Origin of the sequence: Providencia sp. PROV122, assembly GCF_028482365.1 — a bacterium.
GTDB lineage: Bacteria > Pseudomonadota > Gammaproteobacteria > Enterobacterales > Enterobacteriaceae > Providencia > Providencia stuartii.
The window spans coordinates 1-57,671 of record NZ_JAMPQI010000006.1 but is presented as its reverse complement, the minus strand read 5'-3'; the positions used below and the strand labels follow the sequence as shown (position 1 = coordinate 57,671).

Here is a 57,671-nt window from a genome sequence, read left to right as displayed (position 1 = left end):
CTTCAGCAAAGCAATTTTCAACATATTGCTTATCTTGCTGTTTAATTTGGATAACGGCGCCCAACTCTTCATTAAACAGCGCGGCGAGAATATCTTCATCAAATTCGCTAATATCAACATTAATACCGCAATGGCCTGCAAATGCCATCTCAGCTAATGTCACGAACAGACCACCATCAGAGCGGTCATGGTATGCTAGCAGTTTTTGCTCTGACAATAAGCGTTGGATAGCGGCAAAGAAACCAGATAGTAATTTAGGGTCGCGCACATCCGGTGCTTTGTTACCTAACTGACGGTAAACTTGCGCAAGAGCCGAGCCGCCTAAAGCATTATGCCCTTGACCAAGATCGATTAACATTAAGGCAGAGTCAACGTCCGTTTTTAATTCAGGTGTCACCGTCAAACGCACATCTTCAACACGACCGAATGCGCTAATAATCAGTGATAGTGGTGATGTCATTTCACGCTCTTCACCATTATCTTGCCAACGTGTTTTCATTGACATCGAATCTTTACCAACAGGGATAGTCAACCCTAAAGCAGGACACAGTTCTTCGCCTACCGCTTTCACAGCTTCATACAGACCTGCATCTTCCCCGGGATGCCCCGCCGCCGCCATCCAGTTAGCTGAAAGTTTTACTCGTTTTAGATCTTGCACATATGCGCTAGCAATATTAGTTAATGCTTCCCCTACCGCCATACGGGCAGAAGCGGCGAAGTCTAACAATGCAACAGGGGTTCTTTCACCAATTGACATAGCCTCGCCATAGTAGCTATCAAGACTCGCTGTTGTGACCGCGCAGTCCGCGACAGGGATCTGCCAAGGCCCAACCATCTGATCACGCGCAACCATACCAGTCACTGTACGGTCACCAATAGTAATTAAAAATGTTTTTTCCGCGACGGCTGGAAGATGCAACACGCGTTTTACTGCTTCATTTAAATGGATAGACGTTCTATCTAACGCCCCTGGTTGTGCCTTTAATGTATTCACATCACGCAACATTTTAGGGGTTTTACCTAACAGCACATCAAGAGGCATATCAATAGGTTGATTATTAAAATGCGCATCTTTTAAAACTAATTCACGCTGTTCGGTTGCTTCACCAATTACTGCAAAAGGAGCACGCTCACGCTCACAAATTGCCGTAAATAGAGCCATTTGTTCTGGAGCAACGGCTAAGACGTAACGCTCTTGAGACTCATTACACCATACTTCTAATGGGCTCATTCCAGGCTCATCATTCAGAATTTTGCGCAGTTCAAAGCAACCACCACGGCCCCCATCACTCACTAATTCAGGCATGGCATTCGATAAGCCACCCGCTCCCACATCATGGATAAATAAAATGGGGTTGTTCTCACCCAACTGCCAACAATTATCAATAACCTCTTGGCAACGTCGCTCCATTTCTGGGTTATCACGCTGCACTGATGCAAAATCCAGATCAGCATCTGATTGACCAGAAGCCATAGAAGATGCGGCACCACCACCAAGACCGATATTCATTGATGGCCCACCAAGGACGATGAGTTTTGCTCCAACAGGGATCTCACCTTTTTGCACGTGATCCGCCCTGATATTGCCAATCCCTCCAGCTAACATAATAGGTTTATGATAGCCGCGTAGCTCTTCACCGTTATGACTGTTAACCTTTTCTTCATAGGTACGGAAGTAACCTAATAGTGCTGGGCGACCAAATTCGTTATTAAACGCCGCGCCACCTAATGGCCCTTCTAGCATAATATCGAGAGCGGTAACGATACGTTCCGGTTTGCCGAAATCTTCTTCCCATGGCTGCTCGAACCCAGGGATACGTAAATTCGATACTGAGAAACCAACTAAACCTGCTTTCGGTTTGGCACCGCGCCCTGTCGCCCCTTCATCACGAATTTCACCGCCCGAGCCCGTTGCTGCCCCCGGCCATGGAGAGATCGCTGTAGGGTGGTTATGTGTTTCGACTTTCATCAAAATATGAGCATCTTCTTGATGATAACGATAAGTACGGCTATCTGATTCTGGGAAGAAACGCCCCACGGAAGATCCTTCCATCACTGCCGCATTATCTTTATAAGCAGATAACACATAGTCTGGCGTCGTTTCAAAGGTGTTTTTAATCATTTTAAACAGCGATTTAGGCTGCTTTTCACCATCAATGATCCAATCTGCATTAAAAATTTTATGGCGGCAGTGTTCTGAGTTTGCCTGTGCAAACATATACAGTTCAACATCCGTTGGGTTGCGTTTTAACTCAGTGAATGCATTTAGAAGGTAATCAATTTCATCATCAGCAAGTGCTAACCCCATTTCTACGTTAGCTTTTTCGAGGGCAGTTCGGCCATGACGACTGATATCAATAACTTTCATTGGTGCGGGTTGATGATGAACAAACAGTGCCTCAGCTTGCTCAAAAGAGCCAAAAACACTCTCCATCATGCGGTCATGTAGTAGCGCTGCAACGTCTAGCCACTGTGCTTGTGATAATGAATCGGCTTGCACATAGTAAGCAATACCACGTTCAATTCTTTCGACCTGAGATAAACCACAATTGTGAGCAATATCTGTCGCTTTAGATGACCAAGGAGAAATTGTTCCTGGGCGTGGTGTCACTAATATGAGTTTACCAAAAGGCTCGTGCTCCGCGAGAGAAGGACCGTATTTCAGCAAACTACGCAGTTTGCCTTGCTCGCTTTCACTTAAAGGCGCTGATAGTTCAGCAAAGTGCATATATTCAGCATAAATATCCGTAACAGGAAGCTGTTTTTCAGCAAACAACGCCAACAGGCGAGCAATACGAAATGCTGATAGAGCAGGTGAACCACGCAAAATTTCCATAGTCTTAAATTCTCTCATTTAAACGCCAGCCCTGATCATAAAAGCAGGGGAACCGGAACACATTATAGAGCAATGCGAATCAATACGAAACCGTTTGCGTGACTAAAAATAAAGCAAACCGTTAAAAATTATTAGGAACGAAATAGCACAATATTGGTTGCACGGATCATAATTGTTGAGCAAAATGTCCAAACACTGGAAATATAACCATTACTTATAACAATTTTTATTACAACACCGGCATACAAACACCCACAATTTTCTGGGCGATTGAGAGATAGCAACATTCATCTATTGACTCGCTTGGATAGCAGCTTCGATTGCTAAACAGTGCAAAGCAATCTGGACTTGAAGTATAAAGGGTATACATACGAGATATTTTTTTTGAATAACATCAAGGTTAATTATTTCATTATTGGGATTATTGCGCTTGTTGCGGCCATGATTATCGGACTGAATCTCCGCTGGCCCAATACACAAAATAATCAACTCAATCAAATCCTCTCTCGAGGTGAATTGCGAGTCAGCGCGATTAGCTCCCCCCTGATTTATCTTGACGATGAAGCGAATCTGCATGGTTTTGATTATGAGCTTGTACAAAGCTTTGCCGATTACCTCGGCGTAAAACTAATCATCACCATGAGACCCACCGTCGAGCTTATTTTTGATGATATTGAAGAGGGGAATGCAGATATCGGGGTTGCTGGTCTGCTCTATAATAAAGATAGATTACAAAAAATGAAAACTGGGCCAAGCTACCTAAATGTGACACAGCAATTGGTCTACCGAAAAGGTTCTACTCGCCCTAAGAGCTTTAATGATATTAAAGGAAAATTGGTGGTTATGGCAGGCTCTGCACACGCTAGCACCCTCAAATCATTAGCCGGTAAATACCCAGAGCTGACTTGGCAAGAAACTACCGAATACACAACCAATCAATTGTTAGAAATGGTTGCCGAAGGGCTGATTGACTATACACTCGAAGATTCAATTTCCGTTGCCCTCCAACAACGCATTCATCCAGAAATTACTGTTGGATTCGATTTAGTCGATGATCACGCCATTACTTGGTATATGAAACGTCTTAATGACGATAGCCTAAACGCTGCCCTTCTCGACTTTTTCAATGTCAGTAATGAAATAGACTTACTCGCAAGACTTGATGAAAAATATTTCAGTCACGTTAGTTCATTCGATTATTTTGATACCATTTCATTTATTAACGCTATCAACAAAAAACTGCCCAATTATCAGCCACTATTTGAAAAATATGCCACGACCCTTGATTGGAAACTCTTAGCCGCTATTGCATGGCAAGAATCCCATTGGGATCCTTTGGCTACCTCACCAACAGGTGTACGTGGACTAATGATGCTTACAAAACCAACGGCGGAAACCATGGGTGTCGCTGATAGGTTAGACGCTGAGGAGAGTATTAAAGGAGGAGCTGCCTATCTCGAATATCTGATGCAGCGCCTGCCAGTATCCATTGCTGATGACGATAGAATTTGGTTTGCTTTAGCCGCCTATAATATGGGCTATGGCCACATGCAAGATGTTAGAAAGCTAACTGAAATGCAAGGAGGTGATCCTGACCGCTGGCTAGATGTGAAATCAAGGTTACCTCTTCTAACACAAAAAAAATATTATTCTCAACTTAACTATGGTTACGCACGGGGTCACGAAGCCTACCGCTATGTTGAAAATATTCGCCGCTACCATCAAAGTTTGGTTGGGTATTTACAAAACCAAGATAAAAAACAGCGTGCACTAGCGATTGCGGAAAAATCGCTCATTTTATTTCCGCCTCTTACAACGCCTAACGAGCAGAAGCAGGCTGTTGAAAATGCAGACACCGCAAAACAGGATGATGTGACCTCAAACGCACCACAAGCATCTTCAACACAAAATCCCCACCAAGAAAAGGTTAGCCTAAAACACGTTCAATCTGCTCCAGTACAGCAGAAGTTACCCGCTATTCCCCCGAAGGATACGCTCACTTTGGGGCAATATTTTCTTTCACCCCATACACAAGAAGGCTCCCATGCCAAGGAGCCTACAGAGCCAGTAACAACAAATAATTAGAAACTTAATCATAGCTAATCAGAATGAAAGAGGGATTAAGGTGATTTTTGCTGCTGACATCCTCCGCACTCACCTTCTGTTTGCGCCAACATCTGTTTCTGCGCTTTCTTTTGTGCTCTACGCATTTTAAAAAAATTACTTAACATCGCTGAGCAGGTTTCTTCTAAAACCCCGCCCTTTACATCCACATAATGATTTAATCCGGGGCGCTCTAAGATATTAATAAATGAACCGCAAGCACCGGTTTTAAAGTCTCTCGCCCCATAGACTAAACGCCCTATTCGACTATGTACTAATGCGCCAGCACACATAATGCACGGCTCCAACGTTACATAAAGTGTTGTGTCTAATAATCGGTAATTACTAAGCGCACGACCACCTTGCTGTAACACCATTATTTCTGCGTGAGCTGTAGGATCATGACTTTCGATTGAACGATTCCAACCCGATGCAATTAATTGATTATCTTTCACTAATAGAGCACCAACAGGTATTTCTCCTGCATCTTGAGCATTTTTCGCCAATTCTAAAGCGCGCTTCATCCAGAACTCATCAACTTCGGCTTGTGTCACAGCAACCTCTAATCTATCTATTTAAATAGATTATACCGTAAATTATTTGAGTTGCTGTAGGGCGGTAATGAGGAAATTTATCAATCACTGCATAGAGAGGAAGTTACCGTGGTTTTGATATGCCACGATAACTGATAAATAGACAACAGTGTGAACAAGGCAAAATCTCGCCTTAATTACTAAAAATCGCTAATTTTGCAGCAAACCCCATAAAAAAGCTTCCTACTGCACAGTTACCCAATTTAGCCAATATTTGTTTTTCACGTAAAAAACGCGCGATAAGATAACCACTAAAAATCAGCAGACTAAGATAAATAAAGCTGACAAGCTCCAAAATAGACGCGAGCACCAGATATGGAACCCAAGCGTGCGAGTAATTAAAGTCAATAAATTGAATAAAAAAGGAGATATAAAATAGAATCGCTTTTGGATTAGTTAAGCTTAGGATCAACGCACGCGTAAAAATTTTCTCTGATTTAACCACCATCGGCTCAGCATCTGAACTTGCTAATTTTTTTTGCTTAAAAGTCGCATAAAGAATTTTGCAACCTAAGTACAACAGGTACGCCGCGCCTAAATACCTTACGACCATAAAAAGTGTAGGTGACGCTTTTATCACTGACGCAACCCCAATAAATGAGAGAAAAATGAGTATTGCATCACCGGTAAATACGCCTAATGCTGCCCGATACCCTGCTTGAGTACCATGAGATGTACTTGATTTTAAAACATATAATGAATTTGGTCCCGGCACTATGATGATAAAAATCAACCCTGCCATATAAGTCCAGAAATTCAAAACACCAAAACTTTCAAACATAATGAAAACCTTAACCATTTTTTTCTTATTACTATCACAATCTTAACCAGTTGTGAATATTTATAAATTCAATTATTACCATAACATTTAAAAATATGAAATAAGCTAATAATAATGATTATTTTTAAATATGCCTTATTTTCATAATATCAAAGTGCTTATAAACAATTTAACTTACTAATAAATAAAGGAGCTGATATGTCTCTGATCCAATCAGGTATTCAAGCGGGTATATTTGAACAGTTTTACCCAACCACGCTTGTCTACACTGCTGCAAAAAAAATATTCTTCTTAGGCCATACTCCTCAAGATAAGGCCTACTTTATTTATAATGTTAGTGATAAAGGGATTATTGATACAAGTGCTCCTATCCATAAAGGGAAATTAAACAGCTACCTTAGCAATCTACAATATGTACAAGATTTAACGCTGAATAAACAGTATATTTATGGTTATAATTTAGAAGAAAAGACCATTCAATTCTTTGTTGTTTTAGATAATGGCAATCTTGAAAATGTTTACGACTTTACTTTTAACGCTAACGGCATGCAAATTAGAACAGCGTCGTTCTTCGTTATCAACGGCATTTTATACTATTACTACCAGTATGAAAAATCAAAAAATTGGGAATCATTCTCTGTCGTAATTGTAAAATAATAGTGTTTGATAGCTAAAGAGTTCCTTTTAAGGATTGGTAACCCCAATCCTTTATTTTAACAGTTATCTCTTATATAAGATTAAAGCAACCACACTAAATAAGATAATTTTAGATAAGCCTTACAGTCAGCGTTTTCAATATTAATTAACACGATAAATAACAAAACCCCACCGTCTAAAATTTATAGTCACTGTAATGCCAAACCTTTAATCCATAATAAACCAATGACACATAACAAAGAACACTAAATAATACAAAAAATTGTATATCTAAAAAACAGGCTAACTTAATACAATCGACTTCGATGTGTTTATTCTATTTTTCCCTATTAAATAGAGATAGCTCATACTCTCTAAGATAATATTACTAATACACATTCTATTTAGCACATAATAATAAATGTTATCATATTGAACAATGTTTATTATCTTTGCTATGGAAATTATAGCCACGCTTATCCCTTTTCCAGTTATGCATAATAAATAATACAATTTTTTAACATAAAAAGAAGATGTTAGGTGAAATTGATAGAATTAGTATTTAATTTCCCTATTTCCGTGTAGAATTAGTCACCTCATTAGAATTATTTATGGTAACAGATTTAACTGATTGAAATGGCACTATTAATTACTAAAAAATGTATCAATTGCGATATGTGCGAACCCGAATGCCCTAATAATGCTATCTATATGGGTGACGAAATTTATGAAATCGATGCAGACCTCTGCACTGAATGTGTCGGCCACTATGATAAACCGACCTGTCAATCGGTTTGCCCTATCAACAATACGATTATCACAGACCCACAACATATTGAAACACAAGAACAATTATGGGATAAGTTTGTCATGATCCATCATGCTGATAAAATTTAGCCTATTAGCACTTTCTACCTGTTCCCTGACACTTACTCACGACCCAGCGCTATCGCTGAGTGTTGATTCCCCCCGCCGCATAACGGCGAGGTATCATCCTCTTCTTATCAAATATGCCCTCTGGATAAGAAGAGTTATTGAGCCTATTGTGTGCCAATTACACACTTTCAATAATCACCGTTGCAGCGGCATAATGGCGCTCATCCGTAATAGATACGTGAATATGCGTTACGTTCATACGCTGCGCTAGTTTTTCAGCCTCCCCCACCAATGTTAGTAGCGGTTTCCCCAAAGAATCATTACTGACTTCAAATTGGTTAAAGGCCAATCCATTACGAATTCCGGTACCGAGCGCCTTAGCTGCCGCCTCTTTAACCGCAAAACGTTTTGCTAAGAAACGAGCTGGCTGAGCTTGTTGTTGAAACTGCGCAAATTCATTTTCAGTCAATATCCGTTTCGCTAAGCTGTCAGCTGAACGTTTAATCACCGCTTCTATTCGGGCTATTTCAACAATATCCGTACCAAGACCTACGATTGCCATTAGTAACGCGCTTCTCTGAGTAGTTTTTTCATATCTGCCACCGCATTCGCTAGGCCGCTAAATAACGCTCGCCCAATAATGGCATGCCCGATATTCAATTCATAAATTTCAGGTAATAGCGCGATCCGCTGAACATTATGATAAGTTAAACCATGGCCCGCATTCACTTTTAGGCCTTTCCCTGCCGCATAAGCTACGCCATCACGAATTCGACGATATTCGATTTCTTGTTCTTGCTCCGTTTTCGCATCTGCATATGCACCTGTATGTATCTCAATAAATGGTGCACCTGCCGCTTGCGCCGCATCAATTTGAGTGTGATCAGCATCAATAAACAGGGATACTTGAATACCGGCTTCAGTCAAGCGTTTAACAGCATCAGTAATTTTGGGTAATTGCCCCGCCACATCAAGCCCCCCTTCCGTCGTGACCTCTTCACGCTTTTCAGGTACTAGGCAGCAAAATGCTGGCTTCACTCGACATGCAATGTTAATCATTTCCTCTGTCACTGCCATTTCAAGGTTCATTCTGGTTTGAATAGTCTCTTTTAGCAGCTCAATATCCCTATCAGTAATATGGCGGCGATCTTCTCGCAAATGCACAGTAATACCATCAGCTCCTGCTTGTTCTGCAACAAATGCGGCTTGTACAGGGTCAGGATACTGTGTTCCCCGTGCATTTCTCACTGTTGCGATATGATCTATGTTTACACCTAACAAAAGCTCAGCCATTTTTCACTCCCTATCATAAATACAGTCAAGTACGCTCAATGCCCCTATCCTACTGCAATTTAATATTGAGTGGGAATAAATCTCTATCGCTTCGAGCGCCTTTCCATATTTTGACGACTTTTTCAGCAAACTTATTAGATTTTGGGAAGCGGCTCGTAAAATATCGGCGTGGTGCAGATTTTGATTTGGCATACTGACCATTGTCGGTCACACTTAGCTCATGATTTTGGTGTATTACCAACAGGGGGCTTAGTAAATTGTCGGAATAGTTCGCGGCTCTTTAGCGGTTTTCCACCTAAATAGGGTTTCAAGGCTATACGAGTAAAGCGTTTAGCCGCTCTCAGTGTGTCACTGTCGGGGAATTCGCGTGCTGCCAAGGCTTTAAGGTGTTTACCAGTAAAACTAAGTTGGTCGATGACTAAACTACCAATAAAACCTTTTTCTTCTCGATAACGGTAAGTCATTGTGTCTGAAACAGGCTCGCCACTACCTGCGCAATGAAGAAAATCAACACCGTAACCAAGGTAGGATAACAAGGCTAGCTCAAATTGGCGTAACGCAGCTTCAGGTGTGTGTTCACTAGCAGCAAGTAATTGTAAGCAAGAAAGGTAATCAAAGAATAATGCTGAATACGGAGTACCAAATTCAATGACTCTCGTCACTAATTCATTGAGATATAACCCACTATAAAGTACGGTTCCCGTTAGTGGTAATGAGAGTGAAATAGGGTCTGCATGGGTTAATGTTTTAATCTCACCTTTGCCACCCCAGCGGATTAACAAAGGTGTAAAGGGCTGCAAGCAGCCCCTAAAAGGTGAACGGTTTCGGCGAGCCCCTTTTGCTAATAAGCGGATTTTGCCTTCCCCTTCAGTGAAGAAATCGACTAATAAGCTCGTTTCACTAAAGGGTCTAGAATGGAGTACAAACGCACGTTGCCAGCCACTCACAATTTCACCAATAAATTTATTTTAGGTCATCAACATAGCCTAAGCTGCGTAATGCGCGTTCATCATCCGCCCAGCCAGCTTTCACTTTAACCCACAGTTCAAGGTGTACTTTGGTATCAAACAGCTTTTCCATATCGATGCGGGCTTCCGTACCGATTGTTTTAAGCTTACTACCTTTATTACCAATCACCATTTTCTTTTGGCCTTCACGTTCAACAAGGATCAAGCCATTGATATGGTATCCCCCCCTTTCCATCATTTTGAACTGCTCAATTTCAACAGTCACAGAATAAGGAAGTTCATCACCTAAGAAACGCATCAATTTTTCACGAATGATTTCTGATGCCATAAATCGCTGAGAGCGGTCGGTAATATAATCTTCAGGGAAATGATGCTCAGCTTCAGGAATGTGCTGCTTAACAATTTTTGCAATCGTATCAACGCCTTTACCTTTTTCAGCACTAATTGGCACAACGTCCAAAAAGTTCATTTTTTGGCTGACAAAGCCAATATGCGGTAACAGCACTGTTTTATCCGTGACATTATCAATTTTGTTAATTGCTAAAATCACAGGGCAGCGAAGACCTTTTAATTTGTTGAGTACCATTTCATCGTCGTCAGTCCAATTCGTGCCTTCTACGACAAAAATAACTAGCTCAACATCCCCTATTGAACTTGAAGCTGCACGGTTCATCAAACGATTGATTGCTCGTTTTTCTTCAATATGCAGGCCTGGCGTATCCACATAGATGATTTGATATTCATCTTCAGTATGGATCCCCATAATACGGTGGCGCGTCGTTTGAGGCTTTCTCGACGTAATTGAAACTTTTTGCCCCAATAGCTGGTTTAATAGCGTTGACTTACCGACATTTGGTCGCCCAACAATAGCTACAAAGCCACAGTGGGGTAATTTTTCACTCATTCAATCTCCAAAATTTTCAATGCTTGCTCCGCAGCGGCCTGCTCAGCTTTACGTCGACTTGAACCAACCCCGTTAATAGGTTGTTCAATACCACTGACTTGGCAGTGGATAGTAAATTCCTGATCATGAGCCTCACCTTTAACTTGGACAACGATATAGTTAGGCAAAGGCAAATGACGCCCCTGTAGATATTCTTGTAGTCTCGTTTTCGGGTCCTTTTGCTTGTCACCCGGGCTGATTTCATTCAACCTAGTTTGATACCAATCTAAAATAATTTTTTCTATTGTTTGGATATCACTATCGAGAAAGATCCCCCCGATCAATGCTTCCACTGTATCAGCGAGGATAGATTCACGGCGGAAACCGCCACTTTTTAGTTCGCCTGGCCCTAAACGTAAACACTCGCCAAGCTCAAATTCACGAGCAATTTCCGCCAGTGTATTTCCGCGCACTAGCGTTGCTCTCATGCGACTCATATCTCCTTCATCCACTTTCGGGAAGCGATGATATAAATCATTTGCGATCACAAAACTTAAAATAGAATCGCCAAGGAACTCTAGGCGCTCGTTATGCTTACTGTTTGCACTGCGATGCGTAAGCGCCTGAATTAAAAGATCGTGTTGATTAAACTTATAACCAAGTTTTCGTTGCAATTGCTCAAGTAAAGAGGGGTTCATGCGCGTTCAGCCATTTCTCTGATTGACAAAAAAGCACACGCAACAGACCTGTAAAAAACAAAACTGTTGCGTTTGCACTGACTCTTAACGCTTTTATCTTTCATTTATATAATAGAACTAAGCTTAAAATTCAGCATAACACTATTAATGAATAAAATGATAAGAGTTAATTAAGAAGCCAATAAATATTAATTTAAATTATATTGTACACTGAGATAAACAATAATGCTTCGGTTTATACGGGTTTTCACACGAAAACCCGTATAAATCTACCTTATGAACCTAGTGGCCCAATTCGGCTAAAGCGAATACCTGTCGGCCATTCACCTTCTTGTTTCTCAAGACTTAGCCAGATAAATACAGCGCGACCAACCAAATTTTGTTCCGGAACAAAGCCCCACATACGGCTGTCTGAGCTGTTATCTCGGTTATCCCCCATCATGAAGTAGTGTTTCTCAGGTACAATCCACTCATTTGGCGGCATATTAGGCTGTATGTAACGAGATTCCGTAATGGCCTGACGAATAATCAAAATCTGGTGCTCGACGGTATCGAGAGTTTCACTTCTTTGATATTGACGTAATGCATTTCTTGGCAATGGTTCGTCAAGAGGAATTTCATAGTTACCTTTTTGGCTATCGACCAAAGACTCCACATTGAAAAACATGGTCCACTCACTCGGCGCTAACGGACCATATTTTATTGGAAGTTGTTTCGTACAGTTATTATCTGCGCAATTCGGATAAATTGTCAGCTCTTTAGCGTTTGGATCATAAACAATTTTATCACCCGGTAAGCCAATAACCCGTTTTACATAGTCAATTGTTGGATTTTCTGGATATTTAAATACGGCAATATCACCACGCGCAGGTTTTCCCGTTTTAATTAACGTCGTTTGCGTAATGGGATCTTTTAGACCATAAGCAAACTTCTCAACCAGCATAAAATCCCCAACCAACAACGTTGGCATCATTGACCCAGATGGAATTTGAAAGGGTTCATAAATAAATGAACGAACCACCAATACAATCGCTAATACTGGGAAAATCGAGGAGCCTGTTTCAACCCACGATGGACGGCGTACAGCTTTATCCATCTCATCTTGAGTTAATGAGCCTTGACTCACTTCCTGTATATGTTTGAGCTTTTTCTTCCGCTCAGGCGAAAATTTAAAGCGATCTAAACACCAAATAATCCCCGTAATCACTGTCGCCAGTGTTAGGATCAAGGCAAAGGTGTTAGCCATTGAGACTCCTTGTAATTTTAGTTGTCTTTACCAACATGCAAAATAGCGAGGAAAGCTTCTTGAGGTAATTCAACATTACCCACTTGCTTCATGCGCTTCTTACCTTCCTTCTGCTTCTGCAACAGTTTCTTCTTACGGCTAACATCACCACCATAACATTTAGCCAGTACGTTTTTACGCAATTGTTTAACGGTAGAGCGAGCAATAATATGGTTACCAATTGCAGCTTGGATCGCGATATCAAACTGTTGACGAGGGATTAAATCCTTCATTTTTTCAACCAATTCACGACCACGATACTGTGAGTTAGCTCGGTGAGTGATCAATGCCAAGGCATCCACACGCTCGCCGTTGATCATAACATCAACACGAACCATGTCTGACGTTTGGAAACGCTTAAATGCATAATCCAAAGAAGCATAACCACGAGATGTTGATTTCAAGCGATCGAAGAAATCCAATACCACTTCTGACATTGGAATATCATACGTTAATGAAACTTGATTACCATGATAGACCATATTTGTCTGAACGCCGCGTTTTTCCACACAAAGTGTAATAACGTTGCCAAGATACTCTTTAGGCATCAGCATGTGACATTCAGCAATTGGCTCACGCAACTCTTCGATATTATTCAATGGTGGCAACTTAGCGGGGCTATCGACATAAACGATTTCACCGTTCGTTTGCACAACTTCATACACAACGGTCGGAGCCGTGGTGATCAGATCTAAATTGTATTCACGCTCTAAGCGCTCTTGAATGATCTCCATATGCAGCAGGCCAAGGAACCCGCAACGGAATCCGAAGCCAAGAGCACTAGAGGTTTCAGGCTCATAAAAGAGTGACGCATCATTCAAGCTCAACTTGCCTAGTGCATCACGGAATGCTTCATAATCGTCTGAACTGACTGGGAATAAACCTGCATAAACTTGAGGTTTAACTTTTTTAAACCCAGGTAATGCTTTATCAGCAGGATTACGAGCGCCCGTTAAAGTATCCCCGACAGGTGCCCCTGTGATATCTTTAATCGCACACACTAACCAACCAACTTCACCGCAACTGAGAGAGTCGCGATCAATTTGTTTTGGTGTGAAAATACCAAGACGATCCGCGTTGTACACTTGGCCCGTGCTCATCACCTTAATTTTATCGCCTTTGCGTAACGTACCGTTTTTAATACGGATAAGTGATACAACACCTAAATAATTATCAAACCATGAGTCGATAATAAGCGCCTGTAAAGGTGCCTCTGCGTCACCTTCTGGCGCAGGGATAGATTGCACTAAACGCTCAATAACATCTTGAACGCCAATCCCCGTTTTTGCCGAGCAACGTACCGCATCATGCGCATCAATGCCCACAATATCTTCAATTTCTTCTGCAACGCGTTCAGGATCAGCCGCTGGTAAGTCGATTTTGTTCAACACAGGAACAACTTCAAGATCCATTTCAATCGCTGTATAGCAGTTAGCCAGCGTTTGAGCTTCAACCCCTTGCCCCGCATCAACAACGAGCAGCGCACCTTCACAGGCAGCTAATGAGCGTGATACTTCATAAGAGAAGTCAACGTGGCCTGGGGTATCGATAAAGTTCAATTGATAGGTCTCACCATCGGAGGCCTTATAATCCAGCGTCACACTTTGCGCTTTGATTGTAATTCCGCGTTCACGTTCTAAATCCATAGAGTCTAGAACCTGAGCCGCCATTTCTCTGTCCGTTAAACCACCACAAATCTGAATAATACGGTCAGACAACGTGGATTTACCATGGTCGATGTGAGCAATGATAGAAAAGTTTCTTATGTTATTGATTTTCAAGGTAATATCTTCTTTTAAATTGCCTACAAAATCAGCTCTGCATAAATAGGTACCGCAGAACTAAAATGCTATGATTATCACAAGATTACTAATTAGCTGCATTTTACATAGAAGATCTCTGTAACACAAAGGTTCAATGTAAAACAACTGTAAACTATGCAGGTTTTTGCTAGATAGGAGCGCTGAACTCGCCAAACCGCCTATCAAGCAAGGCGGTTTCACTCAGCAATCAACTTGAACTGACAGTTCGTTGGGGGGTAAGCCTATTTGTAAGATAACTGGTTGAAATGCAGTCTCATCCCGCCAATAAGAGGCGATTTTACGCGCTAAAAAGAAGCCTAAAAAGCCACCAGCGACACCAGAAAGAGCAACCCAGACTTGTTCAAACCCCGCTAATTGTACTAACGCTGCAACCAGAAATAGGCCAATCAACGGGGTTAAATAAACGAGCATAGCAGAGCGCAGCAAACTCCCTTCAGGAATTCCAACCTCCACTTTTTGCCCAACAACTAAAGGTTGCTCAATGTCAACTTCGAGCTGATGTTCGGTATTTGGCCCTATTTTACTCAATGCGTATGAACCACATGCCGCGCGCGCGCTACAGCTACCACACCCAGAAGAAGCCCCATAACGCAATAACGCCCTTCCTTGGTGCCAACGAATAACTGTTGCCCACTCTTTTATCATCATCTACTCCTGAAAACGAATGCTTGCAGCGACTTGCTGTGCCGTTGATAACGGCAGTTCACCTATTATGGTAATCACATTTTGTTTCTGAGTCATTGTATAAATTGTGCGGCGGCCATTTTGGACTGGTTGTTCTAAAGGCAAGCCTTGCTCAGCTTTAGTGACATTAACCGAAAAAGTGAATAAGCCATCACTAAATAATGCGCTCTCTACCTCATCATTTTCGGCAAGTTTACGTTTTGAACGAGAGACTTCTTCAAACCCAGGAGGTAAAAGTCCAACACGCCATTTAAATGACGGACGATTATCCTGAGGGGAGACTAGCAGCGGTGGTAAATTAATCTTACTTAAATTCACCAGAGAGTCATTCACCGTTTTGCTGTCTAGCACCGTTGAAATGACGCGAAACTGTTCTAACGTTTGGTTATTGTTATCTAAGAGATCGACCCGTAATGGCAACTTATTTTCTTCATCAATCAGAAGAACATAATTAAAACGAGAGTTATCTTTAGAAATAATGCGAATAACGAGTGAAGGCTTATCACCGATATGGGTTCGCCCCGCATCGATAAAATTATAGTACGGTTTGATTTTGTCATAATCAGCAAATAATACCGAAGGCAAATTATCGACAATATGCTTCCCATTTAAGCTGAAGGCATCAAAACCGGGTTCAAAATAACTGATCCTTTCCCCTTTTTGCACTATTTCACGCCGCGTAGAATCCATTTGGATCATTTGAGAGACAGGAACATTATTAATGATCCCATGTCGATAACGGACAGGCACGATGCTTCTGGGACTAAAGGACATAAAAGACATTTCGTAGGAAAGATTTTGGGCAGCGCTCCCCATCTCTTTAAAGAGAGCTTCGGCATCTTGTTGAGATGCCGAAGCTTGATTAGATAAAATCAGGCTGCCCGCCAGGCAGATGACGGATAACCACTTATTCATTAGCGCGCTTTAGCTCCAGCGGGTGCTGTAGTAATATCATCATTATCATGATATTGCTGATTAAGCATTGAACGTCTTTCAATTTCATATTGCTGTAGCATTGCATTTACACGCTGATTTTGTTGCTCAACTTGTTGCATTTGTTGCTCGTTACCAAAAAGTTGACCATCAGAGAAATTTAAACTCACAGGTGCGCCTGCTCCAACGGGAACGGTGTTAAACACAGGTTCATCAATCACCGATTCCGTTGAATTACTTTGATTATACTGCTGCACCCCAACGATAACAGCAAGAGATACACATGCTGCAACACCAATTTGGGTGATTTGACTTGCCCATGGACGAATTTTTTGCCAGAACGGCATCGCGCCCCATGTTGCAGGTTCAGGCTGTGACTCAACAACTACCTGAGGATTAATACGCACAACTTCATTCTCTAATGCTGCGGCGACTTTACCCGCTATGTCAAAATTGATGACATCAGGTGTGTCATTACGCAGAGTATCACGAATAAGATGATAGCTCTCCCAACGTTTTTGTAACGTTGAATCACATGAAATGGCATTTAACAGTTCTACATCTAGAACTTCGCCATCCATCATTGCGGAAAGTTTCTCTCTTTGCATGCCCGAATACCTTCAGTTAATTGCATCACAATTACAGTTTAATGCCCTGATTTCGCTATTTTTTGCACGTTATCTTGTGTTCCAAAAAACAATTCAATAAACACAAACATATTAGTGCTGCTGGATCAGTGGCTGTACTTTATTATCAATAGCTTCTCTTGCTCTAAAGATACGCGAACGCACGGTGCCTACAGGACAATCCATGATCTCGGCGATCTCTTCATAGCTTAAACCATCAAGTTCTCTGAGTGTTATTGCCATTTTTAAATCTTCAGGTAACGACTCAATGGTTCGAAAAACTACTTTCTTCAATTCATCAGACAACATTAAGTTCTCTGGGTTCGATATTTCTTTCAAAGCGCTTGCAGTTTCGTAGTTTTCTGCATCGCTTGCTTCAAGATCTGACGCGGGTGGGCGCCTATCTTGAGCGACTAAATAATTTTTAGCCGTGTTTACCGCAATACGATATAGCCAAGTATAAAAAGCACTATCACCGCGAAACGACCCTATCGCACGATAAGCTTTGATAAAAGACTCCTGAGCAACGTCAGGTACATCCGCTTGTGGTACATAACGGGAAACCAAGCTTGCAACTTTGTGCTGGTATTTTACAACCAGTAAGTTGAACGCTTTTTGATCGCCCTTTTGGACTTTTTCGACCAACATCTGGTCCGTTAGTTGCTCGCTCATTACTGGGAAAATCTCCCGCGCTCAGGCTGTAAATTTGTTAACTTGATCATGTCTCCCTTCCTAAAGCAAGCGTTACTTTGAGTAGTAAAAACAAGTGAAGTTCAATTTAATACATAAAAATAGTAAAAAATTGACAAAAAACCGTGTGACTACCGATAGAGGATCTAAGTGATCCTAATTAATTTATCGCTAATTTATACATTATTCTACGTATCACACCGCTTTATTTACCCTAAGTACCAAACCTGACTCAACCCCCTAGTAGATATACAAGGCTGAACGCTATTTCACAAATAGCATTGCCAAGCCTGATAGGCTAACATGAAACTTCCAATAGATACTATACTGTGACTGCTCTCTGCCGTAAACGGCTAGGCCTGCCACTTCTTAGGGCGCAACCGTCTGTATAACGGGTTTTATGCTGCCCCTTATGGGTAGAAACGACGAGTATATACAACATGCAAACACTTATGAACGATCCCACACAGCATTACACTGATATTCTGATTATTGGCAGCGGTGTCGCTGGGCTTTCCGCCGCTTTACGACTTGCTCCTTTTCATAAAGTTACTCTCCTAAGTAAAAGCACACTTAATGAAGGGGCTTCTTATTACGCACAAGGTGGAATTGCAGCCGTTTTCGATAATACCGACAGCATTGAATCCCATGTAGAAGATACTTTAATTGCAGGCGCAGGTATTTGTGAAAGAGAGGCCGTCGAATTTATCGCCTCGAATGCCAAAGAGTGCGTTCAGTGGTTAATTGATCAAGGCGTACTATTTGACACGGAAGTGACTGAAACAGGTGAAACCCAATATCACCTCACTCGCGAAGGTGGACACAGCCATCGCAGGATCCTTCACCATGCAGATGCAACTGGCAAAGAGGTTGAAACGACTCTCGTCAACCTCGCTTTTGCGCATCCGAATATCCATGTTAAAGAGCGCTATAATGCGGTTGATCTCATTCGCTCCGATAAGATCGGATTAGCAGGCGAAAGCCGTATTGTCGGTGCCTATGTTTGGAATCGGCAAAAAGAGCACGTTGAAACGATCCGAGCAAAAATCGTTGTTTTGGCTACAGGCGGCGCCGCAAAAGTCTATCAATACACAACAAATCCCGACATCTCTTCTGGGGATGGCATTGCGATGGCATGGCGTATTGGATGTAGTGTCGCTAACTTAGAATTCAATCAATTTCATCCAACCTGCCTCTTTCATCCGCAAGCTCGCAATTTTCTATTAACGGAAGCGTTACGTGGTGAAGGAGCCTATTTGAAACGCCCTGATGGAAGCCGTTTCATGCCCGACTATGATCCACGCTGTGAATTAGCGCCGAGAGACATTGTTGCAAGAGCGATCGATCATGAAATGAAACGCTTAGGTGCTGATTGCATGTACCTTGATATTAGCCATAAACCCGCTGATTTTATTCAAAGCCACTTTCCTACCATCTATGAAAAACTGATAACACTTGGTTTGGATCTGACGAAAGAGCCGATCCCCATTGTACCCGCAGCCCATTACACATGTGGCGGTGTCAGCGTCGATCAAAACGGTATGACCGATATCCCCAACCTTTATGCCATTGGTGAAGTCAGTTATACAGGGTTACACGGAGCCAACCGCATGGCATCTAACTCGCTGTTAGAGTGCCTCGTTTACGGATGGTCCGCCTCACAGCATATTTGCCATGCGATCACGCAGATCGAGGATATTCCCGTTCTCCCTGAATGGGATGATAGTCGTGTACACAACTCAGATGAGCAAGTTGTGATTCAACATAACTGGCATGAGCTACGCCTATTTATGTGGGATTATATGGGGATCGTACGAACCACTAAGCGTTTAGAACGCGCCTTGCGACGCATCCATTTGTTACAGCAAGAAATTCACGACTATTATGCCAATTTCCGTATTTCTAATAACTTACTTGAACTGAGAAACCTCGTCCAAGTGGCTGAATTGATGGTTCGCTGCGCTTTAGAGCGTAAAGAGAGCCGCGGGCTACACTATACGTTAGACTACCCTGATCTACTGGAGCATTCAGGCCCCACCGTACTCAAACCGTAATCTCATACCTAGCCAACCCTCGGGTTGGCTATTAATATTTCAAATAAAAATCCCGAATAAGCCGCTGAAAGTCTTCAGTATAGATGTTATTGTCTGCTTCTTTTAACACTAACGTTGAAATTTCTGGCTCAACTAATTCCCGCTTTAATCCCAACAACATACGGTGAAATGGCGTCGTTGCTTTATCTCGAATATTAACGCGATAAGCAGTAAACCAGCCATTACGATGCGCCATAAGCTCGACTTTTTCACCGACATCATAGGGTAATACAAGGCAAAATAGGCCATCTGTGGTTAAACAATCCATCGCACTATCTAATAATGCCTGATGGGTTAACGTCGCGGTATAGCGAGCTTGCTCTCGTTGTTCACTACTGCATGATACTGATGGCTCAAAATAAGGTGGATTACTGACAATCAAATCATACGCTTTTTGCCTTGATACACTAAACTGCGTTATATCTTGCTCAAAAACCTGTAGCCTCTCTCCCCACTTTGACTCAGCGAAATTCTCCTGTGCCTGTTGAGCCGCTGCTTTATCTAGTTCAACAGCATCAACGGTCATTTGCTGATTGCGTTGTGCGAGCATTAGCGCAATGAGTCCACTGCCGCTCCCTATATCTAACGCCTTTTTAGCCTGCTGAACAGGTGCCCATGCGCCAAGTAATACTCCATCGGTTCCGACTTTCATAGCGCAACGGTCATGACCAACAAAAAACTGCTTAAAGGTAAAACCACCTTTGCGATAGCTTTTTTTCACGTTATTCAACCACTCTAAATCGTATATTAATCAATCAATCTTTCATTATGTGACAATTTAAGAATGCAAATTTTACACTTTTTCTACAAAATAATTCTCACATTATGAGAATATTATTTGAGCATCAAAATTTTTACTGCTAAGTTCGAAAAAAAGGGGATACCATGAACAGTATTAACAGGACATTGAATATTTTATCTTACATCACTGCAAGCGCGGCTCCGGTAACTCCGCAAGTGATTTCTAACGCATTAAATATTCCAGTTTCTACTGTTTATCGATTATTAGCCATTCTCATAAATTGGGAATTTGTGACCCATGCAAAACAATATGGCACTTACACTGTTGGTGCGCAGAGTATCAAAACTCAAGAAAAATACTATCACCACAGTTTACTCATGAATTCATCCCAACTAGAACTCCAAGCTCTGAGTAAAAAGACCCAAGAAACGGTCGCTATTATTACATCAAACCTATGTGAAACTATCTGTGTTGACATGATTGAGAGTTCACAAGCCTTACGCTGCTCTTTTGTCATTGGCCGTGGTAATACTCTAATTAAAGGCGCTAGCGCGAAAACCTTGCTCGCCTTTCGAGATGAAGACTACCAATCATTAGTATTTGAAACTCATAAAGAACAGTTACCCTCCCCTGAAAGTATAACGCAATTAAAAAATGCACTGATGCAAATCCGCCTGCAAGGATATGGCGTTTCATGCAGTGAAATAGATGAAGGAGTCTTAGGCGTTTCAGCCCCTATTTTTAAAGGAAACGATGTGATTGCCGTCGTCTCTGTGATGGCACCTGAATTTCGTTCAACCCATCGAGTTGACGAGTTTATCTCTGAGACCTGCAAAGCAGCTCATAACATGACTAAACTAATTAATATGGAGTAATTATGGCAGCACCTTTTATCTGGCAAGGCCGTACTGATGGTGATACTGAGGAGCACCTACGTATCCATCAAGTCATGAATAAAAATACCCCTGCACAGTTTGCTTTAATTGGTTTTGCATCTGACGAAGGCGTTAGGCGCAATAAAGGACGGCTCGGTGCCAAAGCAGGACCTGATGCAATCCGTCAGCAGTTAGCTGGCCTTCCGATACATCACCCCTTGTCCATCCGTGATGCCGGCACTGTTCGCTGTGACGATGGCGATTTAGAAGCAGCGCAACGTCGTCTTTCGGATGAACTTATCAATATTTTATCATCAAATCAGACCCCCATTGTTTTAGGTGGCGGTCATGAAGTGGCTTTTGCCAGCTTTCAAGGACTGTTTGACTTCATCGCTCAAACCCAGCCTACAAAAACAATAGGTATCATTAATTTTGATGCGCATTTTGATTTACGAACGGCACCTGAAGCCACTTCCGGCACACCTTTTTTACAATCGGCACACTTATGCCAGCAGCATCATCGCCCATTTAATTATCTCTGTTTAGGTATTGCTGATCATGGTAATACGAAAGTGTTATTTGATACGGCGGATAAATTAGGTTGCCAATATATTCGTGATAAAGAACTAAATCACAGTCAATTACCTAAGGCCATAGAGCGGCTTCAACAGTTTATTAATAACGTCGATTATTTATATGTAACCGTTGATCTGGATGTCTTTTCTGCCGCAATTGCGCCTGGAGTCAGCGCTCCCGCAGCGAAAGGGATCACTACTGAGATCTTTGATGAACTGTTTTCGATGATTAAAGCCAGCAACAAAATTGCACTCTTTGATATTGCAGAGTGCAACCCAGAATTCGATATCGATAATCATACTTCAAAATTAGCAGCTTATTTGATTTACCAATTTTTATTCTAATAAACACAATAACGCGACTGATAAATCGCCCGTCGACTCAATTTGTAGCGATATAACAATAACAGTATTTGAAAAAGTACTGACAAAAAATAAAGCGGCAATGATAGATCTCTAGCATGTTCTTCTTTAGTTAATCAGCTAAGTAGAAATAGGCTTTGGGATTTCAAAACTGTCGCTAGGCAGCGTACAAGCAACCTTTAAAGTATCAATAAGGGTGCGGTTAGCCGCTAAAGACGACAAATTGCGAAAGCGGGCACACCGGGAAAATTATATGACATTACAACTAGACACATTATCTACACTCCTGCTTACTGTATTGTGCCTGCTTATGGGCATCCATTTAAAAAAACGTATCGAATGGCTACAACGTTTTTGTATCCCATCCCCAGTAATTGGTGGCTTCTTAGTAAGCCTGATTATTTGGGGGCTAAAATCCTTTAATTTAGCTGAAATCCAATTTGACACGAGTTTGCAAACCTTCTTAATGGTTGCCTTCTTTACCACGATTGGTATTGATGGCAGCTTTCGCATTCTCAAAAACGGCGGTAAGCTCCTGTTTATTTATCTGTTTATTTGCTGGTTTACAGTGATCTTCCAAGATACGTTTGGTGCCGGACTGGCGCATTTATTAGGCATTGACCCAGTCATTGGCGTTATGGCAGGTGGTGTTTCATTAACAGGAGGCCATGGCGGTGCTGCTGCATTTGGTCAAATGGCAGAAGGCTTAGGTGTGCAGTCCGCGACGGTTGCGGCGATTGCAGCGGCAACTTTTGGTTTAATCACCGGTAGCCTACTAGGCGGCCCCATTGCCTCTTTCCTGATTAAAAAATATAAGGTGACCATCCAAGCAGATGAGTCAGTGCAAAGCCCAAAAGTAACAGAAACCATTGCAGGTAAGATTGAGTCCATTGACGCCCATGCCTTTTTGAAAATGCTCGCTTTGGTACTCGGGATCATGGTAATTGGTCAATTCGCATCTGCACAATTTACCAAAGCAACGGGCTTCTCTTTGCCTAGCTATGTCGGTGCTATGATTATTGCGATTATTATTCGTAATATTAATGACCAAGTTAACCTATTTAAAATCAACCAAAAATCTGTTGATTTAATTTCTGAGGTCTCTCTCGGCCTATTCTTAACCATGGCAATGATGTCGCTAAAAATTTGGGAGCTCAAAGACGTTGCCTTACCACTCTTTATTATTCTATTCGCCCAAGTGGTTGTCCTCGTTCTATTGGTTGTATTCGTGATCTTTAAACTTTTAGGCAAAGATTACGATGCCGCTGTTATGTGTGCTGGATTAATGGGGCATGGATTAGGAGCGACACCTAATGCAATGGCAAATATGTCCTCTGTGTGCGAACGCTATAAACATGTCTCAATGAAAGCGTTCATGATCGTTCCGCTAAGTGGTGCTGTTTTAATTGATTTAGTTGGTATCCCTTATCATACTTGGTTAATTAATATCCTCAGCTAACCCCCATCGCGTGCTTTTCACCTCGGAAAAGCACGCTTTCTGGCAATATCACTGCCCGTTGAAACTTAAAACAGGTACACTTTGCTAAAAGATCGATATTTTCTGATGAACAATTTGGCTAACCTGTTTATAATCAGCGCCCCAAATAGAGGTATATCATGACTGCAACCACATTTACTGAACTTGAACTCGATGAAAGCCTGATCAACGCGCTGGCAGACAAAGGCTATGAACGCCCAACTGCAATTCAGGCTGCCGCTATCCCTGCCGCAATGGATGGGCGTGACGTTTTAGGTTCAGCCCCTACTGGTACGGGTAAAACCGCCGCATTTTTGCTGCCAGCCATCCAACACTTACTTGACTTTCCAAGGAAAAAGTCCGGTCCTCCGCGAGTGCTGATATTAACACCAACGCGTGAGCTAGCCATGCAGGTTGCAGACCAAGCAAAAGAGTTATGTGCACATAACCATCTCGATATCGCTACGATTACAGGCGGTGTCGCGTATATGAACCATGCTGAAGTTTTTAGCGAAAACCAAGATATTGTTGTCGCGACAACAGGCCGCTTGCTTCAATACATCAAAGAAGAAAATTTTGACTGTCGCGCCGTTGAAATCCTGATCCTTGATGAAGCTGATCGCATGCTCGACATGGGCTTTGCCAATGACATTGAAACAATTGCAGGTGAAACACGCTGGCGTAAACAAACTATGCTGTTCTCTGCTACCCTTGAAGGCGAAGCTATTCGTGATTTTTCTGAACGACTGCTAGAAGATCCTGTTGAAATTGATGCCGAATCGTCTCGTCGCGAACGTAAAAAAATACAACAGTTTTACTATCGTGCCGATAATTTAGAACACAAAACAGCCTTGTTGTGCCATCTGCTAAAACAAGAGGATGTGACTAAATCCATTGTTTTTGTTCGTAAGCGTGAGCGTGTCCGTGAAGTCGTACAATGGTTACGAGATGCAGGTATTGAGTCTTGTTATCTTGAAGGAGAAATGGCTCAAGCGAAACGTAATGAAGCCGTTCGTCGTTTAGTGACAGGGCAAGTCAAAGTACTCGTAGCGACCGATGTTGCATCGCGAGGACTTGATATCGATAATGTCAGTCATGTCTTTAACTTTGACATGTCGCGCACCGCTGATGTGTATCTCCACCGTATTGGTCGTACCGGTCGTGCAGGCCGCAAAGGCACCGCTATTTCACTGATAGAAGCTCATGACTATCCGCTGTTCGGTAAAGTCAGCCGTTATATTGAAGACTCCATTAAAATGCGAGTCATCGATAGTCTACGCCCAAGCACCAAAGCACCTTCAGAATCTATGATGAATAAACCAAAACCATCTAAGAAAGTGCTCGCAAAACGTAAAGAGAAAAAGAAAAAAGAAGAAGAGTCCAAAAAGAAAACCAAAGTTCGTCATCGTGACAAAAAGAACATTGGCAAACGCCGTAAACCAAATTCCTCTTCTACGGCACCAACTCGCGATAACGCTGAATAATGCAACTAACGGGCTACGGCCCGTTTTTTATTGCATCATTATCATCTGCAATTTTTCACGCATTCTTTTTCCTTGCGCAGATAACATATCCACTTTAATCATATGGTTTACTAAGACATCACGGCAATCATACCCCTGATAGTTTTTAATACGCCAATCAGCGCCTTGGCTCAGCAAAAACTCAGCAACTGATAACGCATGGCTCCCTAGTGCATCATGTAACGATGTGTTACCTAAATCATCTACTGCGTTGATTTCTACCCCTTCAGCTAATAAAACTTCCAGTTGCTCTAACCTTCCTGACTGCGCCGCTAAATGCAAATAAGTGCGATTTTGTGGCAATGACGTTTTTCTGATTTCATCTGTATAAGCAGAACTCAGAAGAATTTTCATAAAGCGAGGATCAGTCGAACGAACGGCATACCCTAGTAGCTCATTAAAATTCGCTGGTTTATTTCTCATTGAAAGCAAGGTAGAAAATTCAGTCACATTGCCTTGCTTAATACTGTTTTCACAGCTGTTTTGCCAATCTGCCAGAGTGCTGTCATGACTCAATGCAAAATTGCAGCTAAATTCTTCTAACTGTGTATTAAAATCATCATTAACCATCGCCTGTTTATTTACCCACGGTGTAAAATGACACATCATTTTGAGAATTTTTGGCATCGTATGGGCGATAAAGTTACGTGTTAACAGACGATGAGGGAGCCAATCCCGCCACGTTTTTTCCCCTTTATAGTAATCCAACACAATTTTGTTACCTAAGGCGGGAGGAAATGGCATCACTGACTGCAACAAATCTAACCAATCATAACGAACCACATAAAAGCGAACGAGACCATCCTTTGCCACTTGTTTTGCGGTGTCGTAATCCATACCAATCTGCTTGATAGTATTTGCAGAAACACCAGCAGAGCTAAAGGCGATGCAAGGTGTCTGGCTTGCAAGAGCTGCAAATGTGGCTAATCCGCCGCCTAAAGAGTGACCTATACAAATCATATTCCCTTTAGAGACCCGATGTAGAATGTTGGTTAAATTTACCGCTTGAAAATATTGCGGTTCAAAGTAGCCCAGCCCTTGTCGTAAATCAGCATAGAAATCAACGAGTTCATCAGAACCAGCAAAACTAATAATATACAAATCATTAAAGCGACAAATATTAGCTTCAAAACCTGTTGATTTATCGCGTAGTAAGCTTGGAGCAATGCCAATTTCTTTGAGTTGCAGAGCATTAAGGCGCTCAACACCATGCAGATTTTTCCAATCTTTAAGATAGACCCCATAAGCAATTAACCCAATAAGATAATCATGCGATTGAGCATGTGGGCCTAAAAGTTGCGTTGGCGATAGCGTCTGCGTCCATTGATTTTGTTCAGAGCACAATGCCAATACACCACTTTTTCTCTGATAGATATTAATGCTTTCTTTAATTAACGATATTTCATTTAATGAGTTAGTTTGGATACTCTGATTGATAGAAGACATAGACTCTCCCCATTGAAGATGTGATAAGGGAGATCATTAAAGGCGAAATTTCAGCAGGGAAAAAGAATGTACTTTATTAGAGAAGAATAAAAAAGCCATTGAATTCAATGGCTTTTTGAATTAATTTTAAACTAATACTTCTACCTTGAACAATACAACAATTACAGGCTTTCAGTAAAAGTACGAGTGATCACGTCACGTTGTTGTTCTGGTGTCAGAGAGTTAAAACGCACTGCATAACCAGAAACACGAATTGTTAACTGTGGATATTTTTCAGGGTTTTTCACCGCATCTTCTAAGGTTTCACGGCTTAAAACGTTGACATTCAGGTGTTGACCACCTTCAACACGGACTGTTGGCTTAACTTCTAAAGGTACTTCACGGTACTCAAAAGCACCTAACTCATCCTTAGCAACAATTTGTCCTTCGTTATAATCTGCTTTTGCACAAACACAACGCGCTTCATTTTTCTCTTCATCAAGTAACCAAAAAGAGTTCAATAGCGCTGCATTGTCAGTTTTAGTAATTTGAATACCAGTAATCATGTCGACCTCCACGTTCGGGTAGGATTGGGATCAATCCACTCATTTGACTGCCAATAAAATATTTGGTCTAACCAATGTTTCTACACACTATATACCAGCTAGAACCCTCAGCTTCTTTGATATTTATCAACAATTTCAAGGGGTAATTAACCGTCATTCACCCAACACTATGTTTTAAATCAATTTTTATTATTTATAAAAATCAATTTTTTTAGTTATTTTTAAAAAATTTTTTAATCAAATAGACAAAAGCTCGCCTTTATCTCTTGGGTCTTAAACTGTAAGCTTATAGACATAATTTGTTTGTTATAGGAATTTTCATGTCAAACACACCTACTTGGCACGACGTCATTGGCTCAGAAAAAACACAGGCTTATTTTAAAGACACGCTTGCCTATGTGGCGAACGAACGTCAAAAAGGAAAAATTATTTATCCCCCACAGCAAGATGTGTTTAACGCCTTTAGATATACCGAGCTTGCCGATGTTAAAGTCGTCATTTTGGGTCAAGATCCTTATCATGGTCCGGGTCAAGCCCATGGCTTATCTTTTTCGGTTCTTCCGGGAATTAAGCCCCCTCCCTCATTGGTCAATATGTACAAAGAGTTAGAAAATGACATCCCTGGGTTTAAACGCCCCAATCATGGCTATCTGCTGAGTTGGGCGCAACAAGGGGTGCTCTTGTTAAATACAGTATTAACCGTAGAGCAAGGCAATGCGCACTCTCATGCCCATTTAGGGTGGGAAACTTTTACAGATAAAGTGATTGCTGCCATTAATGAACATAGAGAAGGCGTTGTTTTCTTGTTGTGGGGTTCACATGCCCAAAAGAAAGGCCGTATCATTGATACTAAGCGCCATCATGTACTAAAAGCCCCTCACCCATCGCCGTTGTCAGCTCACCGGGGTTTTTTAGGTTGTGGGCACTTCTCACAAACGAATCAACTATTGCAGCAGCAAGGGCTTGAAGCCATCGATTGGACGCCTGTTATCGAAGCTTAACTTTTTTGAGTAACAAAAAAACCGGGTCGCTATTGCTCACCCGGTTTCAATTTAGTTATGCGTTAATTACTTAGAAACGATAACCATTGCAGGTCTTAATAAGCGACCGTTTAAAAGATAACCTTTTTGCATCACATCAATCACTTGGTTTGGTTGATGGTCAGGCGATTCAACCATTGTCATTGCTTGATGGACTTCAGGGTTAAAGGCCACATTGGACTCACCAACGACTTCAATACCAAATTTCCCGACAGCACTTAAAAAGGTTTTAAGAGTTAAATCTAAGCCTTCTAACATTGCTTTTGATGTTTCGCTTTCATGATCAGCGGCATCAATAGCACGTTCTAAGTTATCAATCACGGGTAACAACTCATTTGAAAACTTTTCAAGCGCAAATTTATGCGCTTTTTCAATATCTTGTTCCGTACGACGACGGATATTTTCAATTTCAGCATGTGCACGTAGCATCGCTTCGCGCTCCACTTTTTGTGACGCTGCGAGTTGTTCTTCAAGCTCAGCAATACGCGCTGCTAACGCTTGTACTTCTGCCTGTGGATCCGCCTGCTGCGCTTCTTGCTCTTGCTCTAACTCCGACTTTTGCTCTTCATTTAGCTCAGGGGCTTGCTCATCATGCATGTTTTGTTCTTTACTACTCATGAATTTCTCCGCGTATTTAGCATTAATCCCATTTATTAGAGTATTATGGGGATATAAAACAGGGATTCAAGGGACGTCACGCAATGAGAGGCCAAAAAATTATGCGTAAGGGTAATAACACGCAAAAAACAAATTTTCGAACTATCGGTATTGTGGGGCATCCACGTCATCCCGAAGCTTTAGCGACCCATGAATTAATCTATAATTGGCTATTATCTAAAAATTATCATGCCATTATTGATAAACAAGTGGCCAAAGATTTAAAACTACAAAATGCGAACACAGGTAACCTTACAGAGATTGGTCAACAGGCTGATTTAGTTATTGTTGTTGGCGGTGACGGCAACATGCTAGGGGCTGCTAGAATTCTATCTCGCTACAATAATAAAGTGATTGGTGTTAACCGCGGGAACCTTGGATTTCTCACTGATCTTGACCCTGATAATGCTTTACAGCAATTATCTCGCGTGTTGGATGGCGAATATCATGAAGAACAACGTTTTTTGCTGGAAGCACAAGTAATAAAACCGAATCAGAAAGCACGAAAAAGTAGCGCAATTAATGAGGTGGTATTACACCCCGGTAAAGTCGCTCATATGATTGAATTCGAAGTGTACATTGATGATCGTTTTGCCTTTTCACAACGCTCTGATGGGTTAATTATCGCCACTCCGACAGGCTCGACAGCCTATTCACTCTCTGCTGGAGGGCCAATTCTCACACCAAATCTTGATGCAATTGTACTCGTCCCTATGTTCCCACATACGCTCTCTTCACGCCCATTAGTGATCAGCAGTGATAGTCGTATTCGCCTGAAATTTTTACGCAGTAATATTGATTATGAAGTGAGCTGTGATAGCCAAATCATGCTTCCTATACAAGATGGTGAAGAAGTCGTCATACAGCGTAGTAATAAAAGTTTAAATCTTATTCACCCAAAAGATTATAACTATTTCAATACGTTAAGCTCAAAATTAGGTTGGGCCAAAAAAACTTTCTAATTTTTTTCATCTGCCTCTTTACTGTATAAAAAAACAGGATACACTGTATACAAACACAGGTGTGTATTTTCACAGGAGAGCGCAGATGCTTACCCAACTTACCATTAATAATTTTGCTATCGTTCGTGATCTGGAAATCGATTTTCGTAGCGGTATGACCACAATTACAGGTGAAACTGGTGCAGGTAAATCTATCGCTATTGATGCACTTGGTCTCTGCTTAGGTAGCCGCGGCGATGCCAATATGGTACGTCCCGGCGCACAACGCGCTGACTTATGTGCACGCTTCTCCTTAGTGGATGCAGATATGGCTGCCAAGTGGCTCATTGAACATGAACTTGATAATCAAAGTGAATGTCTTTTACGGCGTACCATTACGTTAGATGGCCGTTCACGTGGTTTTATTAATGGTACAGCGGTGCCACTTTCACAGCTTCGTGAACTGGGCGCTCTGCTTATCCAAATCCATGGACAACACGCACATCAGCTTTTACTCGATAATAACCATCAGAAATCACTGCTGGATGCCTATGCCAATCAACAAGAGCGTCTCTTACAAATGAAACACGCATGGCAAAAGTGGCATGATTCATGCCAACAGCTCGCCATGTTTCAAAAACAGATGCAAGAGCGTGAGTCGCGTCAACAGTTGCTTGATTATCATTTAAAAGAATTAGCTGAGTTTTCACCTGTTCAAGGTGAATTTGAAAGTATTGAGCAGGAATATAAGCAACTCGCTAATTACGGGCAGTTTTTAACGCTTGGGCAAAATGCCATGCAAATTATGTCCGAGAGTGATGATGCTAATATTTTGAGTTTACTCAACAGCGCCAAGCATGAATTAGCCGAGCTAGCATCCCTTGATACTAAATTTTCTAGTCTACTCGATATGCTAGAAGAAGCATCTATTCAAGTCAGCGAGGCAAGCGATGAGTTAAGGCATTATTGTGATCAGTATGAATTGGATCCTAATCGCTTGTATGAACTTGAACAGCGTATATCAAAACAAATTAGCCTTGCTCGTAAACATCATATTATGCCAGAGGCATTACCTGAGCTTTATCAGCAGTTATTAGACGAACAAGAAAAAATAGCCAACCAAAATGAAGATTGTGAAATGCTAAGTGAGCAAGTTCACCAAGATCATCAACATGCGATGGCTTGTGCTCAAGAGCTGCACCAAATCCGTTTAGAGTATGCTCAAGAACTGAGTCAACTGATCACTAATAGTATGCATCAACTTTCTATGCCTCATGGTCGGTTTACTATTGATGTTAAGTTTACCCCTGAGCATCTACAGCCAGATGGGGCAAGCAAGGTGGAGTTCAATGTCACAACAAACCCAGGGCAACCACATCAAGCACTTGCTAAAGTTGCTTCTGGAGGTGAATTATCACGTATCGCATTGGCTATTCAGGTGATCACAGCGAAAAAAATGGATACACCAGCACTGATTTTTGATGAAGTCGATGTCGGTATTAGCGGCCCAACGGCTGCTATTGTTGGGCGATTACTCCGTGAATTAGGTGAATCAACCCAAGTCATGTGTGTAACACATCTACCCCAAGTTGCAGGCTGTGGGCACCATCATTTTTATGTCAGTAAAGAAACGAACGGCATAGAAACCGAGACACATATGCAATTACTTGATAAAAAATCACGTTTACAAGAACTTGCACGTTTATTAGCAGGCAGTGAAGTGACCAAAAACACATTGGCAAATGCAAAAGAGTTACTTGCCGCATAAATTTTGACAACTTTTTTGCACTCCTATGGTCTTAGAGTCAATACGGAAGGTTTTAAAATGTATCAATGTCGATTATCATTGATGTTCTGACTCCAAAAGGAATGAGATATCCATGCGTTATAAACTGTTAACTGCTGCTGCACTATCACTCGCATTAATGTCATCAGGTTGTTCAATGATGGAGCGTCTGGTCTATCACCCTGACATTAACCAAGGTAATTACCTGACAGCGAAAGATGTTGCTAAGATACAAAAAGGAATGACTCAGCAACAGGTCGCGTATACTTTGGGCACACCAATGTTAACCGACCCGTTTGGTACTCAAACTTGGTATTATGTTTTCCGCCAAGAGCTTGGTCATGATCCCGTTAAGCAACAAACTTTGACTCTTAGCTTTGACCGTAATGGTATCCTGACTGATATCAAAAATGAGAAGGATCTTTCAGAGCAGGAATCTATGGAAGCAAAAGAAATTGAAAATGCACAGCCAGTATCTGCTGAGCCGGCTTCTAGCAACACTGAAGCTAGTGAACCTGTTTCAGAGCAGCCACAAACCGCAGCTCCCGCGACTAAAAAGATGCTAAGCAAATAAGCTTGTTAACTGATATTCGTTATCCACTTATTTGTTAATTAGCCTTACAATAGCTACCTGTCATCAATATAAAACAGGTAGTTATTGCTGCTTTAGGCTATCTAAAGAATTCTCAAACCTAGCACTAAATTGCGCTGCGATGAATACAATTAGCCACTTAGCCATTCAAAGTACGCACTATCAAAACCAAAAACTCTCAATTTGTTCAATAAAAGCTATTTTTACTGCTGCACTCTATTTGACTGGCATAATGAGTATCGCGTCTTACATTAATACCGTTTAATCCATCAAGGCACTCATCAACAGGTAATAAAAACTCTCAACTTAATGCAATAGTAAGAGTCTCCCCCCTATCCTCTATTACACTAATGTCATTGTCTCTAGTGCTAAGCTCTATTTCATTGGCGTTATTTCGCCAGTGTTCTTCTCATTACCAACAGCGCTTTCATAGAATGCTGTCAATATACTGCGCTTTTGTACTGGCATAATATATGCACCCAGACATGATAATAGCAAAATTCTTTCATTTGGTTGAAAAGATACTGATTAAGCCGTAATACTACCAGCCCGATTAAACCATCCAAAAACAGGCAATAAAAAACCGAGCAAGTACTCGGTTTAATCACAAAAAAGAGAGTTATTTTTTACTATCTTTAGATTTTTCAGCCCGTTTACGGCGTAACTCTTTAGGATCAGCAATAAGAGGCCGATAAATTTCCACTCGGTCACCCTCATTCAACTTATCACTCAGTTTTGCAGGGCGACTATAAATACCCACCTTATTTTTTTTAAGGTCAATATCCGCCCGTAATGCAAGGATACCAGATGCCATTATTGCATCTTCAACTGTAGCACCTTCCATAACCTTAACTGGTAATAGATATTGCTTCTCCGGCAAAGCATAAGTGACTTCAACATTTAGCTCAGACACTATAGATATCCTTCGCTCTCAACGTAAAAGCTTGTACCATGTTATTCGCAAGTTCTTTAAAGATTTTGCCAAATGCAAGTTCAATCAGCTTATTAGTAAACTCAAAATCAAGATGGAATTCTATCTTACAAGCATCTGGGCTTAGAGGTATAAAGCGCCATCCTCCCGTTAGTTTACTAAAAGGCCCTTCAACCAATTGCATATGGATACCCTTGTTATCCTCTAACACATTTTTGGTTACAAAGGTCTTACTGATACCTGCTTTTGAAACCTCAACAGAAGCGGTCATTTCATCATCACTATGACTAATCACCCGACTACCTACACATCCAGGCAAGAAGCTTGGATATGCAATGACATCATTAACAAGTTTATACATTTGTTCCGCGCTAAATGGGACTAACGCAGAGCGACTAATCTGTGGCATATCAATTCCTATCCCCAAAAACTGCCCATATAATACCACTATTGATTGGTTAAACAAAAAACAAAACGGATTAAGCACAATAATTGCACAATCGGCACATTTTTAAACACGGAAAGATTTATTTCACTTCAGCTTACAGTATAATGAACAAACTATGACAAAGAAAAAAGCTTATAAACCTGGTTCGGCAACTATTGCCCTAAACAAACGTGCTCGCCACGAGTATTCTATCGAAGATGAATTCGAGGCTGGCTTGTCCCTACAAGGTTGGGAAGTAAAATCGCTCCGTGCTGGTAAAGCGAACATTGGTGATAGCTATGTCCTGCTTAGGGATGGTGAAGCCTATTTATTTGGTGCGAATATCACACCTTTAAATGTTGCATCCTCTCACGTAGTTTGTGACCCAACACGCAGCAGAAAGTTGTTACTGAACCAACGAGAATTAGACACCCTTTATGGTCGCGTAAACCGTGAAGGTTATACTGTCGTTGCTCTTTCTTTATATTGGAAAAATGCTTGGTGCAAAGTCAAAATTGGCGTTGCAAAAGGTAAAAAAGCACACGACAAACGTTCTGATATTAAAGAACGCGAATGGAAACTAGATAAAGCACGTATAATGAAACATTCTAATCGCTAAGTTCTAGCTTTTTAGAGTATTTTTCTGTTATACTGCACTTAACAACTTGGGGCTGATTCTGGATTCGACGGGATTTGCGAAACCCAAGGTGCATGCCGAGGGGCGGTTGGCCTCGATAAAAGCCGCAAAAAAATAGTCGCAAACGACGAAAACTACGCACTAGCAGCTTAATAACCTGCATAGAGCCCTCTCTCCCTAGCCTCCGCTCTTAGGACGGGGATCAAGAGAGGTCAAACCCAAAAGAGATCGCGTGGATGCCTTGCCTGGGGTTGAAGCGTTAAATTTAATCAGGATAGTTTGTTGGTGGCGTGTCTGTCCGCAGCTGGCAAATGAATTTAAAGACTAGACTAAGCATGTAGTACCGAGGATGTAGAAATTTCGGACGCGGGTTCAACTCCCGCCAGCTCCACCAAATTTGGTGGGTCAGTGATAGGACAACAGGTTTAAAAACAGGAAGTTAGCAAAATCAGTTGGACTAGACACTGGCAACATTAAGACTAGAAAGTGCACGCGAAATGCACGTGCATTTGAAAGCTACTAAAAGCCCACTTCGGTGGGCTTTTTTACTATCTGCTATTCAAAGAGGCACCAATGAAATACTTTTCTGAATGTAACACTCTGGAAAATAGAGCTCTTCAAATTTGGCAAATCCTGATAGGGTTTGCTTATAATAGAAAAATTACTACATATGGTGAAATTGCTGATATTCTGCATTATGACGGTGCTGGAGTTTTAGATCGTCAACTCGGGCACATTCTACACTTCTGCGCCCAAAATAAGCTCCCTCCCCTAACAGTTTTAGTCGTAAACGCTGAAACAGGATTACCTGGTTCTGGTTTCGATACACCAAGCGATTTACATAGTGATAGAGAGTTTGTCTTTAATTACGATTGGTTTAATCTTATCCCTCCAACTCCGTCTGAATTCGCTGAGTCGTGGAAAATTGCAAAACAAAATGGTTATAAAGTGAATTACTAGCGTTGTATTAAAGATAAAAAGAAAGCTTTACCTCTGTAATATTGAAGAGCCAATCTTTTAAGGTTGGCTTTTTTATGTATGATACTTACTGATGATAAAAAATTTTCAGTTTTTAGCTTCACAGTTTTCTTTTAAACGACTAACGCCTCTCTAACGAATCAGCACTTTGATAACTGAGTCTCAAAATCCCCCCAATTACATAACTAAAATTCAGTAATCTGCTTCATTTATCATAGATACGTATTCATATCGCTAATATAATGGATTATAAGGTTTTTTAGTATTCACATGATTTATGTTACTGAGGCTCATAATGCAACAACGTAAAAAGACCGTTCCGATTTTAATTGCACTTATCGTCATACTCGCAATTACTGCTATCGTGTTTAATCGCATGTATATGAAATACAGGCATGAAAACAAAGTATTGCAAAGCACCATTGGTACCGAGACCCTTATCAATAATGGTTTATCATATGAAAAAACCGGTATTGATAAGACGGTCAAAGCGCTATATGAAAATACAGCAAAAGATTGTGGTGCGAACTCACCAGCTTATGAATGTTCAGGTTTAGTTACCCATGGTCTGAGATTGCAAGAACAACAATCACCTTGGTCACACCGACCAATTGATGAAAATAATAGCGTTGCATTCTCTTTTTTACGCAAAGATCATAAATTTTCATCTTCTGCTGACTACGGCAGCGGTATTATTTTCTTCCCTTTAAAATCAATTCCGCAAGGTAAAGATAGCTATACCGTTCTTTGTGCATACCCTGCTGACGGTTCAACGGATGCTAAAAAAACAAATAATTTTGGTTGTGGGCCTTTAGTTGATTCCACAATTAATGATTATTTTTCTAAGGACATTCTTGAAAAAGTTAAAACTATTGGGATTGAAAAAAACTCAGGTAACTGCCTTGATTATGATCTAACCACAGCGCAAAAATGGTTTGATTTTCATGTTAAAAATCATTATTTCCAAGATAAATCTATCATTATGAATATGTTCTCTTGCTCATACCCAATGGCAGGTAATGAAAAGAGTGCAGAATCATTCAGTGTAGTCACTGATATTAGAAAGTTACTCGATGAGAAAGAAGAATATAAACCTAACAACTGGAATAACGAACTACTCGTTGCCGCATGGAATGGCAGTAGACCAGAAACCCTTCCAGTTATGGCTATATTTTATACGATTGGAGAAACCTCAACGTTAAATAATGCGTTGTTATATCAACGTAGTTTCTTTGATAAGACGGGCGAGATCATTCCTCTTGTGGGTATAAAATTCCCTGCAGATAAAAATGATGAAGCGGAATTTGTTGAGTTTGTAAATCAAGTCGATAAATAACATCATACTAAGCGTGCATCTCGTGCACGCTTTTATTTTTAACTAATTCGATACCAGCCCATCAACATGATATAAGCATTTGTTACTGCTAAAGCTGCTCCTGAACCTAAGTTTTCTGTATTCCCTGAATAGGTATGAGAGTGCCCCCCATGTTGAGATGTACTACCACTCCACGTACTTGCTGCATTAAAGATATATTTACGCGACCCCGTATTATTATTCCCAGTATATCCTCCATTACCAGCTCCACCTGCTAAAGAAAATGCCCCCGTTGCATATGAGTATTGCGCGGAGTCGCTTCGCATATACCCAAGCTCACCCGTGATATTCATCGTGCCTCGCGTGTGGTCGTGAGTACCACCGGAAGCCGTTGTACCTGAGAATTTCAATGGAGTAGCAGGGAGATGGTTTTTACTTATAGTCACCGAATCCGAACCACCAGTTGTTAACACATTCGCACCACTCGCTGCTGCTAAACGAATAGTTTTATTTTCGCCGATATACTGCCATTTCGTACCAGGGAATAAGGTATTCGGGTTTTTGTTTTGTGCAAACCACACAACAATGCCAACGGGATAAATGGTATTAAGATTGACTGCATTTTGTAATGCATCGGTGACGGCTTTCTGGCTCATTACGCTCGTTGTTGATGCGCCCGTTGATTGGACGACACTACTTGTATTGAGCTTATTATTAAGCCCGTTATTGAGTGCTGTGTTTGTTGCATAATCCCCCGACGGTTGATAACTCCCCTTAGCTTGGTACCGTGTATCCCCTTCCGCTTTGGTGTAGCTCTCGCCTTTGAGTGCATAATTCCCTGCAGGGGCATAATTGCCCTTAGGTTGATAGTTGGTATCAGACTCGGCTTTCGAATAGCTATAGCCCGCGGCTTGATAACTGCCTTTAGGTTGATATTTACCATCGGTTTCAGCCTTGGTATAGCTATCCCCTTTTAAAGCATAGTCACCTGATGGCTGATAACTGCCTTTTGGCTGATATCGTGTATCCCCTTCGGCCTTCGTATAGCTTTCACCTTTAAGTGCGTAGTTGCCTGCGGGGGCATAGTTGCCTTTGGCTTGATACTTAGTGTCAGATTCGGCTTTAGAATAGCTATAACCTGCCACTTGGTAATTGCCTAATGGCTGGAAGCGCTTGTCAGATTCGGTTTTGTTATACACATTGATATCACCAGCACTTAAATCCGCTTTCAGTTCTTGCCATGCTGTACCTGCGACAGGCTCAACATTGTTATTTTCAATCTTCGACTGCCACGTTTTGTTTTTATGATAAATAATCGCGCGGATTGGATATGGTTTGCCTTCTGCTGCCCACTTAGGGAAACCAAAGCTTTGCAACTCGCCTATCGCTTCCGTGATATCGTGAAACATGCCATTCATTTTTTCGCGTTCGATATCTTTGGCCGCAGGATCAGTTTGTTGGTCACGCTCATAATCGTAACTATAGCCTTGCGTGTAAGACACTGCACCATCGGCTTGCACATCATCAGGAATAGAAGTCCTGTCCCCTTGTGTTGCAAAGGGGATTTTAAAGATTTTTGTCATGAGTTTTAAGCTCCGAAATTACTGCTAAGGAAGTTTTTACGATGTTGACCGTGACCGAAGGCTTTTTTGGTCACGATACGGTATTTGACACCCACACCCGATGGGCGAGGCATAAGATCAAAGTTTTCAAGAAGAACCCGTAAACGTTCGTCCGGGTTGAAATTAAACACATAATACAGATAGGTCATATCGAGCGGATCAAGCACAAACACTTTGCTGTCATCCTGCCAGAAAAACCGCTTAAGGAATTCGTTGATATTGGTCACTGTGGGGCTTTGCGTGAGATTAAAATAACGCATACGCACGATGAGACGTTTTTGGTCGACTGTCAGCGATAAGGTGTAATCGGCATTACGTCGAAAGTTGGCTTTGAAATTGGCATTTTTTTTACCAAAACCAAAGCCGATTTTGGTTTTATCACTCGGAGGAACATCAATTCCCAACGGCACATCAAGAATGCGCGCCCAAATATTCAGCCCAAACTCATTGGCCGTATCGATATTAAACACATCACGGTACCAATCGCGCCAAAACTGGACAGTGGATTGTTCAAAATAGTCCGCTTTGTATTTAGCTAACGCCTTGAGGTTTGCCGCATCTTCATATTGCCAAAGGATCGCCTTTAATAAATCAGAATGAAAATCAAATGATTGAATTTTGATCATACCAGCACCACCTGTACCGCACTGCGTTTGAGCCTTGCCACCTCATTCATTTTGATTTCATAGTTATTTGAAGACCAAGCTTTGCCATCTGTTGAAAGTTCGACGCGTGTAATAAATAAACGAGGCTCAACAGCATTGATACCGGCTGATATTTCGAAAGGTGATACATCGCGCCCCACCACTAAACCACCCTCACCATCGATATCCCCATTTGCCCATGATTCAACCGCGGCGGGAATAATGGTTTGTGCATCGACGGTGGCTTTTTTCACTGTTACTCGGCAGAACAACACAATTTCTTTCGCCCTATCGAATTTAACGGGATAAATTTGGCCGCTGATGTTTTCCAATACGTCAACTTCTTCACGACCGTTAAAGGCGGCGCCAAGGGTTTTTGTGCGCAGTAGCGAACGAGCAATTGCCTCTTTATCGCCGCCTTCAACACACACATAAATGCTATGGGGCACTAACGTGATCCCATCAAACATCATCGGTTGGTCAGTGTAGTTTTCTCTATACGCTAACGAACGCACACCTTCTAACTCATACAGTGCCGAAGTAATTGCTTCTCCCACACTGACGGTGTTTTTGGCTAACGTCTGCTTGCGTCGTCGCCTTGATTGTAGGTCTGATTCGGCATCTCGACCCAACACCGCATTGCTGGGGTTATGAACGGTTTCCCAACCTAATACCGAACTGGCCACTTTATTGAGTTGGCCCACACCGCACTCAATCGCGCCCGTTTCAATAGCACGCATATCCCCAGTGACTGAGCCATCTTTGCCAATAATTAAAGTCTTGGTGGTTTCGAATAAATCACCATTCAGCGTGGCAGCTTGTGATCCCTTGGGAATAATGGTCTCGGCAATACCCGTGAATTTCACCTGTGATAAAAAGGAGTGAGTCGCATCAAAACGCTGCCCGCCCATTAAGGCCCATATTGCATCAAGGAAAATACCACCGGCTAAATCGGGGTTAATTTGATTGGCCAATTCAGCATTGTTGCGCACAACGGCGTCCCGATTTTCAACCTCCATGGTGATCAATGCGCCTTGCGGGGTTTCGGGGTTAACATCCAGTTGCTGGCCAAAGACACTTTTAAATTCGTTTTCAACGTCATCACGTAAGGTGCTGGTATCTGGCACAATCACACCCTGTGATGTGAGATATTGATAATCAGCCATTCAAGCTTATCTCCCCATAAATGGTTTGGATCACCGCGGTATAGTTCAGCGAGTTATCCGCGATTAATGCCGAAAATGACACCACCGATATCACATCATCCAACTCACGTATTCGGTCACGAAACGCCGCTTCAAATAACGGAATGTCCGCCTGTCTCCCAAAGGTGGTTTTCCAGTAAGGAATCCCCATATCGAGTTTATGCAGCATTTCACCACGGAGTGCTTTGACGTAATGCTCACAACGGTTTTTCGATGCCCGTTCACCACTCACAAGAGCTAAATTTCCACTGTTCCCCAAATGGATATCGTTATTGTTGTTTACATCAAAAGTTATCATATGGGTTCTCCTGTATTGCTATCACCTCGTTGAATGCCATTGTGTTTATGCGTTGAGCCGATATCTTTACCGTTGTGCTTCATCGTGCCTCCGTTTGAATCACTGTTACCGTTTACGGCCTGATTACCATTAACCGTAACATTGCCGTTAAACGTGGTTTCGGGCACATTAACTTCAAGAACGGGCGAATCTAAAACCGCTTTACCCTCGTGTAATGACAAACACACGGAGCCATCCATGGACTGGATCACCAAGGCATCGGCGTTTTTACCATCAATTAGCCAGCCTTTCAGGGTGTCGGGGTAAAACATCGCATCGCTAAAGGTATGTAACCGTGCTGTATTGGGCTCATCCTCCAAACCGCCACGCTGAAAGATTAAACTGATGTCACGGTCATTGGCTTTGAGCCAACCAAAGTCTCCTGGTTTAATTGGCATACGGATAAAAAAGCCGCCGCCGCCAAAACGAAAAACGGGAATATTCGCTACCGCCGCACGCCCGACTTTTTGCCCTTGTGTTGACACCATCATGACGAGTGGCTTGATCACAGCGCGGTTAGTTTTATCGTCATAGCTCACCACCGTCGCGGGGAGCATGTCGTCAATATTCATCAATAAGCTACGAAATGCAGCCATAAACTGCCCTGCCAAGCTGCCTTCGCTAGCAATATCACTGTTGGGTTGGTTCATGGTTTACACTCGTTTGCAGGTCGCTTGATAAAAGAAAGGATCGTCGTGAGAGGCAATATCGAACTTAAGTTGTTCGATAATGTAGTCGCCATTTAAGGCAGGATTAAACTGACTTTCAAGGCGTAACATGCCGCCTAATGATGACTCGCTATCAATTAAATAAGTGACGTCGACACCTTTTTCCGTGGCTTTCGGTATCCCTACCATGCCCGATTTTTGGTTAAGAATTCGCAAGCGGCCACTTAACGCTTTATCCTGGTCTTTCACATATAACATATCGTCGTCGATAAACGCCTTCACATTGCCCGCATCTTGCAGTCGCTCGACTTGTTTCAAAGCAGGACCACAAAAATACCAATTGGCAATATTTTTATCGGTGGCTTGAAAGTCCAATTTAACCCCGCAATCCTGTGCAATGTTCTTGGCCAGTTCGCTCATTTTGCTTATGGCACTACCCGATGAAGAAACGATGTCACGCGCGGTTGTGTTGTTGGTTTTCGCTTTTAAGGTCAATGTCACATCGGGCGGTGAGGCGATTTCTGCACTAACAATATCGCCCACATAAATGCGAAAAACACCCGTACTGGCGCGTCCCGCTTCGACAATTAAACGGTGCGGTTTCTTCGCTTGAGTATAAGGGCTGGTTTCGGTCAGCAACATATTGCGCGTTGTCGCATTGAGGCCATCGATATTGACCGTGCATTCATTCTGCAGGGGATTGGCATATTTAGTGCCACTGGCTCGAATTCGCAGCCCCTCATACCATTGCAGTCGCCCATTAACTTCAATGCCTAATCGGATACGGCGTAAATCAATCATCTTCCCCCCACCAAACAAGACTGTGCGATTGGCCAAATTGCTCCCACCACGGCAGCTCATCATTCTCAGTGATAAAGGCAAAATTACCGTTACCTGATAAATAGCGGTAAGGGATCAACGGTTGATTGGGCATTATGCGGAGCCCTTGGAGCAAAGTGACATCATTGCGTTTGACGTCACAACACATTGTTGCTCGCGCCACTTTAATCGTCAGCTCCCACTCGTCACCGCCAAGGCTCACGCGCAAACGTTGATTAGGTACGGCATTTAAAGGGATCTCTTGCATAGGTCACCACCCTAACGTAAATTCACCGTCAGCAATTTTGGTTGCTGCCGATTTTTTCTTTTTGTCCGGTACCGTGGACGTTTGCACTTTCCCGCGATTCACCGTGCTCGATTGCTCTTTTTTTGCCACCTTGCGGGGCGGTAGGTCGCCATATTCGGGCTCAACCGTTCGCCACTCACTAAAGCGAAGTGACAATTTAATTGCATCGGCCATCTCAGGAATTTCATCGTGATAGAGATTCACTAACAGCATCGGCTGGTAGGTTTTCACCCGCGTTTGAATGCCCACTAGCTGGTGTTTATCATAAGCTTGCTGTAGGGTTTCAAAGGCGCTTTTCATTTCGCCAGCTAAAATTAAATCCATACCAATTTCAACGGGCTGAACTACCACATGGTCACTGCGTGTTTCCCCCGACTCAACGGTAAACTGTGTTGCTTTGTGTTCGTCACGCACGTTAATTTGAATTGGATTGGCCGTTTCAAATAACGTCGAAAAGTTATCGACATTGAAGATTTTCACCTCGGTGATCATTTGCTTACCCCCGAACTGGTTTGATGGGCTAAATCTTGTAGCTGGGATTGCAACGCATCTTTTGTGCCACTGGCCATGCCTTGCGCATCCGTCGCTTGGGTTTCCACTTTGATTTCCCCTATGGATAGATTGGTTTCATTGGTGGTACTGGATTGATTACTGATGGCTTGGCTGGTCATCGGGTTGATTGGATTAGCTGACATGCCATTAATTTGTTGGCTCAGCCCTTTTACTAACAACGCAGTATCTTCTTCAGATAACGTGGGCTGTTCGGGGATTTGGTGCTCTATCGTGCCGCCAGTCGTGATTTTGCGTTCAACCGTTTGAGTCACTTGTGCATCCTCAAAACCAAACCACCCTTTGACAGTACTCCAGCCCTTTTTAATCGCCTCTAAACCGTCATTAATCCAACCTAAATACTGTTTGATTTGCGCCCATAGCCACTTAAAAATCCCTACAACGGCATCAGAAGCCACCGTAAAGACCCCTTCAAATTGCTTGCCCCAATCCGCTAAATCCTGAATAAACCCCGTAAGCCATGTCCATAACTGCTTGCCACCATCAACAATAAAGTTAAAAGCTGACACTGCCACATCGGCAACGACCTGAGACAAGGCGATGACAAAATCAAAGAAGGCTTTAAAGGCTTCCCACAGCGCAATAATGACCGCTTTAAGTTCGGGGTATTCATCCAAAATACGGCCTATCATCGAATCATTGCCGTCAATAAAGTTCATGATATCGTCATAGACTAAGGCAAACGCCGCAGCCAGTAAGGCAATAACCGCGATAATCGCCAAGATGGGCCATGTTGCGGCTAACGTAGCCGCTGCCGCCGATAACATGGCAGGCACATAAAACACCGCAATAGCCGAACCTATCGCAATAAAGAACCCCACAATGAGCGACTTGTTTTCTTTGCAAAAGCTCACAAAACGGTTAATCCACTCTAGCCCTTTGGTTAAAATCGGGATCACCATTTCTAAGAAGCTGTTTTTCAGTAAGCCTGATGATTGCTTAAAGCCTTGCATGGCTTTGTTGAATTTGATGGATTGTTCAATACTCTCTTTGTTGATGCCTGAGTATTCTTTTTGAATGCCCATCATGCGCTCGAGCTCTTTGCGGCCGTTCATCATCAGCTCGACGGTTTTATCATCCGTCACGCCCAGCCCTGCAAGCGTTGCCTTGGCTTTGTCGAACTTCATGCCCTGCACTTTATCTGCAGTCTGAAGCACTTTTTCCATGGTGTTTTTCGCAAAACCAAACGATTTGGCCATCGCAGATAAATCCGCTTGCGCCGCATCACGCGTACCGCCCAGTTCAGCCATTGATCCCGCGAAAGCGTCCACATCGGCAGTCGCTACATTGATTTTTTTACCCAGTTTGTTGAGAGTTTCAATATCAGCCGAACGTGAAATTGACTCCCCCACCAAGGCAGTCGCCCCCATCAATAAGCCAACCGCCCCCAATGCCTTTTTGGCAAACGACATGACCGTATTACCAGCTTGCTGGTATTTGGTTTCGGTATTCTCAAGGGCCTTTTGCACGGATTGCTGTGCTTTAATTTCACTGGTCGCCGCTTCAATTCCCTTCACTTTCATCGTGTCCACAAGGCGAATTAACTCGCTGTAATTACCTTGCAGTGCCTGAATAATGGCGTTGGACAATTGCTTTGCGGTGATACCTTGGTGTTCGGCTAACGTGAGGTCGGTGACACCTTGATTAAGTTGAATGACGTCTTGCTGCAGTGCCTGGTAGTTTGCATCGAGCTTGCCCAAAACAACCTGAGTGGATTGCATGCCTGCATCAGATATTGAGCGCTGTACCTCAAGGTTGGCCATCGAATCTGTTACTGTCTCTAATTGTGTTTTAACCGAGCCTGTTTGGGCAATAACCTCATCTGCATTAGTGACAAAATCAATCGAATGTTCAACTGATAAACCTTGCACCGATTGCCGTAAGTCTACCATCACACGTTCAATTTCTGCGACGCCATCGGCCGTGGTAGTCGGGATTTTTTGCAGCTCGTTAATATACTCACTGACCGAGCCTTTGACCTGTTCTAATACGTTTTTTTGGTCACCCACCGATAACGAGCCGAGGTCATTTTTCAGTTGGCTGATTTCAGCTTGCAGTGATTGCCCCCACTCCCCTAGCGCATCCCCCGCGGAGCCCCAAGCAACGTCTGCATTTTGCCGCTGCTCATCCAATGCGCTTAATGATGAGCTCACTGCATCTAACCTATCCACGATGTGGCTTGTCTCGGCATTGACCTCGCTGGCATTGGTGGTAAACAAAATGGCATGTTCGGTCGACAGCCCCTGCAGTGATTGCCAAAGCTCCGTCATTACACTCCCGATGGTCAGTGAACTTTGCTGCGCCGCCTGTTGGGTTTGTTTCATGCCATCAATAATGTCATCGGTCGAACGTTGCACCTTTTTAAATGCCCCATCCGCTTGCCTTGTATCAAACTCAAAGACCTGCACAAAGGTATCCATTAATGACATTAGCGATCCTTTGAAGCCGCAAGGGCTTCGTTATAACGGTTAGTGATGGCAATTTCCCACAGGTCCATTGCTTCTTCTAAATCTATTGAGGTTTTGAGTTCGGTGAAGGTGGCGAGGCGTTCGCTGACTATGACGGCAAAGAACCCATCAGCGTTTTTATAATCGACGGGAGTGAACCGCTTACCTTGCTGAGCAGGTAATGGAGGAAGCCTGAGTTCCCGTCGCCCCCGAAAAAACTGGTGTTGTACTTCAACATTTCCAACTCTAAGCGGATCAACGATTCGCCATCAGGCACATGGTTATCAATAAGTGTTTGTGTTTTAAGGGAGATTTCTTCACCATCGATAGTGACACACACATAGGCCATCATTTTCAGCATGGCCTCTTTACTCACTTCGTAGTCACCGATTTTCGGGGCATTGGATAACGGGTATTTCGCTAAGATTTCACGCCCAACTGTCGCGGGTAGGCGACTAATAATGAATAATTTTTCAACGCCATCAACGTCTTTAATAGCCACTTCTTTAGGTTTTATAAGCATGGTTAACACCGATAAAAAAGGCGGGAACCCCCGCCAGAAATTGAAATAAATTAACGGATACGCGTACTGTCGAAATCCTGAAACACAAAGGTATAGGCTTTGGATTTCAAACGCCCTGCAGAGGCGGCAGAATTGCCACGACTGCCATTGGTAATTTTGCCGTTACGCGCCGTGACCGTTGAACCATCACCGTAAGAGGCGACAAAGGTAATAATATCCCTTGTGTGTCGGCGCCCTTTTTTCGCGGTATTCGCCTCGAGCAAAATCGACAAGTTTTGATCTTCTTCACTGCCAGCCAATACGTTAATCGTGACGGTTTGTGGTGTCGGTGTGGACCAACTCACCAAGTTACCGTTAATGTCCATACCGGTTTGTGCAATATCGACAGCCGGTAAATCCAGTGGGTCAGCATCGTCAGCAAAGGCGGTAATTAAAATCCCAGTGGGAAAGGTTTTGCTGGCTTGAATGGTAAAACTCAAGCCAGTTGCAGAGATATCATGCATGTTCTACTCCTAGACTAAATTATGAGAGCCTTCGACTTTGCGAACCCAATCGCCTTTGCCATAAATCAGCACGTATTTCATGACATACTCAGGCAAGTCGCTTTCACCCGTATTTTCAACAATCTGCGCGTTATACCAATAGCCTTTATCCTGTACGTCATACCAAGCAAGGTCATCGCCGGATGCATCTGCAATGGCGAGCTTTTGCACGTCGCTCAGCGTTTTACCCGCTAAAATCGTGCCGTTATTAATCGCTTTGGTGACCGCACCGGCAATCACCATCAACGCACGCGCTTCACCGTCCTTATTCGCTGGAACACCCCGTGTGGCCAACAACACGTTAAACCACTGCTGAGCAATATAGGCTTTTAGCCATTGCTCATTGGCGTGCACGCTCATATCCAGCGGATTAGACGGACCACCACATAAGAAGCCTCGCTGATAGAAACGAATTTGCGAGCCAGCTATCGCGGTTTCACCGTAATAGTTCACGCGAAGCTTATCGAATCGGTCAGCGGCTTTATCCGTGGTCACTTGCGCAGGGAACGTCACACCTAACTGACGAAACATGTAGTTTGTCGTGGCGTTGGTTCGGTCATAATCCGTCGCCGCCATAACGGCCATGGGTAAGGTTTGAATAAAATAGTTGGTATCTGTTTTGAGGTTTAACCCCACAGAAGCGGTTCCCATCAATGCTGCGCTAAAATCTTCAACCTGCTTTTCGCTCACGCGAATGTGCAACTGGTATTTGACGTTTTCACCGGAAACATACTGCGCCAGTGGCACTGCTTGCTCTAACGTCAGTTCATCCAAAAATGTCGCACTGCCGAATGAATCGGAGACTTGCTCGGCAACCATAAAGGCTTCCAGCGGCGTTTGTGCAGGGTTACCTTCAGATGCGGTACCGGAAGACAGCCCCATGGCATTGGCTAGCACCGAATATTCAACACTAATGGATGCGCGTTCTTGCACACCACCACTCAGCTCAAAGGCGCTATCGAGTGAGTTAAACGTCAAGTAGCTACTGGAAAATTGCGGTTCCCTTTCTGCATTGAGCTTTGCTTGAATGGTGGACGCAATATCCGCATAGGACTTCGCTTCTGACAAATCAATGTCTTTGTAGCTTTTAGTGACGGTACCAATCGTGACGGAGAGCGTCCCATCCGCAATGATTTTTAAATCTGCTAATGCGGCAGCTTTGGTACCAAATAGCGTAGGCGCTCGGCCGACAGGTTCAAAAGACGCAATTTGCAGCTCTTTAGGCTTGCTCACGGGTGCGGGGCTGACATAGCTAAAATATTGTCGTGCAAAGTGGGCTTCGGGAGAATCAACACCCAGTAAATCATCAACCTGACCACTGGCGAACTCTAAAACTTTACCTGCAGGTATTTTCGGGTTAGTGGAAAATAAGCGGCCGGTTAATTTACGCATCGGGACAGCAGACGCGCCAATAACCGCCGATGCGATATCAACGTATCGAGTTTGTTTAATTGGCATAATAAAACCTTATATGCGGTGGATATCAGGATAGAGCGCGCTTATGGCAGCTGTATCAGGGAAAAGAGAGCGTTTAAACGTCACATTAAAATCAAACGAGGGGTTTTGTTCGTAGTTGCCTTGGTCATTAATAAAGTAAGGCTGGCGAACGGATGTTGCCCGTTGCACACCAATACCTTGCTTTCTCAATGTGGTCACAAAAGGCAGTGAATTGACAACCATTCGGGCAATGGCGGTAATATCATTGGCGGTATACGGGCCTAATTGGGTAATGAATGCCTGAACTTGGTACGTTTTTTCCGATAATTGGTTTTCTTGGTGATTGGCAATATTGCCTTGGACATTGTAATGGCGACCTTGCCAGCCATGACCATTTTCATTGATGGAAAAGAACATCACCATATTATCTTCACGGCCTTGCTTGGTGGATTGAAAACCCGCTTTCACAGGGATATCAATACCCACTTCGGCCAGCTGCCGTAATAGCTGTTTGCGAATGGCAATATCAACGTCATTATCCGTCATAAGCACCCACCTCGATACAAATTACCGATTTCCAGCCGTCCTGCTCATACCAATCCGCATCCCCCATCACATCGTATTTTTTACCATTAATAACAAGGAAATCAGGAGACGTACCGCGCTGAATGCCTTTGATATCATGGGAGGTATAAAAACGGCGATAGATAGAGCTTGAATCAAAGCCCATTGATTGTGCATCTTGGGTATCGACTGCTTGCCAACTCCCCCGAATATCCACTGGCTCATAATATTGGTTTTGGTCATGCCCTCGCTCATCGGGCGTTCGGCCTTTAAAACGAAACCACTGGGCTGTTTGCTGAGGAATATAGCGGGAAGCGATACGGTGTAAATTTCCGAACATTACTTATCCTCCACGGTAAAACTGACGGCCTGTAACATCTGCCCTGTATCCACTAAGGGCTTATTGGTTGATTTCCCTTTGCTATGGCGACGCGCTCTGGCTTTTACTGTTGAATCATCCAAGGCAGGTGTGGTTACCGCTTTAATGGCCAGTTTCACATCCCCAGCCGCTTTTGCCCCCACTTGGGTTAGCCCATCAGTAACAGAGATATTGCCAACGGCCGCTGCTTTGGCCACACGGAAAATTAACTGGCCATACTCTGTTTTTTTATCGCTCATTGTTGGGCGAAAAAACGAACGGGGAGGTATGCCACCTGCGGGGTAACCCAACTCTTGAATGGCAGCGATATAGGCAATGGGCGTACCATCGGGATACTTCGAGTGTTCAAAGAAACCCACTTTCAATCGTTTCTTGGCTAACTCATCATAGACTTTTTTCAACTGAACTAATTTCGTCATTAACGTAACCGCCCCCCTCGTGTGAACCGGCCACCCACACCGCGAAAGGCTGAACGTTCACCGGCTCCACCAATATATTGCGGTACGCTACAGCGCTTAATGAGTGCTAAGAACTGTTGGCCATAGGTGGTCATTTTGAACCAGTGTGACCAATCAGAACCCGCAGGGGGCGCAGAGAATGACACGCTGACTTTATCGATGGTCACACTAGTCACAACACCGGTTGGGGATTCATCATCCGCAATCCACTTTCGCAGTGATAGCATATGAGCAACAACCAACATCCACAGTTCGTTAGTACATACGCCCCTGCAGGGAGAAAAGTAATTTAAGGCAGATTGAGCAATAATATAAATGTCATCATCACTCACACCATTAAACGATGGATAGAGCACACGAAATGACGTTAGGGGAAATGTGCTCGTCTCCATCATTATTTACCCTTTTTGTTGGTTTTAGGGACTTCCTGTTTTTCTGCTTCCAAAGATTCCACGGTATCTGGCGCTGACTTATCGCTAGCCTCCATATTGGTAGCCACTTTTTCAGGATCTTCTTTGCGGTTTTCAACGCTAATAAACCCGTTTTCTTTGTGTAACTGAAAAACGTGGTTATCTTTAAGCTGGGCGTATTGCTCATCACTGATTTCCGTAACGCGCCCACGCGGGGTATACATATGCTTGGTCATGATATTGGCTTGACCTGCAATAAACACTTTGCCATCCGTGACCGAGTAGTTTTGATCGTTGGATAACGTGCAGTAGACATAGAGAGACATGGTTTTCTCCAATAAAAAAGCCCTCATTTGAGGGCGTAAAAAAGGAAGTGGTCAGGTTAAATGCCAGTTAGGCGGGTGATAGCCCAAGGGCGCGTGACAAAGACACCCGCGGTTGCGTTGGTCGCATCCTCTAAATACCCTTTTATTTGCGCTTGCGAGCCCAGTAATTGGTACTTAACAGGCACCACTTGTAAGATGGTCGCGCTGGTTGCAGTTGAGCCATCATCAATGGTATCCGCAAACATATACGCCACATCCGCACCACCATTCGCCCCGACAAATTCAGGTGAGAACACAAAGCGCAGATTTGGATAGTTCTCTTTCACCCATTGATACACCGTTTCACCACGCGCCACAGGGTTAGCGACATTTAGCGTTGAACGGTAGCCTAACGGTAACGTCAATGTGATCGCGATATCGTCTTTGATAATCCCACCTGAACTCATTTCAATGCGCGAGAACATATCGGTAATATCTTGGGTGATATCGGCAAACGTGCCGCCCTTCCATTTTTTCGATGCGGTTTCATAAGCCGGTAGATTCGGTTCATTCATCAAGCCAAATACACGTGTTTCAGGGCTATTAAACCCATAGTAACCAATCCGCTCACGCCCTTGCTCTAAAGATTCCGTCGCTGAATTACGTTTTTCCGCAGCGGCTTCAAACCCAGCTGCAGACTGGCGCGCTTCCTCTAACTTACCGACTTGAAAACCTTGTTCAAAACGCACGATACCGCGACGTTCTTGGTCTTGAATGTAAGATGCTAACGGCACGTTGGTATGGTCGCCGTAAAGTTCAGCCTTACCGGTTGGTGTAGCCACGTTCAGAATGATTTCCTCATCGTGCCATTCGCCGGCATTCAATACACCGGTGATTTCATCCAACACACGAACACGGGTTGCGGTGCGAATGAGACCAGGAAGGACGTGTTGCAACATTTCACGCTGAATTAACCCACCTTGCATGGCTGCGCCCGTGATAGCGGAGTCCATCGACGCCAAACCGCCAAAACCAATTTGCTCAAGCTCGCGATACGTCCACTGTTGGTTAGGTTGGATATTAAGTTGGCCATGCTTACGAATATCGCGGCCAGACATATAAAACTTTTGCTTACTAACTGGCATTATTCACCTTCCTTTACTGCCGCTGGATATGGGATTTCTGTTAAGCGAATAACGCTCAAATGGGCTGATTCACTGGATTCAACGTGACGACTAACAAAACCAATCACGCGGTCGCCAGCAGCAGGAACAAGCTTGGATGAAAGTGAGCCGTCCGTTTCATCAAAGACAACTGGCGCATTGATCTTACCTACCCCTTCTTTGAGTTCGACATACACCTCACCCATCGCCAAAAATTCACCTTGAGTGCCATTGCGTGCATAGTTCACTTCAATACGATACGCTTTCGGGTTAATCATGATCCCCGCAAATGCGCCCTTGCCACCCACTTGCACAGATTCAATAGAATCATCTTTGTAGGTGTAAGCCCGACCGAAGATATTTTGTTTTTCATCCGCTGAGCTGAGAATGGCGGCAACGGCACGAATAGGCCCTGCATGGCTGATTTCACCCACTACGCCAGACGTTAAGCCATGCACCACTGATTTAGGAATTGCCATTATTTCGCTCCCCATTTATCCATAATTGATTGATTGCTAACCGCAGAGTCCATCGTCACCGTGGCTTTCTGTGAATCTGGTACTCGCCCTTGCATCCACGCATCGAGTGCAATGGCTTCATTGCCCTTGCCACATTGAATGCCGAGCTTATCAACGCCATACTCCGCCACTTGTTGCTTAGTCATGGCGGCATGGTCAAATACGCCAAGGAATGGGGTCAGCTTATGGGCTAACGAATCACGCTCGCCGATTTGCTTTAGCAGCAATCCAGTGTCCATGGTGGGCTTTGATGCTTCCAAACGCTTAATCTTGCGCTTTAAGGATGCAATCTCATCCATCGTACTGATGCTGTTTTTCAAGCGTTTGAGTCGACGATTTAAGCTATCCGTGGTCGCTTGGTCGAGATGCTCCTTAGCTTCTTCGATGGCTTCGACAGCTGTCTCAATTGCCACCTCTGCCGCTTCTACGGCTTCAGGTGTACCGGTTGTAGCTTCTTCCGCTGCAACTTCGGCGGCTGCCACGGCTTCTTCCGCTTTTTGTTCTTCCTCAGGATCAGCGTCAGTGGATTTCTTTTCTTCTTCCAGTTCTTCATCGGTTGAAGACTGAGTTTGTGCAATCACCTCTGCAATAATGCTTTTCAGCGCAGTGACTTGCTCCGCTGTAAACGCACCTTCATCAGTGGTTTGCTTCTCTTTGTTTTCTTCTTCGTTCATGCGAATAAGTTCCTTTGTGTCGATAGTGATAACGAGGTGATCTTGCACAGCGACGTCAGGGCCGGTTCGCCCTTCATCGACTAATGCGAGGTGATTTCCACGTAGGTGACGCTGAATAACGTCATAGTGTTGGCCTTCATAAATGCCAGAGGTAAATTCATATTTACTGCGATAACCAGGGGAGAGGTCGATTTTGCCGCTGTCGATATTGCTGAGCGCCACATCCGAAAATATTTTGATATTGGCTCTAAGATACGGCGGGTCAAAATAGACATTCTCACCAATCACCCCTTGGATACCTTTTTTCTCCGCTGGGGTCGCATGCTTGCCTAACATTTCATGTTCAATAATGAACGGGGTGAGTTTGAAAGAGTTAATTGTCGCTTCGCTGGCCAGTTCTTCTGGTGGCCGCAATACGCGATAGATTTTATCGGGTACCGGCGCACCAATTTCTGCCCCCAAATAATCAAAAACCCCAACTTTAGAGATGGGGTTATCTGTCACTTCGAGCCAGCCATTGTTGTCATAGGTTCGTTTTGTCATGTCTCCTCGCCGCTTTCTTCCCCACTAAAATCGATAACAGGCGTCCAAAAGCATTTGCAGTTAGGTAATTGACCCGGCAATCCACGCTCACCTGTTTTTGGGTCAATAATTGGCGGGTTGTCTAAATCAAATACTTTGCCATCCAGCTGTAGATGCCATTCTCTCGGCTCTGCACTTCCCCCCGAGTGGTGCCAGATGGCTTTACGAATACCCGCTGATTTCATGCGCTCATAGTTTGCCGCAGTCGTGATTTTTCGCGTTTGGTCAACGGCGATAAAATTCGCTCGGCTCTCTGTCACACTGCCTGTATGCCTGATTTCATCTAATAAGGTTTTCGCACCCTCGCCCCCTTGTGAGATAGAGCGCAGGGCAGCACTTTCGATACGTTGATGAAATTGGCTAGGGATGGATTTAATCAGGGAAACATTTTCAGCCGTAGCGGCTATCATTCGGTCTTTTAACGCATCAGGCATTGCAGGGGTTTTAATCGTAATGCCACCGGAAAGCTGTTTAAGGGAATCGTCTAAATTACGCTGCGCACCGATATCGACTTGGGAAACAAACTTATCGGCTATGGCGCTAGACTGCGTATTAAAGATTTTATCCCACTTGCGTTTTAACCGATTGAGCCAAATCCGTGTTTGACTCGCAATGCTGGCATCCATTGTGGCGCCGTCAAAATCATTACTCAATTCACTAAATACGTTTTCATAGTCTTTAATCATTGAGTTGATTAGTTGTGACATGTCACGTTGATAACGGCTAGATGGCGCTGCTGAGTACTGTAGTGGCTTGCCCTTCAACACCGCTTGGCGAGAGGTTGCCCACTTCGCCTTTTTCGTTCGGACTCGTATTCGTCTCGACATAGTCACTCTCGTTCACATCAATGCCGTAATAGCTCGACTCTTTATCTGCTGCCAATTTTTTACGGATATCCAGCCCATCAATTGCGCCCGTAGCCGCTAGAGCCGCGTCCGTCTGAGCTGATTTCAACTCAATATCGGCACTCTCTGCCGCCGTTGGGCTATCGAGTGGCGCCCACGTCACCGATATTTCAGTCAAGGGTAGTTCTTCGCTACGCATCAACATGTCGTAATGACGCTGCAAAAGTTCTTCTAAGTCGTTTGATTGGACGCTTTCTAGCTCTTCGCGGTAGTTCGACTCTTCATACTCACCCGTCGCATTAAAGCCCTTTGGCGTGGTACCGAGTAACTTAGTGGCAGGTACGTTTGCTGCTGCAGCCACCAGCTGGTATTGCGTCATAATGGTGGCGTCTAAATCCGCTAACGAGGTGTCGAACTGCTGTGCAACGTCCTCTTTCCCCATCACCTGCACACCATAGTTATCGCGCATCTCCATAAAATAAAGCATGTTTTCCTGAATGGTGTTCTTATCTGCACCTTCAGGGTCTGCCATACCGATAGTCAATAACCGTTTGGTCATGGCCAATTGTGGCGCTTCATTGGCTGTCCGTTCTGACGCATAGACCCGTTCATAAATACGCTCTGGCACGGATACGCCGAAATAGTTATACAGCGGCTTCAGCACGTTAGGCACGGGGAACGGGACAAACTTAATAAAGTGCGATTTGTGATATTTGCGACCCGCAATCACATAATAGGTTGGGTCGTAAAAGTCCATGCTGGCAGGGTCTTGAATGTTGGAGTCGGTTAAATCAGGCGTTACCCATTGCGGGTCAATTTGCTTGATCCCCTTGTACATCCCTTTAGTCACACCATCGAGATTAAAGGGGTTTTCATACCATTCTTTCGGGTTTGATGTCTCTACAACAAACAGTGCCAATCGACCACCATACACGCGCCCAAAGTGAATAAGCTCTTTCAAATGATGCTGTATACGGTACTTTTTATCGCGCTTGCGTAGCTTCTTGCTGATAGCACTGTCATCGTCATTATCGCAATCAATATCATACCCTTGGCGAATAGCATCACGGGCAGGCATATTACAGGCCTTATCCACCAGCCAATGTTTCGCAATGATGGCGCACATATTGTTGCCAATAAACATTTGGCTCGCATACCAAGCCGCTTGCGATTCGGGTACGCCATAAACTTGCTCACCCTTAAATGAAGGAACGGAAGTATCAATGCTATCCATCCCCACACCGTTAATCATCGGCTGCGGTAATGCTAACCCGTTAAACCCATTCTCTTTTGCTAATGCAGGATACAAATCTGTGGTAAATGCTGACCGCTTCGGCGGCGCAATCTGCTCTGCAATTTTTCGCCTTTTAAACGGCCACATAGAATTACCTCTTGGTTGTGAAAAAACCGCCTTTTTTCTTCTGGTATAAATCACGTAGCGCCTGCGTCATCGCATCCACCGTATCGTCATGACCAGCGAATGGGAACGTGGTAATTTCCTCTACGGTTTCCACTATCCACGGCGCAATATCTTTGTGCGGTAGCCACACGTTACCCGCCTCCCATTCAGCGGTGCAGGCATGAGCACGTGCGATTTTGCTACCATCGGGCTCAACAGGAATTAAGCCTGATACCGATGATTTAAGAGAGTCGATAACTGCAGGGCCATTAGCTTTATCCTCCACCAGCTTACGGCGCCCTTCAGGGAATTTTTCCGCTAGCAGCTTCACAGCATCCTTAGTTTGGGTGAAGCTCATGCGTTTTCGGATTTGATAGAGTAAATAGGCATTGGCATCTTTCTTACCCCAAACCTGCCCCACTACATAGTCGGTACCGTCGCTGTCTTTAAAGGTCATATCCCAACTATGAATAACCTTATCGAATTTATCCGGTAGGTCTTTAGGTAAGTAGTAGCGAACAAACTCTTCGTGGAAGATTTGACCGTCACCCGGCTTCGGTGACTGTTGATACATCGCAGACCAGAAGTAATCACCCAGTATTGCTTTGGTTTCCAACAGTTTATCAATGGGATGAAGTTCAGGTACCAACGCTTCCCCTTGCTCATTAATGGCAGGGAATGCAAGTACCTTGGTTTCAGGGGCTTTTTCTTTTAATTGGCCAGATAAATCATCGGTCGCCCACCGCGTGGCCATGATGATTTCACCGCTGTTTTTTGATAAACGGGTCTTAAAGGTCGAAACGTACCAGTTCCAAATCGACTTTTTAACCGTCGGACTAAGTGCTTCTTTCGAGTTCTTTATCGGGTCATCAATAATACCAAGGTCAACTTTCTTACCCGTTAATGGGCCACTGACACCCGCACACACATAGCTGCCTTTGTGATTGGCAATGCCGAACTCGTCAGAGTTACGTTTAACAGCAATGCCATTTTCAGGCTTGTTGCCTAACCAGCTCTTAGGAAACAAGGCACGATATTCAGCTGACATCATAATCCGCTGAACATCGGTGTTCATATCACCGGCTAAATCAGACGAATACGACAGCGCCCCAACGCGCATGTTCGGGTATTTACCAAAGAAGTAAGCAGGAAGATAGCGGGAAACAATATCAGACTTTCCATGCTGTGGCGGCGCACCCAATATTAATTTAGGGCGCTTTCCGTTCATCATATCAACCAAGAACTGGTCGAGCGCATCACACACCGTTTGAGAGAAATGGCTCGTGATGTATTCAGGGTTTATGTACTGAATGAATTCATGCAAACTACGGCGCGCTATCTCCCTTTCGATCTCTTCATCAAACAAGCTGAAATCGATATTCATAGCCACACCTAAAATGGAATAAATAGCCCTTTCACCTCAAAATGATAGTGAAATGGAAAATAAGTTTTTGATAACAAATTAGCAACAAATAAAAAGCCTAAATTCAGGAAGAAGATTTAGACTTTTATAAGTTTGAGGTGACATTTTAATTGAGTTGAAAAGTCGCAGGGCATGTAAGAGCCATTATGTTAAATATAGGCAGTAACGAAGAAATTATCAGCTAATCTTTTTCACTTCATGAGGTAGTGCTTTTCTATCTATCCATGTTCCCCGAACATCAGCAATAAATGGCCTAAATCTATCGCTATTAATATGCTGCAAAATGCTCTGAATGTGTTTACTTTCGATATCATGGCCTTTGGCAAAATTAAGCCTCGGTCTATATAAAAATAAACGTACACCTGATTCAACAACACTATAATCCTTAGATAGCACAGAGCCAAAACACAACATAGTCCCAAAAACAAAATAGCCGTCGTATTTACGCACTCGCATTACGATATGAAAATCATAATCAACACCTTTAATTTCTAGAACTTGCGCATTAGTACCATCGAAATTGAAACCATAAATTCCGTTGTACTTATCGGTTTCATATGTATGCCACTCATACGTTATTTGGTCTACTTTTACCTTTTGCATATCCATGCTTCCATTTTTCCACATGGGTATGTTATATCACTTTTGGACTTTTTCTCTCAATTGTATAAGCTGCTCAAAACTCAAATGACTTAAATCGATACCTGTTGATTGAATAGGCCCACCATCAGCACCTGTAATCTCAGTCTTGTTCTTAACCATCCCTAAATGCTGTGCAACCATTTTAAGCGCATCGTCTTGATTACGAGTGATCACCTCGACACCAAACTTACCCTCTTTCACCCCAGCGAATAAACGACGAGCTGCTCCAGTTAAATCGCGTGTATCATGAAAATGCGCATGACCAATACCAAAACCATTACAGCGTGGGCAATCAGGATTTGGGTCAAGTGAATTGTCATAACCGTAACCGCCATTGTCATTTGGTATCTTTTGTTTCTTAGCCCTAGCCTCAGTAACTGCATCTTCATACTCTATCGCATCGCGCCACTGATGATTGAAACCAAATCCCCAGCAATGACGACAACACAACCGACGATATTCCGTTAGCTCGTTAACGTCTGCAGTTGCGATATCCCACCACATTTTTAATACGGCATCTTGGGTTATTTCAGTCCG

Annotated in this window: 60 protein-coding genes and 1 other RNA gene (1 of these 61 running past the window's edge); 16 read left to right on the top strand and 45 right to left on the bottom strand. The window is 43.2% G+C overall.

Annotated elements, in window-relative coordinates:
* Positions 1-2,836 carry the 5' portion of a phosphoribosylformylglycinamidine synthase gene (gene purL, locus PSE69_RS05195; RefSeq protein ID WP_121875312.1) on the bottom strand. Its footprint begins 1,052 nt before the window's first position, so 2,836 of the gene's 3,888 nt are visible here — the first part of the coding sequence; its start codon is at positions 2,834-2,836; its stop codon lies off the left edge, out of view.
* A gap of 441 nt (positions 2,837-3,277) precedes the next feature.
* On the opposite strand from purL, the gene mltF reads away from it, so the two are divergent.
* On the top strand, positions 3,278-4,921 hold the full coding sequence (gene mltF / locus PSE69_RS05190) for a membrane-bound lytic murein transglycosylase MltF (protein WP_230088999.1): 1,644 nt from the start codon (positions 3,278-3,280) through the stop codon (positions 4,919-4,921).
* 35 nt (positions 4,922-4,956) lie between these two features.
* On the opposite strand, the gene tadA is transcribed toward mltF, so the two are convergent.
* Both tadA and leuE read right to left on the bottom strand, forming a co-directional pair.
* Positions 4,957-5,493, bottom strand: coding sequence for a tRNA adenosine(34) deaminase TadA (tadA, locus tag PSE69_RS05185; protein ID WP_004921454.1), 537 nt, complete (start codon positions 5,491-5,493; stop codon positions 4,957-4,959).
* Positions 5,494-5,665: 172 nt separating this feature from the next.
* Positions 5,666-6,313 carry a leucine efflux protein LeuE gene (gene leuE, locus PSE69_RS05180; RefSeq protein ID WP_072502418.1) on the bottom strand — a complete coding sequence of 216 codons (648 nt, stop codon included), beginning with the start codon at positions 6,311-6,313 and terminating at the stop codon, positions 5,666-5,668.
* A gap of 198 nt (positions 6,314-6,511) precedes the next feature.
* On the opposite strand from leuE, the gene PSE69_RS05175 reads away from it, so the two are divergent.
* Positions 6,512-6,970, top strand: coding sequence for a hypothetical protein (locus tag PSE69_RS05175; protein WP_004921460.1), 459 nt, complete (start codon positions 6,512-6,514; stop codon positions 6,968-6,970).
* Positions 6,971-7,585: 615 nt separating this feature from the next.
* Positions 7,586-7,846, top strand: coding sequence for a YfhL family 4Fe-4S dicluster ferredoxin (locus tag PSE69_RS05170; RefSeq protein ID WP_004921463.1), 261 nt, complete (start codon positions 7,586-7,588; stop codon positions 7,844-7,846).
* Positions 7,847-8,003: 157 nt separating this feature from the next.
* Here the strand turns inward: PSE69_RS05170 and acpS are convergent, their stop codons facing one another.
* From acpS to rpoE, 11 genes are all read right to left on the bottom strand, one after another.
* Positions 8,004-8,387: a holo-ACP synthase gene (acpS, locus tag PSE69_RS05165; RefSeq protein WP_004921465.1), complete on the bottom strand. Its 384-nt coding sequence runs from the start codon at positions 8,385-8,387 to the stop codon at positions 8,004-8,006.
* Positions 8,387-9,118 (bottom strand): pyridoxine 5'-phosphate synthase, encoded by a 732-nt coding sequence (gene pdxJ, locus PSE69_RS05160; RefSeq protein WP_004921469.1) that lies wholly within the window; start codon positions 9,116-9,118, stop codon positions 8,387-8,389. The genes acpS and pdxJ overlap by 1 nt, the downstream gene beginning before the upstream one ends.
* Positions 9,119-9,336: 218 nt before the next feature.
* Positions 9,337-10,065, bottom strand: a complete 729-nt coding sequence (gene recO / locus PSE69_RS05155) for a DNA repair protein RecO (RefSeq protein WP_004921473.1) — start codon at positions 10,063-10,065, stop codon at positions 9,337-9,339.
* Positions 10,066-10,081: 16 nt separating this feature from the next.
* Positions 10,082-10,990 (bottom strand): GTPase Era, encoded by a 909-nt coding sequence (gene era / locus PSE69_RS05150; RefSeq protein ID WP_004921475.1) that lies wholly within the window; start codon positions 10,988-10,990, stop codon positions 10,082-10,084.
* Positions 10,987-11,667: a ribonuclease III gene (rnc, locus tag PSE69_RS05145; protein WP_004921478.1), complete on the bottom strand. Its 681-nt coding sequence runs from the start codon at positions 11,665-11,667 to the stop codon at positions 10,987-10,989. Before rnc ends, era begins: the two co-directional genes overlap by 4 nt.
* Positions 11,668-11,941: 274 nt before the next feature.
* Positions 11,942-12,913 (bottom strand): signal peptidase I, encoded by a 972-nt coding sequence (gene lepB, locus PSE69_RS05140; RefSeq protein WP_004921482.1) that lies wholly within the window; start codon positions 12,911-12,913, stop codon positions 11,942-11,944.
* Between the two features lie 17 nt (positions 12,914-12,930).
* A complete protein-coding gene (lepA, locus tag PSE69_RS05135; RefSeq protein ID WP_036943946.1) occupies positions 12,931-14,727 on the bottom strand; it encodes a translation elongation factor 4 in 1,797 nt (598 codons plus the stop codon).
* Between the two features lie 228 nt (positions 14,728-14,955).
* Positions 14,956-15,420 (bottom strand): SoxR-reducing system protein RseC, encoded by a 465-nt coding sequence (rseC, locus tag PSE69_RS05130; RefSeq protein WP_014656334.1) that lies wholly within the window; start codon positions 15,418-15,420, stop codon positions 14,956-14,958.
* A gap of 3 nt (positions 15,421-15,423) precedes the next feature.
* Positions 15,424-16,374 carry a sigma-E factor regulatory protein RseB gene (gene rseB / locus PSE69_RS05125; RefSeq protein WP_004921489.1) on the bottom strand — a complete coding sequence of 317 codons (951 nt, stop codon included), beginning with the start codon at positions 16,372-16,374 and terminating at the stop codon, positions 15,424-15,426.
* Positions 16,374-17,000, bottom strand: a complete 627-nt coding sequence (rseA, locus tag PSE69_RS05120) for an anti-sigma-E factor RseA (protein WP_014656335.1) — start codon at positions 16,998-17,000, stop codon at positions 16,374-16,376. The genes rseB and rseA overlap by 1 nt, the downstream gene beginning before the upstream one ends.
* A 111-nt stretch (positions 17,001-17,111) precedes the next feature.
* A complete protein-coding gene (gene rpoE, locus PSE69_RS05115; RefSeq protein WP_004921494.1) occupies positions 17,112-17,690 on the bottom strand; it encodes an RNA polymerase sigma factor RpoE in 579 nt (192 codons plus the stop codon).
* A gap of 470 nt (positions 17,691-18,160) precedes the next feature.
* On the opposite strand from rpoE, the gene nadB reads away from it, so the two are divergent.
* Positions 18,161-19,762, top strand: coding sequence for an L-aspartate oxidase (gene nadB, locus PSE69_RS05110; protein WP_014656336.1), 1,602 nt, complete (start codon positions 18,161-18,163; stop codon positions 19,760-19,762).
* 31 nt (positions 19,763-19,793) lie between these two features.
* Here nadB and trmN read toward each other — a convergent pair whose 3' ends face one another.
* Complete coding sequence (gene trmN / locus PSE69_RS05105; RefSeq protein ID WP_014656337.1) at positions 19,794-20,522, bottom strand: tRNA(1)(Val) (adenine(37)-N(6))-methyltransferase TrmN; 729 nt, start codon at positions 20,520-20,522, stop codon at positions 19,794-19,796.
* A gap of 164 nt (positions 20,523-20,686) precedes the next feature.
* Between trmN and PSE69_RS05100 the strand changes: the two genes are divergently transcribed.
* The 4 genes from PSE69_RS05100 (at position 20,687) to srmB (ending at position 25,317) form a co-directional block, all read left to right on the top strand.
* A complete protein-coding gene (locus tag PSE69_RS05100) occupies positions 20,687-21,418 on the top strand; it encodes an IclR family transcriptional regulator (RefSeq protein ID WP_014656338.1) in 732 nt (243 codons plus the stop codon).
* A 2-nt stretch (positions 21,419-21,420) separates the two neighbouring features.
* Positions 21,421-22,338, top strand: coding sequence for a formimidoylglutamase (gene hutG / locus PSE69_RS05095; RefSeq protein ID WP_014656339.1), 918 nt, complete (start codon positions 21,421-21,423; stop codon positions 22,336-22,338).
* 271 nt (positions 22,339-22,609) lie between these two features.
* Positions 22,610-23,815, top strand: coding sequence for a sodium/glutamate symporter (gene gltS / locus PSE69_RS05090; protein ID WP_014656340.1), 1,206 nt, complete (start codon positions 22,610-22,612; stop codon positions 23,813-23,815).
* 158 nt (positions 23,816-23,973) lie between these two features.
* The gene (srmB, locus tag PSE69_RS05085) at positions 23,974-25,317 is read left to right on the top strand and encodes an ATP-dependent RNA helicase SrmB (protein WP_014656341.1); all 1,344 of its coding nucleotides are present in this window, start codon (positions 23,974-23,976) and stop codon (positions 25,315-25,317) included.
* A gap of 27 nt (positions 25,318-25,344) precedes the next feature.
* Here srmB and PSE69_RS05080 read toward each other — a convergent pair whose 3' ends face one another.
* Positions 25,345-26,802: an ankyrin repeat domain-containing protein gene (locus PSE69_RS05080; protein WP_053110549.1), complete on the bottom strand. Its 1,458-nt coding sequence runs from the start codon at positions 26,800-26,802 to the stop codon at positions 25,345-25,347.
* A 161-nt stretch (positions 26,803-26,963) separates the two neighbouring features.
* Positions 26,964-27,347 carry an autonomous glycyl radical cofactor GrcA gene (grcA, locus tag PSE69_RS05075; protein WP_004921525.1) on the bottom strand — a complete coding sequence of 128 codons (384 nt, stop codon included), beginning with the start codon at positions 27,345-27,347 and terminating at the stop codon, positions 26,964-26,966.
* A 320-nt stretch (positions 27,348-27,667) separates the two neighbouring features.
* Here grcA and ung point away from each other — a divergent pair, with 320 nt between their 5' ends.
* Positions 27,668-28,348, top strand: coding sequence for a uracil-DNA glycosylase (gene ung, locus PSE69_RS05070; protein ID WP_004921528.1), 681 nt, complete (start codon positions 27,668-27,670; stop codon positions 28,346-28,348).
* A 66-nt stretch (positions 28,349-28,414) separates the two neighbouring features.
* Here the strand turns inward: ung and grpE are convergent, their stop codons facing one another.
* Complete coding sequence (gene grpE / locus PSE69_RS05065; protein WP_004921530.1) at positions 28,415-29,005, bottom strand: nucleotide exchange factor GrpE; 591 nt, start codon at positions 29,003-29,005, stop codon at positions 28,415-28,417.
* Positions 29,006-29,106: 101 nt separating this feature from the next.
* On the opposite strand from grpE, the gene nadK reads away from it, so the two are divergent.
* The 3 genes from nadK to bamE all read left to right on the top strand — a co-directional run bounded on the left by nadK (position 29,107) and on the right by bamE (position 32,345).
* Positions 29,107-30,006 carry an NAD(+) kinase gene (gene nadK / locus PSE69_RS05060; protein WP_040133505.1) on the top strand — a complete coding sequence of 300 codons (900 nt, stop codon included), beginning with the start codon at positions 29,107-29,109 and terminating at the stop codon, positions 30,004-30,006.
* A gap of 85 nt (positions 30,007-30,091) precedes the next feature.
* Positions 30,092-31,753: a DNA repair protein RecN gene (gene recN / locus PSE69_RS05055; protein ID WP_040133321.1), complete on the top strand. Its 1,662-nt coding sequence runs from the start codon at positions 30,092-30,094 to the stop codon at positions 31,751-31,753.
* Positions 31,754-31,865: 112 nt separating this feature from the next.
* Positions 31,866-32,345 (top strand): outer membrane protein assembly factor BamE, encoded by a 480-nt coding sequence (bamE, locus tag PSE69_RS05050; RefSeq protein WP_004921543.1) that lies wholly within the window; start codon positions 31,866-31,868, stop codon positions 32,343-32,345.
* A 637-nt stretch (positions 32,346-32,982) separates the two neighbouring features.
* Here the strand turns inward: bamE and PSE69_RS05045 are convergent.
* Both PSE69_RS05045 and PSE69_RS05040 read right to left on the bottom strand, forming a co-directional pair.
* Positions 32,983-33,276, bottom strand: a complete 294-nt coding sequence (locus tag PSE69_RS05045) for an RnfH family protein (RefSeq protein WP_004921549.1) — start codon at positions 33,274-33,276, stop codon at positions 32,983-32,985.
* Positions 33,269-33,703 (bottom strand): type II toxin-antitoxin system RatA family toxin, encoded by a 435-nt coding sequence (locus tag PSE69_RS05040; protein ID WP_014656346.1) that lies wholly within the window; start codon positions 33,701-33,703, stop codon positions 33,269-33,271. Before PSE69_RS05040 ends, PSE69_RS05045 begins: the two co-directional genes overlap by 8 nt.
* A 154-nt stretch (positions 33,704-33,857) precedes the next feature.
* Here PSE69_RS05040 and smpB point away from each other — a divergent pair, with 154 nt between their 5' ends.
* From smpB to PSE69_RS05020, 4 genes are all read left to right on the top strand, one after another.
* Entirely contained in the window at positions 33,858-34,340 is a 483-nt protein-coding gene (gene smpB, locus PSE69_RS05035) for an SsrA-binding protein SmpB (RefSeq protein WP_004921558.1), read from the top strand.
* 48 nt (positions 34,341-34,388) lie between these two features.
* Positions 34,389-34,752: a transfer-messenger RNA gene (gene ssrA, locus PSE69_RS05030) on the top strand.
* A gap of 179 nt (positions 34,753-34,931) precedes the next feature.
* Positions 34,932-35,318 (top strand): hypothetical protein, encoded by a 387-nt coding sequence (locus tag PSE69_RS05025; RefSeq protein ID WP_248466732.1) that lies wholly within the window; start codon positions 34,932-34,934, stop codon positions 35,316-35,318.
* Positions 35,319-35,631: 313 nt separating this feature from the next.
* Positions 35,632-36,672, top strand: a complete 1,041-nt coding sequence (locus tag PSE69_RS05020; RefSeq protein WP_272675134.1) for a hypothetical protein — start codon at positions 35,632-35,634, stop codon at positions 36,670-36,672.
* 38 nt (positions 36,673-36,710) lie between these two features.
* On the opposite strand, the gene PSE69_RS19850 is transcribed toward PSE69_RS05020, so the two are convergent.
* The 25 genes from PSE69_RS19850 to PSE69_RS04895 form a co-directional block, all read right to left on the bottom strand.
* Positions 36,711-38,234 carry a phage baseplate protein gene (locus PSE69_RS19850; protein ID WP_272675132.1) on the bottom strand — a complete coding sequence of 508 codons (1,524 nt, stop codon included), beginning with the start codon at positions 38,232-38,234 and terminating at the stop codon, positions 36,711-36,713.
* A gap of 5 nt (positions 38,235-38,239) precedes the next feature.
* Entirely contained in the window at positions 38,240-38,899 is a 660-nt protein-coding gene (locus PSE69_RS05010; RefSeq protein WP_068445348.1) for a DUF2612 domain-containing protein, read from the bottom strand.
* Complete coding sequence (locus PSE69_RS05005) at positions 38,896-40,083, bottom strand: baseplate J/gp47 family protein (protein ID WP_272675130.1); 1,188 nt, start codon at positions 40,081-40,083, stop codon at positions 38,896-38,898. Before PSE69_RS05005 ends, PSE69_RS05010 begins: the two co-directional genes overlap by 4 nt.
* Positions 40,076-40,420 carry a hypothetical protein gene (locus tag PSE69_RS05000; protein WP_272675128.1) on the bottom strand — a complete coding sequence of 115 codons (345 nt, stop codon included), beginning with the start codon at positions 40,418-40,420 and terminating at the stop codon, positions 40,076-40,078. The genes PSE69_RS05005 and PSE69_RS05000 overlap by 8 nt, the downstream gene beginning before the upstream one ends.
* Positions 40,417-41,109 (bottom strand): Gp138 family membrane-puncturing spike protein, encoded by a 693-nt coding sequence (locus PSE69_RS04995; protein ID WP_068445354.1) that lies wholly within the window; start codon positions 41,107-41,109, stop codon positions 40,417-40,419. Before PSE69_RS04995 ends, PSE69_RS05000 begins: the two co-directional genes overlap by 4 nt.
* A gap of 3 nt (positions 41,110-41,112) precedes the next feature.
* Entirely contained in the window at positions 41,113-41,928 is an 816-nt protein-coding gene (locus tag PSE69_RS04990) for a baseplate hub protein (protein ID WP_272675166.1), read from the bottom strand.
* Positions 41,921-42,214 carry a phage baseplate plug family protein gene (locus PSE69_RS04985; protein WP_272675125.1) on the bottom strand — a complete coding sequence of 98 codons (294 nt, stop codon included), beginning with the start codon at positions 42,212-42,214 and terminating at the stop codon, positions 41,921-41,923. The genes PSE69_RS04990 and PSE69_RS04985 overlap by 8 nt, the downstream gene beginning before the upstream one ends.
* Positions 42,215-42,217: 3 nt before the next feature.
* Positions 42,218-42,745: a phage baseplate protein gene (locus PSE69_RS04980; protein WP_181468530.1), complete on the bottom strand. Its 528-nt coding sequence runs from the start codon at positions 42,743-42,745 to the stop codon at positions 42,218-42,220.
* A complete protein-coding gene (locus PSE69_RS04975; RefSeq protein WP_272675123.1) occupies positions 42,742-45,252 on the bottom strand; it encodes a hypothetical protein in 2,511 nt (836 codons plus the stop codon). The genes PSE69_RS04980 and PSE69_RS04975 overlap by 4 nt, the downstream gene beginning before the upstream one ends.
* Before the next feature lie 127 nt (positions 45,253-45,379).
* Complete coding sequence (locus PSE69_RS04970) at positions 45,380-45,793, bottom strand: hypothetical protein (protein WP_272675120.1); 414 nt, start codon at positions 45,791-45,793, stop codon at positions 45,380-45,382.
* Between the two features lie 50 nt (positions 45,794-45,843).
* Complete coding sequence (locus PSE69_RS04965; RefSeq protein WP_272675118.1) at positions 45,844-46,296, bottom strand: phage tail fiber protein; 453 nt, start codon at positions 46,294-46,296, stop codon at positions 45,844-45,846.
* Between the two features lie 9 nt (positions 46,297-46,305).
* Positions 46,306-47,793, bottom strand: a complete 1,488-nt coding sequence (locus tag PSE69_RS04960; RefSeq protein WP_272675116.1) for a DUF3383 domain-containing protein — start codon at positions 47,791-47,793, stop codon at positions 46,306-46,308.
* 9 nt (positions 47,794-47,802) lie between these two features.
* Positions 47,803-48,318, bottom strand: coding sequence for a phage gateway protein (locus PSE69_RS04955; RefSeq protein ID WP_272675114.1), 516 nt, complete (start codon positions 48,316-48,318; stop codon positions 47,803-47,805).
* Entirely contained in the window at positions 48,308-48,676 is a 369-nt protein-coding gene (locus tag PSE69_RS04950) for a phage collar protein (RefSeq protein ID WP_272675113.1), read from the bottom strand. The genes PSE69_RS04955 and PSE69_RS04950 overlap by 11 nt, the downstream gene beginning before the upstream one ends.
* Positions 48,676-49,134 (bottom strand): hypothetical protein, encoded by a 459-nt coding sequence (locus PSE69_RS04945; RefSeq protein WP_272675112.1) that lies wholly within the window; start codon positions 49,132-49,134, stop codon positions 48,676-48,678. Before PSE69_RS04945 ends, PSE69_RS04950 begins: the two co-directional genes overlap by 1 nt.
* Positions 49,134-49,565, bottom strand: a complete 432-nt coding sequence (locus PSE69_RS04940) for a DUF4054 domain-containing protein (protein ID WP_082787590.1) — start codon at positions 49,563-49,565, stop codon at positions 49,134-49,136. Before PSE69_RS04940 ends, PSE69_RS04945 begins: the two co-directional genes overlap by 1 nt.
* A 2-nt stretch (positions 49,566-49,567) precedes the next feature.
* Positions 49,568-49,909 carry a hypothetical protein gene (locus PSE69_RS04935; protein WP_109911392.1) on the bottom strand — a complete coding sequence of 114 codons (342 nt, stop codon included), beginning with the start codon at positions 49,907-49,909 and terminating at the stop codon, positions 49,568-49,570.
* Positions 49,910-49,965: 56 nt separating this feature from the next.
* Positions 49,966-51,033 carry a major capsid family protein gene (locus PSE69_RS04930; protein WP_042844781.1) on the bottom strand — a complete coding sequence of 356 codons (1,068 nt, stop codon included), beginning with the start codon at positions 51,031-51,033 and terminating at the stop codon, positions 49,966-49,968.
* On the bottom strand, positions 51,033-51,530 hold the full coding sequence (locus PSE69_RS04925; protein WP_272675109.1) for a structural cement protein Gp24: 498 nt from the start codon (positions 51,528-51,530) through the stop codon (positions 51,033-51,035). Before PSE69_RS04925 ends, PSE69_RS04930 begins: the two co-directional genes overlap by 1 nt.
* Positions 51,530-52,786, bottom strand: a complete 1,257-nt coding sequence (locus PSE69_RS04920) for a DUF2213 domain-containing protein (protein ID WP_272675108.1) — start codon at positions 52,784-52,786, stop codon at positions 51,530-51,532. The genes PSE69_RS04925 and PSE69_RS04920 overlap by 1 nt, the downstream gene beginning before the upstream one ends.
* Positions 52,783-53,511 carry a phage head morphogenesis protein gene (locus PSE69_RS04915; protein WP_336298901.1) on the bottom strand — a complete coding sequence of 243 codons (729 nt, stop codon included), beginning with the start codon at positions 53,509-53,511 and terminating at the stop codon, positions 52,783-52,785. Before PSE69_RS04915 ends, PSE69_RS04920 begins: the two co-directional genes overlap by 4 nt.
* 37 nt (positions 53,512-53,548) lie before the next feature.
* Positions 53,549-55,051, bottom strand: coding sequence for a phage portal protein (locus tag PSE69_RS04910; RefSeq protein WP_272675105.1), 1,503 nt, complete (start codon positions 55,049-55,051; stop codon positions 53,549-53,551).
* A 4-nt stretch (positions 55,052-55,055) separates the two neighbouring features.
* A complete protein-coding gene (gene terL / locus PSE69_RS04905) occupies positions 55,056-56,453 on the bottom strand; it encodes a phage terminase large subunit (protein WP_272675104.1) in 1,398 nt (465 codons plus the stop codon).
* Positions 56,454-56,669: 216 nt separating this feature from the next.
* Entirely contained in the window at positions 56,670-57,101 is a 432-nt protein-coding gene (locus tag PSE69_RS04900; RefSeq protein WP_272675103.1) for a hypothetical protein, read from the bottom strand.
* 30 nt (positions 57,102-57,131) lie between these two features.
* Positions 57,132-57,671 (bottom strand): terminase small subunit (locus tag PSE69_RS04895; protein ID WP_272675101.1); only part of this gene is annotated, 540 nt, incomplete at its 5' end.

Coding starts and splice junctions, on each gene's coding strand:
- mltF (WP_230088999.1), top strand. CDS start 3,278: ATGATTATCGGACTGAATCTCCGCTGGCCCAATACACAAAATAATCAA.
- leuE (WP_072502418.1), bottom strand. CDS start 6,313: ATGTTTGAAAGTTTTGGTGTTTTGAATTTCTGGACTTATATGGCAGGG.
- PSE69_RS05175 (WP_004921460.1), top strand. CDS start 6,512: ATGTCTCTGATCCAATCAGGTATTCAAGCGGGTATATTTGAACAGTTT.
- PSE69_RS05170 (WP_004921463.1), top strand. CDS start 7,586: ATGGCACTATTAATTACTAAAAAATGTATCAATTGCGATATGTGCGAA.
- acpS (WP_004921465.1), bottom strand. CDS start 8,387: ATGGCAATCGTAGGTCTTGGTACGGATATTGTTGAAATAGCCCGAATA.
- pdxJ (WP_004921469.1), bottom strand. CDS start 9,118: ATGGCTGAGCTTTTGTTAGGTGTAAACATAGATCATATCGCAACAGTG.
- era (WP_004921475.1), bottom strand. CDS start 10,990: ATGAGTGAAAAATTACCCCACTGTGGCTTTGTAGCTATTGTTGGGCGA.
- rnc (WP_004921478.1), bottom strand. CDS start 11,667: ATGAACCCCTCTTTACTTGAGCAATTGCAACGAAAACTTGGTTATAAG.
- lepB (WP_004921482.1), bottom strand. CDS start 12,913: ATGGCTAACACCTTTGCCTTGATCCTAACACTGGCGACAGTGATTACG.
- rseC (WP_014656334.1), bottom strand. CDS start 15,420: ATGATAAAAGAGTGGGCAACAGTTATTCGTTGGCACCAAGGAAGGGCG.
- rseB (WP_004921489.1), bottom strand. CDS start 16,374: ATGAATAAGTGGTTATCCGTCATCTGCCTGGCGGGCAGCCTGATTTTA.
- rseA (WP_014656335.1), bottom strand. CDS start 17,000: ATGCAAAGAGAGAAACTTTCCGCAATGATGGATGGCGAAGTTCTAGAT.
- rpoE (WP_004921494.1), bottom strand. CDS start 17,690: ATGAGCGAGCAACTAACGGACCAGATGTTGGTCGAAAAAGTCCAAAAG.
- nadB (WP_014656336.1), top strand. CDS start 18,161: ATGAACGATCCCACACAGCATTACACTGATATTCTGATTATTGGCAGC.
- PSE69_RS05100 (WP_014656338.1), top strand. CDS start 20,687: ATGAACAGTATTAACAGGACATTGAATATTTTATCTTACATCACTGCA.
- hutG (WP_014656339.1), top strand. CDS start 21,421: ATGGCAGCACCTTTTATCTGGCAAGGCCGTACTGATGGTGATACTGAG.
- gltS (WP_014656340.1), top strand. CDS start 22,610: ATGACATTACAACTAGACACATTATCTACACTCCTGCTTACTGTATTG.
- srmB (WP_014656341.1), top strand. CDS start 23,974: ATGACTGCAACCACATTTACTGAACTTGAACTCGATGAAAGCCTGATC.
- PSE69_RS05080 (WP_053110549.1), bottom strand. CDS start 26,802: ATGTCTTCTATCAATCAGAGTATCCAAACTAACTCATTAAATGAAATA.
- grcA (WP_004921525.1), bottom strand. CDS start 27,347: ATGATTACTGGTATTCAAATTACTAAAACTGACAATGCAGCGCTATTG.
- ung (WP_004921528.1), top strand. CDS start 27,668: ATGTCAAACACACCTACTTGGCACGACGTCATTGGCTCAGAAAAAACA.
- grpE (WP_004921530.1), bottom strand. CDS start 29,005: ATGAGTAGTAAAGAACAAAACATGCATGATGAGCAAGCCCCTGAGCTA.
- nadK (WP_040133505.1), top strand. CDS start 29,107: ATGCGTAAGGGTAATAACACGCAAAAAACAAATTTTCGAACTATCGGT.
- recN (WP_040133321.1), top strand. CDS start 30,092: ATGCTTACCCAACTTACCATTAATAATTTTGCTATCGTTCGTGATCTG.
- bamE (WP_004921543.1), top strand. CDS start 31,866: ATGCGTTATAAACTGTTAACTGCTGCTGCACTATCACTCGCATTAATG.
- PSE69_RS05040 (WP_014656346.1), bottom strand. CDS start 33,703: ATGCCACAGATTAGTCGCTCTGCGTTAGTCCCATTTAGCGCGGAACAA.
- smpB (WP_004921558.1), top strand. CDS start 33,858: ATGACAAAGAAAAAAGCTTATAAACCTGGTTCGGCAACTATTGCCCTA.
- PSE69_RS05025 (WP_248466732.1), top strand. CDS start 34,932: ATGAAATACTTTTCTGAATGTAACACTCTGGAAAATAGAGCTCTTCAA.
- PSE69_RS05020 (WP_272675134.1), top strand. CDS start 35,632: ATGCAACAACGTAAAAAGACCGTTCCGATTTTAATTGCACTTATCGTC.
- PSE69_RS19850 (WP_272675132.1), bottom strand. CDS start 38,234: ATGACAAAAATCTTTAAAATCCCCTTTGCAACACAAGGGGACAGGACT.
- PSE69_RS05010 (WP_068445348.1), bottom strand. CDS start 38,899: ATGATCAAAATTCAATCATTTGATTTTCATTCTGATTTATTAAAGGCG.
- PSE69_RS05005 (WP_272675130.1), bottom strand. CDS start 40,083: ATGGCTGATTATCAATATCTCACATCACAGGGTGTGATTGTGCCAGAT.
- PSE69_RS05000 (WP_272675128.1), bottom strand. CDS start 40,420: ATGATAACTTTTGATGTAAACAACAATAACGATATCCATTTGGGGAAC.
- PSE69_RS04995 (WP_068445354.1), bottom strand. CDS start 41,109: ATGAACCAACCCAACAGTGATATTGCTAGCGAAGGCAGCTTGGCAGGG.
- PSE69_RS04990 (WP_272675166.1), bottom strand. CDS start 41,928: ATGATTGATTTACGCCGTATCCGATTAGGCATTGAAGTTAATGGGCGA.
- PSE69_RS04985 (WP_272675125.1), bottom strand. CDS start 42,214: ATGCAAGAGATCCCTTTAAATGCCGTACCTAATCAACGTTTGCGCGTG.
- PSE69_RS04980 (WP_181468530.1), bottom strand. CDS start 42,745: ATGATCACCGAGGTGAAAATCTTCAATGTCGATAACTTTTCGACGTTA.
- PSE69_RS04975 (WP_272675123.1), bottom strand. CDS start 45,252: ATGTCATTAATGGATACCTTTGTGCAGGTCTTTGAGTTTGATACAAGG.
- PSE69_RS04970 (WP_272675120.1), bottom strand. CDS start 45,793: ATGCTTATAAAACCTAAAGAAGTGGCTATTAAAGACGTTGATGGCGTT.
- PSE69_RS04965 (WP_272675118.1), bottom strand. CDS start 46,296: ATGCATGATATCTCTGCAACTGGCTTGAGTTTTACCATTCAAGCCAGC.
- PSE69_RS04960 (WP_272675116.1), bottom strand. CDS start 47,793: ATGCCAATTAAACAAACTCGATACGTTGATATCGCATCGGCGGTTATT.
- PSE69_RS04955 (WP_272675114.1), bottom strand. CDS start 48,318: ATGACGGATAATGACGTTGATATTGCCATTCGCAAACAGCTATTACGG.
- PSE69_RS04950 (WP_272675113.1), bottom strand. CDS start 48,676: ATGTTCGGAAATTTACACCGTATCGCTTCCCGCTATATTCCTCAGCAA.
- PSE69_RS04945 (WP_272675112.1), bottom strand. CDS start 49,134: ATGACGAAATTAGTTCAGTTGAAAAAAGTCTATGATGAGTTAGCCAAG.
- PSE69_RS04940 (WP_082787590.1), bottom strand. CDS start 49,565: ATGGAGACGAGCACATTTCCCCTAACGTCATTTCGTGTGCTCTATCCA.
- PSE69_RS04935 (WP_109911392.1), bottom strand. CDS start 49,909: ATGTCTCTCTATGTCTACTGCACGTTATCCAACGATCAAAACTACTCG.
- PSE69_RS04930 (WP_042844781.1), bottom strand. CDS start 51,033: ATGCCAGTTAGTAAGCAAAAGTTTTATATGTCTGGCCGCGATATTCGT.
- PSE69_RS04925 (WP_272675109.1), bottom strand. CDS start 51,530: ATGGCAATTCCTAAATCAGTGGTGCATGGCTTAACGTCTGGCGTAGTG.
- PSE69_RS04920 (WP_272675108.1), bottom strand. CDS start 52,786: ATGACAAAACGAACCTATGACAACAATGGCTGGCTCGAAGTGACAGAT.
- PSE69_RS04915 (WP_336298901.1), bottom strand. CDS start 53,511: ATGATTAAAGACTATGAAAACGTATTTAGTGAATTGAGTAATGATTTT.
- PSE69_RS04910 (WP_272675105.1), bottom strand. CDS start 55,051: ATGTGGCCGTTTAAAAGGCGAAAAATTGCAGAGCAGATTGCGCCGCCG.
- terL (WP_272675104.1), bottom strand. CDS start 56,453: ATGAATATCGATTTCAGCTTGTTTGATGAAGAGATCGAAAGGGAGATA.
- PSE69_RS04900 (WP_272675103.1), bottom strand. CDS start 57,101: ATGGATATGCAAAAGGTAAAAGTAGACCAAATAACGTATGAGTGGCAT.